Here is a 55092-nt window from a genome sequence, read left to right as displayed (position 1 = left end):
ACCCACTTCCCGACCGTCTACGAGCGCTGCCTGGCGTTCAACATCGACATCACCAAAGGCCCGATCCCGGTGGTGCCGGCGGCGCACTACACCTGCGGCGGTGTGATGGTCGACCAATATGGGCGTACCGATGTACCCGGCCTGTACGCGATTGGCGAAACCAGCTTCACCGGCCTGCACGGCGCCAACCGCATGGCCAGCAACTCACTGCTCGAATGCTTCGTCTACGCCCGCTCGGCCGCAGCCGACATTCTCGAACAACTGCCGCGCATCCCGGTGCCGGCCGCCCTGCCCCGCTGGGATGCCAGCCAGGTTACCGATTCGGACGAAGACGTGATCATCGCCCACAACTGGGACGAGCTGCGGCGCTTCATGTGGGACTACGTGGGGATCGTGCGCACCAACAAGCGCCTGCAACGGGCGCAACACCGGGTGCGACTGCTGCTGGATGAGATTGATGAGTTCTACAGCAACTATAAGGTCAGCCGTGACCTGATCGAACTGCGCAACCTTGCCCAAGTCGCGGAGTTGATGATCCGTTCAGCCATGGAACGCAAGGAAAGCCGGGGCCTGCACTACACCCTCGACTACCCGCAGATGTTGCCCGAGGCCCGCGACACTATTCTGGTGCCAACCACCTACGGCGGCTGAACTTCAAGCGAACCCGCAGGCGCCGGTGCACATCGGCGGCCTGCGAATCCGTCGGCACGCAGACCGAGCGCACCCGCCATTCCCCCGGTACGCGATAGCGCAACACCACAATCAGCGGCAACGCCAGGCTGTCGGGCCGCAGCTGCACGCGATGCCAGCCGCGCTCACTGCTGAATAATTGCCAGCCCTCTTCATCCCGTCGCAGGCCACGAATCGACGAACGGTGAGTCAGCAGGACATAACGCGGCAATACCCAGGCAGCATGGGCCAGGCACGCCAGCACGCCGAGGACAGCAAAGGGAGAGTCGAGGACCATCAGCGCACCCAGCGCGAACAGCTGGGCGAGGAGATACGCCGCCAGCAGCAGCCGTGAGGCCTGCCAGCGGCATTCGAAACGATTACTTGGGCTGGACACGATCCAGGATCATCCGGACCATGCGCTGCAGTTCAGGATCTTCGGATTCGGCCCGCTCCATGAACCAGCCGAACATGTCCTGATCTTCGCAAGTCAGCAGCCTGACGTAGAGATCGCGATCTTCCTTATTGAGCGTCGCATACACCTCTTTGGTAAAAGGCACCAGCAACACATCAAGCTCAAGCATGCCACGACGGCTGTGCCAGTAGAGACGATTGATTTCTACATCTTCGACCATGGAGCGCTCCTCAAATAGAGCGCAAGTATACAGGCCCGACGGCACCGGAACAGTCGGCTTTGGTCGCCCCTACGGAAACTATCCATTTGCCGGGCGCCCCTCTATGATGCACCCATGACTTTTTGACCTGCGATGACCCATGGCTGACTCTGCTTTCTTCTGCCCCCTGTCCCACGAAGGCGTTCTCGCCGTCCGCGGCTCCGACGCTGCCAAGTTCCTGCAGGGACAACTCACCTGCAACCTCAATTACCTGAGCGACACCCAGGCCAGCCTCGGTGCGCGCTGCACACAAAAAGGCCGCATGCAGTCGAGCTTCCGCATCCTGTTGCAGGGCGACGGCGTACTCCTGGCCATGGCCACCGAGCTGCTCGAACCGCAACTGGCGGACCTGAAGAAATATGCAGTGTTCTCCAAGTCCAAGCTCACCGACGAAAGCGCCGCCTGGGTGCGTTTCGGTGTGATCGATGGCGATCAGGCGCTGACCGGCCTTGGCCTTGAGCTGCCCACCGAAACGGACAGCGTTGCCCGTACCGAACACCTGATCGCCGTCCGCGTGTCTCCCGCCCGCGCCGAACTCTGGGTACCTGCCGAGCAAGCCGACGGCGTGCGCGGCCAATTGGCCGCACAGTTGACACAAACCGACTTGAATCACTGGCTACTGGGCCAGATCCGCGCCGGTATCGGCCAGGTCATGCCCCAGACCCGCGAACTGTTCATCCCGCAGATGCTCAACCTGCAGGCCGTGGGCGGCGTCAGCTTCAAGAAAGGCTGCTACACCGGCCAGGAAATCGTCGCGCGCATGCAGTACCTGGGCAAACTCAAGCGTCGCCTGTACCGCTTGAGCCTGAACGCGGCTGAAATGCCCGAGCCAGGCACCCCGTTGTTTTCCCCCAGCCACAACAGCTCGATCGGCGAAGTGGTGATTGCAGCAAAAGCTGACCAGGTGATTGAACTTCTGGCGGTATTGCAAGCCGAAGCTGCCGATAGTGGCGATGTGCACCTAGGCACGCTGGAAGGCCCCGGTTTGCAACTGCTTGACCTGCCTTACACCCTTGACCGCGATCGTGAGATCCAGCGTTAGTCGCCGTATTTTCCTGCAACACCCTAGAGAGCATGAATGAACAAACTGGCGGAAAAAGTCCAACAGGCGTTGGTTAAGGCCATCGACAACGATGACCTGGTTCTGCCGACATTGCCGGAAGTGGCCCTGAACATCCGTCAGGCCGCTGAAGACCCGGAAATCAGCATCAGCCACTTGAGTAAAGTGATCGGCCGCGACACTGCGTTGTCGGCGCGCCTGATCAAAGTGGTCAACAGCCCGCTGTTGCGCGCCACCCAGGAAGTCACCGACCTGCACACCGCCATCACCCGGCTGGGCACCAACTACAGCAGCAACCTGGCCATCGGCCTGGTGATGGAACAGATCTTCCACGCCCGTTCCGAAGTGGTCGAACAGAAAATGCGCGATGTGTGGCGCCGCAGCCTGGAAGTGGCGGGCGTCAGCTACGCCCTGTGCCGCAACCACAGCCAGCTCAAGCCGGACCAGGCAGCGCTGGGCGGCCTGGTGCACCAGATCGGCGTGCTGCCGATCCTGACCTACGCCGAAGACCACTACGAGCTGTTGTCAGATCCGGTCAGCCTCAACCACGTGATCGACAGCATCCACCCGGTGCTGGGCGACAAGTTGCTGAGTGGTTGGGACTTCCCGGAAATGCTGGCGAAACTGCCGGGCCAGTACCTGAACCTGGACCGGGACTCAGCCTGCCTCGACTACATCGACGTGGTGCAGATTGCCATGCTGTATTGCCATCACGGCACCGATCACCCCCTGGCCAAGGTGGACGTCTCCAGCGTGCCTGCGATGAAAAAACTGCGGGTTGATCCCTACAGCGAAAAACTGCGCGCAGAGCTGGATGAAGCGCGCGCCATGTTCGATTGATCAACCGGCGATAAAACTCACACGCACCTTCAACCCCGCGTGCTCGCCGTCATGCAGGCTGATCTGGGCCAGATGCGCACGACAGATTTCGCCCACGATCGCCAACCCCAGGCCTGAGCCCATGCCTTGCTGGCTACGGCGGTAGAAGCGCTCGAACACCCGGTCGCGCTCCTCCTGCGGAATACCTGGGCCATCATCTTCCACCTCCAGTACCGCCGGCGCCGTGACCCGCAGGATCACGTTGCCGCCCGGTGGCGTGTGCGCCAGGGCGTTGTCCACCAGGTTGCTCAACAGTTCGTTGAGCAGCGTCGGCTCGCCACGCAACCACACCGGTTCATCCGCCTCCAGCGCCAGTGCCACGCCACGCGCATGGGCCAACGGCGCCATGGCCATGCCCAGCTCACGGGCCAATTGGCTGAGGTCGAGCAACTGCGCGCCGCCTTCGGCAATCGCCCGGGCACCGTTTTCGATGCGCGCCAGGGACAGCAACTGATTGGCCAGGTGGGTCAACCGATCGGTGCCTTGGGCGGCGGTTTCCAGGGTACTGCGCCAAGTCGCGGGGTCTTCGGCACGCAGGCCCAGCTCCAGGCGTGCCTTGAGCGCCGCCAACGGGGTACGCAGTTCATGGGATGCATCGGCAATAAACTGCGCCTGACGCTCGAACTGGCCGCGCAGGCGTTCGGTGAAGTGGTTGAGGGAACGCACCAGCGGGCCGAACTCATGCTGCACTTCCACCAACGGCAACGGCCGCAAATCGTCGGGCTGGCGCTCTTCCACCGCGGTGCGCAGGCGCTCCAGCGGGCGCAATGCGGCGCTGACGGCAAACCACACCAGCAACAAGGCACCGATGGCGAGCATGCCCAGGCGCAGCAAGGTGTCGGCCATCAGGCTGCGGGCCATGCTCACCCGTGCCTCATCGGTTTCGGCCACGCGGATTTCCGCCATGCCGTTCATGTTCGGTTCGGAGACCGCCTTGAGCAGGCTGACCACCCGCACTTCCTGGCCCTGGTACTTGGCGTTGTAGAAGCGCGCCAGCGCCGGGTAGTCGTCGGTGCGCGGAGTGCCGGGGGGCGGGCCGGGGAGGTTTTCGTAGCCGGAAATCAGCTTCTGATCAATGTCATTGACCTGGTAATAGATGCGCCCGGCGCTGTCGTAGGCAAAGGTGTCGAGGGCGACATAGGGCACGTTGGCGCTGAGGGTGCCGTCCACCTGGGTCAGGCCGGCGGCAATGGTACGCGCCGAGGCCAGCAACGTGCGGTCATAGGCGGTGTCGGCCGCTTCGCGACCGTTCCAGTAGGCGCTCATGCCACTGGCGAGCATCAACAGCACCAGCAGCAGCGCCAGGTTCCACAGCAGGCGCCAGCGCAGGCTGCTGGGCTTATGCATCGCGGGCTTCCAGCAGGTAGCCGAGACCGCGGAACGTCACGATGGCGATGGGTTGGCCATCGAGCTTCTTGCGCAGGCGGTGCACGTAGATTTCGATGGCGTCGGGGCTGGCCTCTTCGTCCAGGCCGAACACCTGTGAAGCCAGTTGCTCCTTGCTCATCACCCGGCCTGGGCGGGCAATCAGCGCTTCAAGCACGGCTTGCTCGCGGGAGGTCAACGTCATCAACTCGCCGCCCACGGTGAAACGACGGGTGTCGAGGTCATAAACCAGCACACCACACGCCTGCTGACGCTCGCCGCCCAACACACTGCGGCGCAGCAGCGCCTTGACCCGGGCTTCCAGCTCGGTCAGTTCGAACGGTTTGGCCAGGTAGTCATCGGCGCCCAGGTTCAGGCCATGCACGCGGTCCTTCACATCGCTGCGCGCGGTCAACATCAGCACCGGCAGGTTTTTCCCACGCGCCCGCAAGCGCGCCAGTACCTCGAAACCGTCCATGCGCGGCAGGCCCACATCGAGGATGGCCACCGCGTAATCCTCGCTGCTCAAGGCCAGGTCGGCGGCCACGCCGTCATGCAATACGTCAACGGTCAAACCTGTGCTCTTGAGCGCTTGGGCGACGCTTTCGGCGAGTTGCAGATGGTCTTCAACCAGAAGGACACGCATGGATTTCCACCTTATTCGGACGTGGTCGGCGCCACGCTTTGCCGGGCAGTTTACAGGCGCCGACTGCCCTGTGAAGCCTGAAAACATTGAAAGACAGCTGAAAGGTTAGTGAAAGCTTCGCCCTTTAGCATCCAGCCACGGTAGGTCATGCCTGCCGAGCGACCTGATGGGTCGCGCCCGAAAAACGCCTTGAAGCGTTTTCGCCAAAATAAGAACAATAACGGAGTGCACCACGATGCTGTCGACACAGCCCCAGGCTTGCCCGCCTGTTCGTATTTCCCGCCTGACCCACACCGCCCTTGCCAGTGCCGCTGCCCTTGCCGGCTTTTCGCCGCTTGGCCAGGCTGCCTTCTTCGAAGACAGCAGCGCGACCCTGGAAACCCGCAACATGTACTTCAACCGCGACTTTCGCGACGGCACCAGCGCCCAGCAGTCCAAGCGCGACGAGTGGGCCCAGGGCTTCATGCTCAACCTGCAATCGGGCTACACAGACGGCACCGTCGGCTTTGGCGTGGACGCGCTGGGCATGCTCGGGGTCAAGCTCGACTCCAGCCCCGACCGCACCGGCACCGGCCTGCTGCCTACCCACGACGATGGCCGCGCCGCCAACGAGTACTCCAAGCTGGGCCTGACCGGCAAAGTGAAGATTTCCGCTACCGAGCTGAAGATCGGTTCGCTGATGCCCGAGCTGCCGATCCTCAAGCCCAACGACGGTCGTATCCTGCCGCAGACCTTCAACGGTGGTTTGATCACCTCCAAGGAATTCAAGAACCTGGTCTTCACCGGCGGCCGTCTCGACAAAGCCAAGGACCGCGACGACAGCAACTACGAGGACATCGCCCTCAACAACAAGAACAGCCGCTTCCTCAGCGGTGCCACCGGCAAGCATTTCAACTTCGGCGGGGTCGACTACAAGTTCGCCGACAAGATCACCGGCAGCTACCACTTCGCCCAACTCGACGACGTGTACCGCCAGCACTTCCTCGGCCTGGTCGCCGCGCGCCCGATGGGCCCCGGCACCTTCGCCACCGACCTGCGCCTGGCGATCAGCGATGACACAGGCGCAGCCCGTGGCGGCAAGATCGACAACACCTCCCTCAACGGCCTGTTCAGCTATGCCCTCAATGGCCATAAGCTCAGCGCCGGCTACCAGCATATGTCCGGCGACAGCGCGTTTCCGTATGTGGATGGCAGCGACCCGTACCTGGTCAACTTCGTGCAGATCAACGACTTTGCCGGCGCCGAAGAGCGCTCCTGGCAGGCGCGCTACGACTACGACTTCGCCAAGCTGGGCATTCCCGGCCTGAGTTTCATGAGCCGTTACCTCTCGGGTGACAATATCAAGCTCAGGAACGGCGACACCGGCAAGGAATGGGAGCGCAACAGCGAGATCAAGTACGTGGTGCAAAGCGGCACATTCAAGGATGTCGCCGTGCGTCTGCGCAATGCCACCTACCGTTCCAACTATTCAGCCCGTGATGCGGATGAAATGCGCCTGCTGGTCAGCTACAGCGTTGCGCTCTGGTAAGCCACTCATAACAACAAAGACGGAGATCACCATGACCCCTTCATTGCGTAAATTGGCCCTCGCCGCCGGCTGCATGCTGTTCGCCGGCCAACTGCTGGCCGCCGACGAACCCAAGCGCCCGGAATGCATCGCCCCGGCCTCCCCCGGCGGTGGTTTTGACCTGACCTGCAAACTGGCGCAAAGCGCGCTGGTCAACGAGAAACTGCTGAGCAAACCAATGCGCGTGACCTACATGCCGGGCGGCGTGGGCGCGGTGGCCTATAACGCCGTGGTGGCCCAGCGTCCTGCGGACGGCGGTACGTTGGTGGCCTGGTCCAGCGGTTCGCTGCTGAACCTGGCCCAGGGCAAGTTCGGACGCTTCGATGAGAGCGCCGTACGCTGGCTGGCCGCCGTGGGTACCAGCTACGGTGCCATCGCCGTTAAAGCCGATTCGCCCTACAAGACCCTCGACGACCTGGTTAAAGCCCTGAAGAAAGATCCGGGCAGCGTGGTGATCGGTTCCGGCGGCACCGTGGGCAGCCAGGACTGGATGCAAACCGCCCTGATCGCCAAGGCCGCCGGGATCAACCCGCGCGAGCTGCGCTATGTGGCGCTCGAAGGCGGCGGTGAAATCGCCACCGCCCTGCTCGGCGGGCATATCCAGGTCGGCAGTACCGACATCTCCGACTCCATGCCGCACATCCTCAGCGGTGACATGCGCCTGCTGGCGGTGTTCTCCGAGGAGCGCCTGGACGAGCCGGAAATGAAGAATATTCCGACCGCCAAAGAGCAAGGCTACGACATCGTCTGGCCGGTGGTGCGTGGCTTCTACCTCGGGCCAAAAGTCAGCGATGCCGACTACGCCTGGTGGAAGGAGGCCTTCGATAAACTGCTGGCCTCCGACGAGTTCGCCAAGCTGCGTGACCAGCGCGAGCTGTTCCCGTTCGCCATGACTGGCCCGGAGCTGGACACCTACGTGAAGAAACAGGTGGCTGACTACAAAGTGCTGGCCAAAGAGTTCGGCCTGATCCAGTAAACGCCCCTCTTTTGTGTAATGCCCCTGTAGGAGCGAGCTTGCTCGCGAAGAACCCAAGGACATCCACGTGCATCCAGACAGCACGCGTTATCGTTGACGTTTTTCGCGAGCAAGCTCGCTCCTACAAGAGGGGCCTTGGAGTTTCCTATGCTCTTACAACGCATTTTTGCCGCTGTGCTGTTGCTGGCCTGTGCCGGCCTGGCACTGATGGCCTGGCCGTATCAGGCGGCGTTTTCTTACGAGCCCGTGGGGCCTCGGGCCTACCCGTTGCTGATGCTCGGGCTGATGAGCCTGGCGCTGATCTACATGCTGTTCCGCCCGCAACCCACCCAGCACACCGAAGAAGAACCCGCGCTCGACCGCCAGACACTGGTCAAGATCAGCATCTGCGTGGCGCTGTTGATCGTGTTTGCCGGCACCTTCGAGCCCCTGGGTTTCATCCTCAGCAGCATGCTGATCGGCATCCCCATGGCGCGCCTGTATGGCGGCCGCTGGGTGCCCAGTGTGGTGATCGTCAGCCTGATGGCCATCGGTCTTTATCTGCTGTTCGATAAAGCCATGGATGTTCCGCTGCCCCTCGGCCTGCTCGACGTTCTGGAGAACTGATATGGATACTTTCAGCTATTTGGGCCAGGGCTTCGGCGTTGCACTGTCCCCCTACAACCTGGTGACCGCCCTGTGCGGCACCTTGATCGGCACCGTGGTCGGGCTGTTGCCGGGCCTGGGCCCGATCAACGGCGTGGCGCTGTTGATCCCCATCGCGTTCGCCCTGGGCCTGCCGCCGGAATCGGCGCTGATCCTGCTGGCCGCCGTGTACCTGGGCTGCGAATACGGCGGGCGTATCAGCTCGATCCTGCTGAACATCCCGGGCGAAGCCTCCACCGTGATGACCACCCTCGACGGCTACCCGATGGCCCGCAAAGGCTTGGCCGGTGTGGCGCTGTCGTTGTCCGCGTGGAGTTCGTTCATCGGCGCGTTTATCGCCACCTGCGGCATGGTGCTGTTCGCGCCGCTGCTGGCCAAATGGGCGATTGCCTTCGGCCCGGCGGAATATTTCGTGCTGATGGTGTTCGCGATTGTCTGCCTGGGCGGCATGGCCGGTGACAAACCGTTGAAGACCTTTGTGGCGGCGCTGATCGGCCTGTTCCTTTCCGCCGTGGGCATCGACGCCAACAGCGGCGTGTACCGGTTCACCGGCGATAACATCCACCTCACCGACGGCATCCAGTTTGTGGTGTTGGTGCTGGGCTTGTTCTCCATCAGCGAGATCCTGTTGCTGCTGGAAAAAACCCACCGTGGCCAGGAAGCGGTAAAGGCCACCGGGCGGATGATGTTCAACCTGAAAGAAGCAGGTTCGGTGTTCGTGGTGAACATTCGTTGCGGCCTGCTCGGCTTCATCATGGGCGTGCTGCCCGGCGCGGGCGCGACCCTGGCCTCGGCGGTGGCCTACATGACCGAGAAACGCCTGGCCGGTGCCAGCGGCAAATTCGGCCAGGGCGACATGCGCGGCCTGGCTGCACCGGAAACCGCCATCGGCGCGTCCGCCTGCGGTGCCCTGGTACCGATGCTGACCCTCGGCGTTCCCGGGTCGGGCACCACCGCCGTGATGATCGGCGCCCTGTCGCTGTACAACATCACCCCCGGCCCGCTGCTGTTCCAACAGCAACCGGACATCGTCTGGGGCCTGATCGCCTCGTTGTTTATCGCCAACATCATGCTGGTGATCCTCAACATCCCGATGATCCGCATCTTCACGCGCATCCTCGCCGTGCCGAACTGGGCGCTGGTGCCGGTGATCGCGATCATCACCGCGATCGGTGTGTACGCGGTGCACGCCACCACCTTCGACCTGTTCCTGATGGTCGGTATCGGCATCTTCGGCTACATCCTGCGCAAGCTGGACTTCCCGCTGTCGCCGGTGCTGCTGGGCTTTATCCTCGGTGGGCTGATGGAACAAAACCTGCGCCGTGCGCTGTCGATCTCCAACGGTGCGCTGGAAATCCTGTGGTCGAGCCCGATTACCTTTGGCGTCTGGGTGCTGACCGCCATCATGCTGTTTGTACCGTTGCTGCGTATCTGGCGTAAACGTGCCCAACAGCGTCGTGCCGTGGCCGATGTCTGAGGTCATCTTTAAACATTGGTGGGGAACACCGCTGGTCGGCCTGGCCGGCGGTTACCTGGCCAGCCTGGTTGGCTGGCCTTTGCCGTACATGGTCGGCTCCTTACTGGCGATCATCCTCGTGCGTTGCCTAACGCCCTGGCAGTTAGCGGAGATTCCCGGCGGGCGCAAATGCGGCCAATGGGTGGTGGGCATCGGCATCGGCCTGCACTTCACCCCGGTGGTGATCGAACAGGTGATGAGCCACTTCGGCCTGATTTTCTTCGGGGCGCTGGTCACCAGCCTGTCGAGCGTGGTGGGCGTGTGGTTGATGCGCCGCAGTGGTGAAGACCGCGCCACCGCGTTCTTCTCGAGCATGCCGGGCGGTTCCGGGGAAATGGTCAACCTCGGCTCGCGCAATGGCGCGGTACTCAGCCGTGTCGCGGCTGGGCAAAGTCTGCGCGTGCTGGTGGTGGTGCTGTGTGTGCCGGCGATCTTCAAGTATCTGTTGGGCGGCGGTGCGCCGCAGTTTCATCCGGCGCCTGTCAGTTGGGCGTGGCTGGCGCTGCTGTTTCCGCTCGGTGCACTGGTGGCCTGGGGCTGGCAGCGCTTGCGCCAGCCTAACCCGTGGTTGTTCGGCCCCTTGCTGGTCAGTGCGACGGCCAGCGTGGTGTGGGACCTGCATATCGGCCTGCCCGACGGCGGCAGCCAGATCGGCCAGTGGTTGATCGGCAGCGGGTTGGGCTGCCACTTCAACCGGCAGTTCTTTCGTCGAGCACCGTCGTTCATGGGCCGCACCTTGATCGGCACGGCCTTGACCATGGCGTTGGCAACGTTGGCGGCGGTGGGCTTGAGCGCCCTCACCCACCTGGACCTGCGCTCGCTGACCCTAGGCATGATGCCCGGCGGGATTGCCGAGATGAGCCTTACGGCCGAGACCCTGCAACTGTCGGTGCCGTTGGTGACGGCGATGCAGGTGATGCGCTTGTTGTTTGTGCTGTTTCTGGCGGAGCCGTTGTTTCGGCATTGGAACCGTCAGCCGGAAAAAATCTAAACCTTCGGCACAGTTCAACCTGTGGGGGGCTTGTCCCTCCCACATTTGAATGTGCCTGGCCTTAGAGCGGCGGCAACCGCCACTCAATCGGCGTCTCGCCGTTCTGCTCAAGAAACTTGTTGGTGCGGCTGAAATGCCCGCACCCCAGGAACCCGCGATACGCCGACAACGGCGACGGATGCACCGACGTCAGCACCAAATGCTTGGTGGCATCGACCAGCTTCTGCTTGCCCTGGGCATGGGCGCCCCACAACAGGAACACCAAATGCGGCTGGTGTTCGCTGACCACTTCGATAATCCGATCGGTAAAGAATTGCCAGCCCTTGCCCGCATGGGCATTGGCGTTGGCGCGTTCCACGGTCATGGTGGTGTTGAGCAGCAATACGCCCTGGTCGGCCCAGCTCTGCAGGCAGCCGTGGTTGGGGATGTCGATGTTCAGGTCGCGCTTGAGCTCTTTGTAGATATTGACCAGGGACGGCGGCGCCGGCACGCCCGGTTGTACCGAGAAGCACAGGCCGTGGGCCTGGCCGGGGCCGTGGTACGGGTCCTGGCCGAGGATCACCACCTTGACCTTGTCCAGCGGCGTTGAGTTAAGCGCATTGAAGATCAGCGGGCCGGGCGGGTAGATCTCTTTGCCGGCGGCATGTTCCTGGCGCAGGAACTCGCGCAACTGGCCCATGTAGGGCTTATCGAACTCATCACGCAGGGCGTGTTTCCAGCTGGGTTCGAGTTTGATACGGTCGCCTTCGGTCATAGTTGAAATGTCTTGTAGAAAAGAATGAGGCGAACCCTAGGAAAGCCGGCCCTGCTTGTCAATTGATCTGACACACCACCGGCACTTTCCCACGAAGCGATCATACTGATCCTTCACCTTCTCGATTGAGGTCACGATGAATCTGCACTTCGAAGAACTGACCGGCAGTGGCGGCGCCCGCGTCGGCATCGCCAGCCTCAACGCTGAAAAGTCCCTCAACGCCCTCTCTTTGCCGATGATCCTGGCCCTGACTGATCGCCTGGAGGCCTGGGCCAAAGACCCGGCCATCGTCTGTGTGCTGCTGCGTGGCAACGGGCCCAAGGCGTTTTGCGCCGGGGGCGAAGTGCGCAGCCTGGCCCAGGCCTGCCGCGAGCAGCCGGGTGAAGTGCCGGCCCTGGCCGCACAGTTTTTTGCCGCGGAATACCGCCTCGACTACCGCTTGCACACTTACCCTAAGCCGCTGATCTGCTGGGGCCACGGTTACGTGCTGGGCGGGGGCATGGGCCTGCTGCAAAGTGCGGCCATACGGATTGTCACGCCGAGCAGCCGCCTGGCCATGCCCGAGATCAGCATCGGCCTGTACCCGGACGTGGGCGCCAGCTGGTTCCTGTCGCGCCTGCCCGGCAAGCTGGGCTTATTCCTTGGCCTCACCGGCGCCCATATCAACGGCCGTGACGCCCTGGACCTGGGCCTGGCCGACCGTTTCCTGCGTGACGATCAACAAGACGAGTTGCTCGATGGCTTGCTGCAACTGAACTGGCAGGAGCAGACCGCGATACAGCTCAACAGCCTGCTCAAGGCCATGGCCCAGGAAGCCGTGGCCCAGCAACCCGAGGCGCAATGGCTGCCGCGCCGGGCACAGATCGACGAATGGCTGGACGTCGGCGATGTGCGCAGCGCCTGGCGCGCCTTGAGCCCGCTGCGTGACCACGCGGACCCACTGTTCAATCGCGCCGGCAAGACATTGAGCGAAGGCTGCCCGCTGACCGCGCACCTGGTGTGGGAACAGATCCAGCGGGCCCGCCACCTGTCCCTGGCCGAGGTGTTCCAGGTGGAATACACCCTGAGCCTGAACTGCTGCCGCCATCCGGAATTCAGCGAGGGGGTGCGCGCGCGGTTGATCGACAAGGACCAGAAGCCCCATTGGCATTGGCCAGACATCAATACGGTCCCGGACGCCGTGGTGCAGGCGCACTTCACCAAGGCGTGGGAAGGCCGGCACCCGCTGGCGGACTTGTCCGATTACTGAGGTTTTGCGCCCATAAAAAAGCGGCGCTTCATGCGCCGCTTGTCATACAGGCCGGTCAACGGTGACCGCCACGGCCACCTCCACGGTCATGATCACCACCGCGTCCATGCCCGCCATTGTTCCAACGATCCCCCCAGCCCTGGTTCGGGTAAGGCCGGTAACCGGCCCTTGGCCCTGACGGGTAATAGCGAGGCGCCGGCTGGTAATAACGCGGTGCCGAGTAGTAACGCGGTGCCGGAGCGTAGTAACGCGGCGACGGGTAGTAATCACGGCGATATTGATACGCCGTGCCGCCGCCATAGTAATAAGCCGGCGCCGGTGAGGTGTAGACCTCGGAACGGTAGTAGCTCTGGCCTCCATCGTAGTAGGGCACACAAGCGCAAAGGGTCAGACCGAGTAAAGCGCTGAGCAGCAGTCGTCGATACATGGCGGCCTCCTGGACCGCGGAAGAGCACCTCCAGCGACGCTGGGGGGCGGCATTCAGCTTTCACTGAATGACGAAACATCTGACATCAAAAACCGAATCTGGTGCGTTTTGGTAACAACTTGATACATCAATGCCAAGGGCAGCCACATCCCGTCAGACGCACTGCGGTATAGCACTTAACAACCCCCAGGTTTATCGATTCAGTAAATTTTTCTGGCTCGAAACTTTCCCGATTGCGATGATGTCACTATGACATCGCATAAGCCAGGGAGGCTCTAACGTGCGCCCTTCGCCACTTTCGCCGGATCCGAGCCATGAAAATCTCAACCAAACTGCTGCTTTCATTTCTATTGTGTGCACTGGTCACCCTCGGGGTCGGCCTGCTGGGTATCAAAAGCGTGGTCCGCCTCGCCAATGCATTGGAACTGACGTTCTCCAATAACCTGGTGTCCGTCAGCACCACGGCCGCCACCCTCAACAGCCTGGTCGCCCACAACCGTGGTTTGTACCGTTTGATGGATGCGAGCAACGGCGACGTATCCCAACAAGACCGCGACCGTGTACGCCAGGACATCGCCAACGAACTCAAACGCATCCAGAGCGCCTACGCCACCTACCGCGCCACGCCCCTGGAAGACGACGAACGGGCAGCAGGCGACAAGCTCGACCAGATCTGGCCAACTTACACCAGCAGCTCCGAACGCATCATGTCGATGCTCGACAGTGGCCAGGTCGAGCAGGCCCGCGCCCAGCTCAACAGCACCAACAATGAACTGTTCCGCCAGGCGCGCGAGTTGATCCGTGTGATGATCGAGTCCAATAACCGCCAGATCAAGGAAGGCGCCCTCGCCGCCGAGGGCCTTCGCAGCAGCGCATTGACCTGGATGATCAGCGGCATTGTCCTGGCCTTCATCATTGCGATTATCATCGGTGTGCTGATCACGCGCCTGATCACCCGTCCTATCGCACAAGCGGTTGAGAACGCACAGCGCATTGCCAAGGGTGACCTGACCCAAGCCATCACGACCGACCGCACCGACGAAGCCGGGCAACTGCTGATGGCGTTGTCCGATATGCAGGGCGGCCTGAAAAGCACGCTGATGGAAATCGCCAATGCCTCCGACCAGCTCGCGTCGGCAGCCGAAGAGCTGAGTGCCGTCACCGATGAAAGCACCCGTGGCCTGACCCGCCAGAACGACGAAATCCAGCAAGCGGCCACCGCCGTCAACCAGATGACCGCAGCGGTCGACGAAGTGGCGAGCAACGCCGTGTCGACCTCCGAGGCGTCGCGCCAGGCCACCGCCGAAGCCGAGGACGGCCGCCAGCAGGTGGAGCAGGCAGTGTCGGGCATGTCGTCGATGGTGGTGGAGATCAACGATTCGACCCAATCGGTCGCTGACCTCGCCAACCAGGTGCGCGAAATCGGCAAGGTGATTGATGTGATCCGCGGCATTGCCGACCAGACCAACCTGCTGGCCCTCAATGCCGCCATCGAAGCCGCCCGTGCCGGTGAGCAAGGTCGCGGTTTTGCGGTGGTGGCCGATGAGGTGCGCGCGCTGGCCCATCGCACCCAGACCTCCACGGTCGACATCGAGAAAATGATCGGTGAAGTGCAGGCAGGCGCCGATGGCGCCGTGGCCGCCATGAACAAGAGCCTGAACTGGGCCAACAACACCCAGACCCTGGCGCAAAACGCCGGCCAGGCGCTGGAGCGCATCACCGCCAGCGTGGCCAGTATCAACGAGCGCAACCTGGTGATCGCCTCGGCGTCCGAGGAACAGGCCCAGGTGGCCCGCGAAGTGGATCGCAACCTGCTCAACATTCAGGACCTGTCGACCCAGACCGCCGCCGGTGCCCACCAGACCAACGCCTCCAGCCAGGACCTGTCGCGCCTGGCCACCTCGTTCACTATGCTGGTCAGCAAGTTCCAGCTGTAAGCGCCTCATCACAGTGCGCCGGCGCACCTGCGTGGCGCACACCGCCCTCGTCTACACCCTCCTCTCCCGCTCGCCCGGCTGAACCGCCGGGCATCGAAGCCACTTGGCACGACTCTCGCTTTGTCTCTTGCGTGCAGGATTGATAACAGGTTCGCGGCACCACAATTTGCAATGGCCGACTAGGGTTCCGGCTCGCCGAAAGCGAGTGGCTGGTCCGAGAGTTGGCGACCTCCAGTTGAGGTTACACGGCGGGATAAAAGCCCGGGAGACAAGCCACCGTTCACGGTGCCGCGTTGCTCCTGCTCGCCCTTGATCAACTGGAGAAGCCCCATGCCCTCAATCCGTTTACCCGCCCTGCTCGCCGCCGTCTTTGCCGCCGTGCTGAGCGTCCAGGCCCAAGCCGCCACGAAAAACCACTTCAGCGTGTGCTGGACGATCTACGCCGGCTGGATGCCATGGGAGTACGCCGGCAGCCAAGGCATCCTCGACAAGTGGGCGAAGAAGTACGGCATCACCATCGACATGGTGCAGCTCAATGACTACGTCGAATCCATCAACCAGTACACCGCCGGCCAGTTCGACGGCTGCACCATGACCAACATGGACGCCCTGACCATCCCCGCCGCCGGTGGCGTGGACAGCACCGCGCTGGTGGTCAGCGACTTCTCCAACGGCAACGACGGCGTGGTAATCAAGGGCACCGGCAAGACCGTGGCCGACCTCAAGGGCATGAACGTCAACCTGGTGGAACTCTCGGTGTCTCACTACCTGCTGGCCCGCGCGCTGGAGTCGGCGGACTTGACGGAAAAAGACCTGAAGGTGGTCAACACCTCCGATGCCGACATCGCGGCGGCCTTCAACACCGACCAGGTCCAGGCCGTCACCACCTGGAACCCGATGCTCTCGGAGATCAAGGCCAAGCCTGGGGTGAGCCAAGTGTTCGACTCGAGCAAAGTACCCGGCGAAATCATGGACATGATGGTGGTCAACACCCAGGTCCTCAAAGACAACCCCAAGCTGGGCAAAGCGCTGACCGGCGCCTGGTTCGAAGTGGTCGCGCTGATGAACGCCAAGGGCCCCGCCAGCACCGCAGCCCTCGAACATATGGCCAAGGCCTCGGGCACTGACCTTGCGGGCTTCCAGTCGCAACTGGACACCACTCAGTTGTTCGCCACGCCCCAGGAAGCCCTGGCCTTCGCCACCAGCCCACAGTTGCCCGCCACCATGGGCAAAGTCGCCGAGTTCTCGTTTAAACACGGCCTGCTGGGTGAAGGCGCCAAGGACAGCAGCGCCGTGGGCATGCGCTTCGCCAACGGTGTGACCAGCGGCGACAAGGCCAACCTCAAGCTGCAGTTCGACCCCAGCTACGTACAGATGGCCGCCGACGGCAAGCTGTAAGAGGACCCGGCCATGCGCCTGATCAACCGTCACCCGGACCGTTCCAGCCGCCTGTTGCTGGTGCTGCTGCCGTTCGCCCTGCTGCTGTTCGCCTACTTCGTGGGCTCGGCCGAACGCCTGGCGGACAACCCCAACGACAAGCTGCTGCCCGGTGCCGGGCAAATGCTTGACGCGGTAAAGCGCCTGGCCTTCAACGCCGACACCCGCACCGGCGAATACGTGCTGTGGCAGGACAGCGCTGCCAGCCTGCGGCGCCTCGCCATCGGTCTGGGGATCAGCGCCCTCGCCGGCCTGTGCCTGGGGATCGCCGCCGGCACGCTGCCGCTGTTTGGCGCGCCGTTGTCACCGTTGCTGACGGTGCTGTCGATGGTGCCGCCGCTGGCGATCCTGCCGATTCTGTTCATCGTGTTCGGGCTGGGGGAATTGTCCAAGGTGATGCTGATCGTCATCGGCGTCACCCCCTGCCTGGCCCGAGACCTGGAACAGCGCGCGCGGGAAATTCCGCTCGAGCTGCTGGTGAAGGCGCAGACCCTCGGCGCCTCCACCTGGACCCTGATGCTGCGTGTGGTATTGCCGCAATTGCTGCCGCGCCTGTTGATCTCGCTGCGGCTGATGCTCGGCTCGGCGTGGTTGTTTTTGATCGCCGCCGAAGCCATCGCCTCCACCGACGGTTTGGGCTACCGGATCTTCCTGGTACGACGCTACCTGGCGATGGACGTGATCCTGCCTTACGTGGTGTGGATCACGCTGCTGGCGTGGCTGATGGACTGGGGCCTCAAGGCCCTGACCCGGCGTGCGTTCCCCTGGTACGAAGGAGCGCGGGCATGAGCTTTATCAGCGTCAATAATGTGTGGCAGCGCTATGGCGATCAGGTGGTGCTCGAAGGCCTCAACCTGCACGTCGCCGAGGGTGAGTTTTGCACGCTGGTGGGTACGTCCGGGTGTGGCAAGTCGACCTTCCTGCGCCTGCTGCTGGGCCAGGAAACCGCGAGCAAGGGCCTGATCCTGCTGGACGGCCAGGCCCTCGCCGCCGAGCCGGATGCCAGCCGTGGCGTGGTGTTCCAGCGCTATTCGGTGTTCCCACATCTGACTGTGCTCGACAACGTCGCCCTCGGCCTGGAACTGCCACATTCTCGCCTGCTGGGCCGGCTGTTCGGTAAAGCCAGGAAGGACGCCCGCGAACAGGCTGCCGCGCTGCTGCACAAGGTCGGCCTCGGCCACGCCCTGGACAAGTACCCCGCGCAGCTCTCCGGCGGCATGCAACAACGCCTGGCCATCGCCCAGGCCCTGATCATGAAACCCCGCGTGTTGCTGCTGGACGAACCCTTCGGCGCCCTCGACCCGGGCATTCGCAAAGACATGCACCAGCTGCTGCTGGAACTGTGGCGCGAAACCCGGCTGACGGTGTTCATGGTCACCCATGACCTGAGCGAAGGCTTCAGCCTCGGCACGCGCCTGCTGGTGTTCGACAAGGTTCGCGTCGATCCCCACGCCCCCGGCGCCTATGGCGCGCGCATCACCTACGACATCCCTTTGAACAGCGAACGCCGCAAGGCGCTCGCCGCCGAACTTGGAGCCACGTCCAAATGACCGATTCCACCCAACTGTTCCCACCCTTCGCCGAAGAAATGCTGCCCGGCGGCGGCCACCGCTCGTTCGTGCTCAAGCGCGGCCAACTGCTGCGCCTGACCGACCTGCGCGGCGGCGCCAACGTCAGCCTGACCCTGCTCAACGCCAACGAAAAAACCGAGCGCCTGAACCTGCCCGACAGCCTCAAATGCCAACACACCGCCAAGCTCACCACCGGCCATTGCCTGTACTCGGACATGGGCCGCGTACTGGCCGCGATCACCGCCGACACCTGCGGCTGGAGCGACAGCATCGGCGGCGTGCTGTGCGCCGCCGAAGTCGCCGAGAAGTACGGCCAGGGCCGCTATCAGGAACTGCGCAACGGCTTCTTCCGCAACGGCACCGACAACCTGCTTGTGGAGTTGGGCAAGTGGGGGCTGGGCCTGTCCGACCTGCTGATGACCCTCAACCTGTTCAGCAAAGTCGCGGTGGATGGCGACGGTGGCCTGCACTTTGTAGCTGGTAATTCCAGGGCCGGCGACTACATCGAGCTCTACGCGCCGATGGACACCCTGGTGGTGCTCACCGCGCTGCAACACCCCATGGACCCGAACCCGCACTACGCGCCGCAACCGCTGAAACTGAGCTGGATGAACGCCGACAAAAGCGTCGCCGAACACTGCCGCACCTCGCGCCCGGAAAACGAGCGCGGCTTTATCAACACCGACCGCCTGTTCGCCTGAGGAGCTGCCATGTCTATCGCACTGAAACAACCGGACGCGGCCGTGTACCGCGCAACCATCCCCGCCGGCGAGCCGTGGCTGATGGAGGTCAAGGCCGGGCAGACCCTGCGCATCCTCGACCTGGAGGGCAACCAGGCCGTCGACACGTTGTTCTACAGCGTGAAAAACCCGCGTGAACGCTACGACGTGCAGCGCACGTTGCGCCGGCAGAACAGCGTGTACCTGGGCACCGGCAGCGTGCTGTATTCCAACCTCGGCCAGCCGATGCTGACCATCGTCGATGACACCTGCGGGCGCCACGATACCCTCGGCGGCGCCTGCGCCCAAGAGAGCAACACCGTGCGCTACGCCCTGGAAAAACGCTACATGCACAGCTGCCGCGACAACTACCTGCGCGCCTGTGCCCACGACGGCCGCCTGGGCAAAGGCGACATCGGGCCGAACATCAATTTCTTCATGAATGTGCCGGTGACGGCCGACGGCGGGCTGACCTTCGAAGACGGCATTTCCGCCCCCGGCAAGTACGTCGACCTGCGCGCCGAGATGGATGTGATCGTGCTGATCTCCAACTGCCCGCAGTTGAACAACCCATGCAACGCCTACAACCCCACCCCTGCGGAGCTGCTGGTATGGAACTGAAACTCAAGCGCCTGCGCCGTTGGCTGTTTGCCCTGTGCCAATCCCGAGCCGGGCAGTGCATCCGCAAACAATAGCGCGCCAATGTGGGATCCACACTGACTGCACGCACTGCGGACGACCGCAGTGCTCCCCCACTTTGCGGGACGGCCCGCAGGGTTTTGCCATGTTCGAAAAACTGTTGATCGCCAACCGTGGCGCCATCGCCTGCCGCATCCTGCGCACCTTGCGCGAGCTGCAGGTCAAGGGCATCGCCGTGTACGCCGAGGCCGATGCGGCGAGCCTGCATATCCAGCAAGCCGACGAGGCCTACAGCCTCGGTGAAGGCGCAGCGGCCGGTACGTACCTGGCGGTGGACAAAATCCTCGCCACCGCCAAGGCCTGTGGGGCCAAGGCGATCCACCCCGGCTACGGTTTCCTGTCGGAGAACGCAGCGTTTGCCGAAGCCTGTGAAAACGCGGGCATCGCCTTTGTCGGGCCGACGCCGCAACAACTGCGGGTATTTGGCCTCAAGCACACCGCCCGCGCCCTGGCCAAGCAACACGGGCTTGCGCTGCTGGAAGGCACCGAACTGCTCGACAGCCTCGCCTGCGCGTTGCTGGCCGCCGACGTCGTGGGCTACCCGGTGATGCTCAAAAGCACCGCCGGTGGCGGCGGTATCGGCATGCGCGTGTGCCGCAGCAGCGTGGAGTTGAGCGAGTCCTTCGAGGCCGTCAAACGCCTGGGGCAGAACAATTTCAGCGATGCCGGCGTGTTTATCGAGAAGTACATCGAGCACGCGCGCCATCTGGAAGTGCAGGTGTTCGGCGACGGCGCCGGTGAAGTGATCGCCCTCGGCGTGCGCGACTGCTCGGTGCAACGGCGCAACCAGAAAGTCCTCGAAGAAACCCCGGCGCCGAACCTGCCCGAAGGCATGGCCGAGGCCCTGTGCGCCGCCGCCATCACCTTGGCCAAGGCCGTGAACTACCGCAGCGCCGGCACCGTGGAATTTATCTATGACAGTGCTGACGGGCGCTTCTACTTCCTCGAAGTGAACACGCGCTTGCAGGTGGAACACGGCGTCACCGAACAGGTATGGGGCGTGGACCTGGTGCGCTGGATGGTGCAACTGGCGGCCGGGGAAATGCCGCCGCTGAACACACTCGAGTTAACCCCCCGGGGCCACGCGATCCAGGCGCGCTTGTATGCCGAAGACCCGGGCCGCGATTTCCAGCCGAGTCCCGGCTTGCTGACCTGTGTGGATTTCCCGCTGGCCGAAGGCCTGCGGATCGACACCTGGGTGGAAGCCGGTTGCGAGATCCCGCCGTACTTCGACCCGATGATCGCCAAGCTCATCACGTGGGCGCCCACCCGCGAACAGGCGCGCCTGGATCTGCACCGGGCGTTGAGTGACAGTCGGTTGTACGGCGTGGAAACCAACCGCGATTACCTGCGCCAAATCCTGCTGGCCGCGCCCTTTGCCAATGGCCGGCCGTGGACGCGGTGCCTGGAAGACCTGGTCTACGTGGCCGACACGTTTGAAGTGATCAGCGCGGGCACGCAAACCAGTGTGCAGGACTATCCCGGCCGCCTCGGCTACTGGGCCGTGGGTGTGCCGCCGTCGGGGCCGATGGACAGCCGCTCGCTGCGCCTGGGCAATCGCCTGCTGGGCAACGACGAGGGAGCAGCGGCGCTGGAAATCACCCTGAGCGGGCCGCTGCTACGCTTCAATTGCGCGGCGGTGGTCGCCGTGACCGGTGCTGAAATCCCGCTGCGGTTGAATGATCGAGCCGTGCCGATGAACACCGCGCTATTGATTGAGGCCGGGTCGGTCCTGAGCCTGGGCACCCTCGCCGGCGCCGGGGCGCGCAGTTACCTGTGCCTGCGTGGCGGGCTGCAAGTGCCGAACTACCTGGGCAGCAAAAGCACCTTCACCCTCGGCCAGTTTGGCGGGCATGGCGGGCGCGCCTTGCGGGCGGGCGATGTGTTGCATCTGTTGCCGTTGGAAGACCGGAACGCCGGGCAACAATCAGTCGCTGAACCGCTGCCGGAGGTCCGCACACTGCGGGTGATTTATGGCCCCCACGGCGCGCCGGAATACTTCCTGCCGGCGTATATCGACACGTTCTTCGCCACGCAGTGGGAAGTGCATTTCAACTCCAGCCGCACCGGTGTTCGGCTGATCGGGCCGAAGCCATTGTGGGCGCGTACCGATGGCGGTGAAGCGGGGTTGCATCCATCGAACATCCATGACAACCCCTATGCCATCGGCGCGGTGGATTTCACCGGGGACATGCCAGTGATCCTCGGGCCGGATGGGCCAAGCCTGGGCGGTTTCGTGTGCCCGGTGACGGTGATCGAGGCAGACCTTTGGCAACTCGGCCAGCTCAAGGCCGGTGACAAGATTCGCTTTGAACCGGTGGACCTCAAGACCGCCCGCGACCTTGCCCTGAACTGGGATCAAAAGAATGCCGAAACCCTGTGGGAGCAGAGCTTGCTCGCGATGGGACCAACTCGGTCCGTCGCCGGCATCGAGCAATTGGCATCCCCCATCATCCTGGACATCGGCCACGCCGACACCCGCCTGGTCGCGCGCCTCGCCGGCGACACCCACCTGCTGCTGGAAATCGGCGCGCCGGAACTGGACCTGGTGCTGCGCTTTCGCGCCCATGCCCTGATGCAGGCCCTGGAAACCCGAGCATTGAAGGGCGTGATCGACCTGACGCCCGGGATCCGCTCGCTGCAGATCCACTACCAGCCCGAACAACTGCCCCTGGCCGACCTGCTGGCACTGATCAGCCACGAGTGGACCGCCGTGTGCACCCGGCAAAACCTGCAAGTGCCCTCGCGCATCGTGCACCTGCCGCTGTCCTGGGACGACCCGGCATGCCAGCTGGCCATCGAAAAATACATGACCACCGTGCGCAAGGACGCCCCGTGGTGCCCGAGCAACCTGGAGTTCATCCGTCGCATCAACGACCTGGCCAACCTTGATGAGGTGCGCCACACCGTGTTCGACGCCAGCTACCTGGTAATGGGCCTGGGCGACGTCTACCTCGGCGCGCCGGTGGCCACGCCGCTGGACCCGCGTCATCGGCTGGTGACCACCAAATACAACCCGGCCCGCACCTGGACCGCCGAAAATTCGGTGGGCATCGGCGGCGCGTATTTGTGCGTGTACGGCATGGAAGGGCCCGGCGGTTATCAGTTTGTCGGGCGCACCTTGCAGATGTGGAACCGCTATCGCGAAGTGGCGGCGTTTGACGGCAAGCCGTGGCTGCTGCGCTTCTTCGATCAGATTCGGTTCTATCCCGTGAGCGCGGATGAGCTGGTACGGATTCGTCGGGATTTCCCCCTGGGACGCTTCGAGCTGGATATCGAGGAGAGCACCCTGAACCTGGCGGATTACCAGGCATTTCTTGCGCGGGAAGCCTCGGGGATCAGTGCTTTTCGTGAACAACAGCAACAGGCCTTCAATGCCGAGCGCGAACGCTGGATCGCCAGCGGCCAGGCGCATTTCGACAGCGAAGAGCTCGCGGCGCCAGCGGCGCAAGACACGCTGCTCAAGGCCAATGAATACAGCATCGACAGCCCTATCGCCGGCAACCTCTGGCAGGTGCCGGTGGCCGTGGGTGCGCGGGTTGCCGCCGGGGATATGCTGGTGATTCTCGAGTCGATGAAAATGGAGATCCCGGTGCTGGCGCCCTTTGCCGGGGTGGTGCGGGAAATCCCGGTGCAGCCGGGCAGCGGCATTGGCGCCGGCCAACGGGTCGTGGTGCTGGAACGGGACTGACCGGCGCTGTATCGTGCAGGGACTTCCGAGACCCTGCCCCAGCGACCATGACCACGCCAACCCTTTGCCCCGCCTGCGGTGCCCGCAACGATTGCACCCTGGCCGACCCACGCACCGCCGACCAGCCGTGCTGGTGCTACAGCGTCACCATCGACCCGGCGGTGCTTGAAGCGCTGCCCGATGCATTGCGCAACACAGCCTGCCTGTGCCCGCGCTGTGCTCAGGTGGATGAGCAGCTTCGCAATGCGCGTTGACCGTTTCCTCAGCAACCTGCCGCGTTTCAATCGCCAACAAGTGCGCGTGTTGCTGGTGGAGCGGCGGGTGACGGTGGATGGCGTGGCAGTCAACGACCCGCATCATGAAGTGCGCGAATTCAGCCGCGTGTGCGTGGACGATGACGTGCTGCAGGTGGGTAAAGCGGCGCGCTATTTCATGCTGCACAAACCCAAGGGCTGCGTCAGCGCGACCTCGGACCCACAACACCCGACTGTCCTGGACCTGCTGGATGAGCCGGACAAAGGCGAGCTGCATATCGCCGGCCGCCTGGATTTCAACACCACCGGCCTGATGCTGATCACCAACGACGGCCAGTGGTCGCGGCGCCTGACGCAACCGCAGACCAAGTTGCCCAAGGTCTATCGGGTAGAGACGGAGCAGGACATCGGCCCCGAATACGCGGCAACCTTTGCAGCGGGCCTTTATTTCGCCTTTGAAGACCTGACCACGCAACCGGCCGAGCTGGAGCTGCTGGGGCCACGCCTGGCACGACTGAGCATCACCGAAGGCCGCTATCACCAGGTGAAGCGCATGTTCGGGCACTTCAACAACAAAGTGATCGGCCTGCACCGTGAGCGAATGGGCCCATTGGGCTTGGATGCGGCCCTGGCGCCCGGCAAGTACCGGGCGCTGTCCGAGGAAGAAATCCGACAGGTCTGACGACCGTTCGGCCGGTGATGGCAAAAACCCATTTGTGTGACTTGCGGCATCCCCGGTCTACTGCTTGAATCAAACCGTCAGCCAAATTATGACTGACGAGTCGCCTATAACCTCCAAGAAACACCTTGCCCCGCCCGCGCTTGATCCACGGGCCTCCCAGGCAAACAGCCCGCCCTAACAACAGCCGTCGGCCAGCCGTCATCGGACCGACATGGGCTCTCATCTTCCAGGCGTATGCCTACCTGTCACAAAGCTCGTGCAGAGTGATCTGCGCGCCCTACCCGCTTGCCAGGAGTCTTACGACATGAGGCCAGAAATCGCTGTGTTGGATATACAGGGTCAGTATCGGGTTTACACGGAGTTCTACCGCGCGGATGCTGCTGAAAAGACCATCATCCTGGTCAACGGCTCGCTGGCCACCACGGCCTCCTTCGCCCAAACCGTGAAAAGCCTGTACCCGCAATTCAATGTGGTTTTGTACGACCAGCCCTACGCCGGTCGCTCCAAAATCCATAACCGTCATGAGCAAATGCTGACGAAGGAAGTCGAAGGCCAGATCCTCCTGGAGCTGATCGACCACTTCGCCGCCGAGCACGTGCTGTCCTTCTCCTGGGGCGGCGCCGCCGCCCTGGTGGCCCTCGCCCAGCGGCCACGGCGTGTGGAAAAGGCGGTGATCAGCTCGTTCTCGCCAGTGATCAACGCGCCAATGCGCGACTACCTCGAGCGTGGCGTCGACTACCTCGGCAACCTCGACCGCGACCGCGTCGGGCACTTGATCAACAGCACCATCGGCAAACACCTGCCGTCGCTGTTCAAGCGTTTCAACTACAAGCATGTGAGCAGCCTGGCCGAGCACGAATACGGGCAGATGCATTTTCACATCAGCCAGGTACTGCACAACGACCGCCTGTGCTACCTCAAGGCCGCGCGGCAGATCGATGTGCCGGTGCTGTTTCTGAACGGCGAATGGGACGAATACACCAGCGCCGAAGACGCCAGGCAGTTCGGGCAGTACGTGACGAAGAGCAGCTTCAGCACCATCCAGGCGACGGGGCATTTCCTGGATATGGAGCACAAGGCCGCCTGCCGGGACAGCCGGGACGCGGTGGTGGGCTTTTTGAAACCGGAACGGCAGGCCAGCCGATTGCGTTATCACCAGGGCCAGACGCAGCATGCATTCGCCATCTGAAATGAAGGCTTGCCGTGGCGAACGGACCTGCTCGCCACGGCAAGCTGCACAAATTCCGAAGAAAAACTTCAAATCCCGGCGCACATCTGGTACAAAGTCAGCCGCTCTGAGCGGGTGTCGTATAATGGCATTACTCCAGCTTCCCAAGCTGATAACGAGGGTTCGATTCCCTTCACCCGCTCCACTCAGACATAGATTCCACGCCGGCAGGGTTTTGGCGGGGATGCATAAAAAAACCGGTCCTTGGTGGCCGGTTTTTTTATGGGTGGGATTTGAGATTCAAAAATAGAGTGCGCACAAACCTGTACAAATTTTATTTATTGTACAAGTATCATGCTTCGAGCGGCGGCACTTCGCCCCGCACCTTCGAAGAGCCAGGCCATGACACGTCTACTGTTTTCAATGTTGCTGGTCGTGAGCTTGGCCAGTTGCAGCAACGTTGAGGTCGACCACTACGCCGACCAGCAACCGAAACTGGACCTGGAGCGCTTCTTCAGTAAACCCGTGAAAGCCTGGGGCATCTTCCAGAAGCGTTCGGGGGAAGTGGCCAAGCGCTTTGAGGTCGATATCGCCAGCCGGCGCGAGGGCGACGCGTTGATTCTGGATGAGCGTTTCTTGTACAGCGATGGCACGCGTCAGCAACGGGTGTGGACACTGACGCCGGACGGCCCAGGGCGCTGGCGCGGACGAGCCGGGGATGTGGTGGGCGAGGCGATCGGCGAAGTGGCGGGTAATGCGCTGCGTTGGCGCTACCGGCTCAATCTGCCGGTGGATGGCTCGGTGTATGAAGTCAGCTTTGACGATTGGATGTACCTGATGGACGAGGACACCTTGATCAACCGCTCGAGCATGTCCAAGTTCGGTGTCGAGTGGGGTCAGGTCACCTTGTTCTTTCGTCGCCAATGAGCCCCAAGCGAGGGTCAATCATGAATATGCAAATGCTGGCCGAGCTGGCCGGGAAAGGCGAAATACGTGAGCTGGAGTTGCTGTCCCTGGAGGGCGGTTTCTATATCGCTCGCGTCAGGCTGGAGCACGTCGAGGCGACGTTACTGGACGATCACGGCAAGCCGATGCGCATCGGGTCCACCACGCATTTACGCGACCTGTTGCAGCGGGTTCCGCCGTTTCCTTGCGTACTGGTGCAACACTGCGTTCACGATGAAATGTGCGGTACGCGTGAAGGGCCTATCGGTGCGTTGCGCATTCCGTTTTCGCTGGCGGCGACACTGTAAATCCTGGCTCCCCTCCCCCGTGGTATGGGCGGCCTGGGAAGGCAAGCCTTTTCACCGTACGGGTGACCTACGCGGCTCGGTCCACGCGGTCCTGAACAGCCTCGACCAGCAGCAGGCCCAGTTCAATCATCTGCTGAATGGCCAGGGCAAGGTAGCGCTGTTGAGAGGGCAGGCTTTCGACGAACTCGTGGGTCATGGCACCTGCACCGGCGATGGTTTCGTAGGCGTTGGCGAGCAGCGCTTGAGTGTCGATTTCGGGACGGACGCTGAACAGTTTTACGGATGGATTGCATGAGTCAGTACACATCTGTTGATCCTCGTTAGGGACCGCATACCAGAGCTACTAAACAATGGGTGGCGGCTGTACGCAGGTTAGTAGACCGGCGAATCAACGAAACCGGCGCGCCCGAAGACGCCCTGCGTGCAGCCACCATAAGAGCAGCTGTACGCCGTTGATCGTATCGGGCTACTAAACCCGACCGCTGATGGGCAGCGGCTGACGAACCTTAAAGAGGTCGCCCAAGACGCACAACTCGGACGAGTCTGATCGTTGTGTAGGCAATGCCGCAAGGTTCAACTCTACGTTCTGACACCTCACTTTTCCTCCCCCCTCTGCACCACCCACGCCAACGGCAACGTCACACCCAACATCCCCGCCAACACCATCACCGCCACCGGCACGCCCAGCACATCCCCCACTGCACCAAACACCACCGGCGCCAACGCGCCACCGCCAATCGTGCCGGTGTAGAACAGCGCAAACGCCTGCTCGCGCTTGCCCGCGCCGGCAAGGTCGGGCACGGCGCCGTACAGCACCGAGGAGGTGCCATTCAGTACCAGCCCCAACAGCGGCAGCATCACCATCAACCCGCTGAGCGGCAGGTACACCGCCGCGACGATCAGCACTGCAGTGCTGGTTTCCGTGATCCACACGGTCTTCATCATGCCGATGCGTGCGCCGAGGTAGCCGCAGAACAATTTGCCGAAGGCACCACCGATGAACAGCAAGGTCAGGGCGAGGCCGATGCCAGCAGTACCGGCGCCTTTGGCTTGCAGCAGGAACGGCAGGAAAGTAAGAAATCCCATGCGCACGGCGCTGTCGAGGGTGCCGGTGAGGATCAGCGCGCGCAGGCCCGTGGCGGAGCCGCTACCCCTGAGGAACTCGGCTTTTTTTGTGGCGGTGGATTCGGATGCTTGAGCAGGAATCAGCCACCACAACAGCCCCGCCGCCGCCAGGCCAAGCAGGCCCAGCAACGTGGCACTGGCCCGCCAACTGATGACGGTGAGCAGCAGCCCGACCAGACCAGGAATCAGGGTTTTGCCGATATCGCCGGAGAAGTTGTACTGGGACAGCGCCTGCTTGATCCCACCGCCGTCCTCGTAAGCGTCGGTGATCATCGACGAGGCCAATGGGTGCTGGGTGCTGGCGCCCAGGCCGCCGAGCAGCAGCGCCACCAGCAACACGCTCAGCCCTGTCGCCTGGCCCACCAACAGGTAGGCGACACCCGCCAACGCCGTGCCGCCCACCAGCATCGGTGTGCGGCCCCAGCGTCTGGCGGCGCGGCTGGCCAGCAATTGGAACACAGCCATCATCCCGGAATAGGCACCCCGCAGAAGGCCGATCTGGGCGTAGGACAAGCCGAACTGAGCCTGCCAGACAGGCAGCAAAACGTAGATCACATCAGTGAGCCCATCATGCACGGCATGGGCGCTGCAACCGGCGAACAAGGCGCGACGGCGCGTCGATGATTCGGGCGAAGGCACAGCGACGGTGTCGTTCATGGTGCAGGAATCAGCTCAGGTTTAAGGGGCTTCCAGCCGGTCAAGGCGATCAACAAGGTCAGCAGCTGGAAACCGATGATCAGCACCACGCACCCGACCCAGCCCCAGCGCTCCCAGATCAGCGCCGGGACAATGGCGCCGCCACTGCCGCCCAGGTAATAACAGGTGAGATACACCCCGACAGCACCCGTCTTGTTATCGCCCGCGGTAGCGGTGATAAACCCATTGGCGGCCGCCTGGGCGAGGAACACACCGGTGGAACTGAACGCCAGGCCGACTACGATGCACCAGAGGGAGGGCATCAGGGTCAACGCCGAACCACTGACGCCCAGCACGGCGGCGACACCCAGCAGTTGGGCATGGGGCCGGGCTTTGCTGAGGCGTCCAGCGATGGGGATCACGATCAACGCCAACAGGAACACCATATAGAGCGTCCCCAACGCTGCAGGCCCAAGGTTGAACGGCGGCAGGCCCAAGTACAAACCTGCGTAGGTAAACGCCGCGACTTGCGAAAACAACACGCAGAAACCTACGGCGTATGCCGCCAACAGCGGCCTGCGAAATACACCTGACGAGGAGGCTTTAACCTGCACGGTCCGCGGGCGGTTGGCCGGCAACAGAAACTGGATGAATCCGCCGACCATCAAGCTCAGCACCGCGAGCACTTCAAAGGCCTCACGCCAGCCCACATACTCGGTCATGACTCCGGTGACGAAGCGCCCGGCGAACCCGCCCAACACGGTGCCCGCGACGTAGAGACTCGTCACCTCCGTGACCGTGCCGCCGCTCCAGCGGTCGCCGATGTAGGCCACACTGGTGGCGAACAGCACCGGGATCAGCATGCCCTCGACAAAGCGCCACACCAGCACTTCGGCAAAGCTGTCGGCATAAGCGGTCATCAATGCCGGCACCGCCAGCAGCACAGCGGCCACCGAGATCACCGTGCGTTGTGCAAAACGTCCGGTCAGGCGACTGACGAAAGGTGCCGTGATCGCCACCGCCAGGGTGGTGACGGTGATGCTCCAGCCCGCCTCCTTGGCACTGATATGAAAGTGCGCGGCGAACGTCTGGAGGATGCTTTGGGTCGCATAGAGGTTGAGAAACGCCGCGCAGCCACACAGGAACAGGGCAAGGCGGGCACAATGCAGGCGCAGTTTCATGAAACCTCTCGTTTTATTTTGAAAGGTCTTTATAGAATGGCCGGCAGGTCTTGAACCAATACCGAATTCCGACCGATTGATACCCAAGGATCAGGATGCTCGACCTACGCAAGCTGCGTTACTTTCTGACCGTCGCCGAAGAATTGCATTTCGGTCGCGCCGCCCTGCGCCTGCACCTCGCCCAGCCGCCTTTGACCCGGCATATTTCAGCGCTGGAGGCAGAGTTGGGTTTCAAGCTGTTCGATCGCACCAGCCGCACCGTGACCCTCACCGCACAGGGACGCTCGTTCTTGCCCTATGCACGTGGCGTGTTGGAACAGGTGGAGTTGGCTCAGGTGATTGCCGGGAAGTTGGCAGCAGGGACAGCGGGTCAACTGGCCTTGGGCTACGTCAGCTCGATTGCCCTGTCGGACCTGTTCAGCCAATCGATCCAGGCCTTCGCCCAACGCTTTCCCGATGTGCAACTGACCCTGGTGGAATGCGCCTCCGGCAGTCTCGGTGCGCAAGTGGCCGATGGACGGCTGGATATTGGGTTGAGCCGGCTGTTGCCACAAAACGACGCAGTGCAAGCGCTGTCGTTGGGCGAGGAACCCTTGGTGGCAGCGGTGTCGAGTGACAGCCCGTTGGCCAGCCTGGCCGACATCAGCCTGGCGCAGCTCAGTGCCTATCCTTTGATTCTGTTTCCAGCCGATTACGGCTCGGGGCTGAACCAGTCCATCGAGCAGCTTTACCGCCACCATGGCGTGCCCCTGCATGCCGGGCCGACCGGACGGCAGATCACTTCGATCATTGCACTGGTGGCCGCCGGGCAAGGGGTGGCGCTGGTACCGGCCTGTACCCGGAGTTTGATGAACAAGGGCGTGACTTATCGGCCTTTGGTGGAGGCGGATGCGTGTGCGCAGTTGTTGGTGTTGACGCCGACCGAAAGACACAGTGTGTTGATTGACGCGTTTCTTGCCGTTATCGAAGAGGCATTACACATCCGGCAATGACCCGAAAAACCCCGCAATATCTCCCCGCTGCGCCGATCCCACTCGCTCTTACACTGCATTCACCATCTGCCGAAATGCCGGTCATCGAAGACCGGTAGGTAGAGTGTTGATAATTTATTTTCAGTGGTTATAGTCACCACCAACACACACCACAAGGAGGTGCTGTGGATAGCCGATACTTGATAGGTCACATCGTCGCAGACGGCTGGTACCTGGTGCGCATCAGAGGCAGTCATCACCACTTCAAGCACCCGACGAAGCCTGGCTTGGTGACGATCCCCCATCCAAAGAAAGACCTGTTGGACAAGACCGCCAAGAGCATTTTGAAACAAGCTCTGTTGAGTTAATCGTCCCTGGAGAACAACGAACATGCTGTACCCCATCGCAATTTCAACTGGTGACCACGATCACGCCTGGGGCGTGGAAGTCCCGGATATTCCCGGTTGCTACTCTGCCGGTGACGATCTGGACGACGCCATGGCCATGGCGCGCGAAGCCATCGAAGGGCACTTCGAAATCCTCGCGGAAGACGGCGCGCCGATCCCGAGCGCCCAGAAGGTCACCGTGCATGCCGCCAACCCTCAGTACGCCGGCTGCACTTGGGCGGTTGTAGACATCGATGTCACCAAGTACCTGGGCAAGGCGCAAAAACTCAACATCACATTGCCGGGCTACCTGCTCAACCGCATCGATGAATATGTACTGCACCACCCGGAGGAAAAAAGCCGCTCCGGCTTCCTCGCGTCGGCGGCGCTCAAGGTGCTGCAACAGGATCGGTAGCTGCAACGGGAGCAAAGTCTGAATGCGGCACTGCATCCATAGCGTGATGATGTCGCTTCATTGAGCTTGCGACCCCAGGGTTATTGCCATGATTGAACCCAAACAACCCACATCCACACCTGTACTGCGCCAAGTGCTCGGCTGGGTGCTGGTGTTGCCACTGCTGGTCGCGCTGGTGCGGCTTCCGTATCCCTTGGGGCTGGGGCTGGCGCTCGGATCAATCGCCGCGTCCGTCTACGGCGTAGGGTTTGCCAGGCGCCATGCCAGCCGAGGCGTGACCGTATTCGCTGCAATCGTCACGCTGTTCAATCTGATTTCCCTGGTCGCCATCGGGGAGGCCTCAGTCATCATGGGGCTCTACAGGATTTCCTGGTTCTACTGGTACCCGTACTATTCCAACTGGGTTTACTGGAATGTCCAGGGCCAGTAAGAATTCCACCGCAAGAAACGTAGTGTTCAGTCCGGCGGATGGCAATACCGTAGGCCTGTAGCGTTTAACAACTGCCCCTCGAGGAGCCCGCTCATGCCTTACGAATACAAGCTCATGCCTTCCCCTGTCGGTGAGCTCACCCTGGTGGCGCGCGATGGCAAGCTCAGTGCCATCCTGTGGGAAGTCGAGCGCGCCAACCGTGTGCGCCTGGGTCAATTGCACGAAGCCAACGACAGCCCGGTGCTGTTGGAAACCGAGCGCCAGTTGAAGGAGTACTTTGCGGGGACTCGCCACACATTCGACCTGGAACTGGATTTCACCGGTACCGCCTTTCAGAAGCAGGTCTGGCAGGCGCTGCTGACTATTCCTTTTGGCGAAACCCGCAGCTACAGCCAGATCGCCCGGCAGATCGGCAACCCGAAAGCCGTACGTGCCGTGGGCGCTGCCAATGGGCGCAATCCTATCTCGATCATTGCGCCGTGCCATCGAGTGATTGGTGCCTCGGGCACCTTGACCGGGTTTGCCGGAGGACTCGACGCCAAGCAGTATCTGTTGACGCTTGAGGACCGCAGCCAGGTGAAAATGAGCTTCTGATCAGGCGATTGCAACCGGCCCCCGAGTAAAAGCCTGGTAATCGAATAAGCCTTCGAAACCCAGCTTGCGATACAGCGAGATCCCCTCCATCGTCGCTTCAAGAAAACAGCGCCGGGCCCCCAGGCTTGCAGCGTGAAGAAGGGCGGCTTGAAGCAATCGTGTGCCATAACCTCTTGCGCGAAAATCCACGAGCGTGCCGAAATCGCTAAGCCGTGCCTCCCCATTCCACATGGATAAAGTCAACGAACACCTCACCTGCCCCTCGGTGGAAAGGATGAAGTGGTGAAGCGATTGGCCCGCTTCAAGAGCCCGCTGGTGCCGGGCTTGATAACGTGCAACACCCTCGGGCGCCATCGAAAACGCATTGCCAAGGGGAACTGCCCAGTGGGCCAGGTTCCGAGTCAAGCTGATCTGCACCGAGCGGTCATCCGTAGATGAAACAAAGCCCGACAGATCGAGGACCATCGCAGTGGTCTTTTCGGCAGGCTGAAAACCCAGCCCGATGAGGGCCTCGGCTACCGCACCGACCTTTTCCTCATGAATCACGACGCGCGTATCCAGAAAGATACGACGAAGCAAGTCCAGGGGCGCTGCCATAGCCCCCCCCATCGGGGCACTGCCGACTCGGATAAACAGCAGGTTCCACGGGTCGAAATATTCGCCGGTAAAGTAAGCGTTGATACAAGCGTTGTAGTGGCGATGCTGCGAGCACGTCGCGGCGAAATAATGATCTTCGGTCTGGTGATAAAGCGTAGGCAGGTCGCAGGCGGTATCAGCGTGCATGGGAATTTCCGCATAAAAACCCAGTCTTGCGCCTATCGCTGCAGAGCGCCGTAGGCTCACTCCTAAGAACCCTGCAGAAAACGCACAATGTTGTTCACACCCTAAGTTGTAAAAAGAAATTTCAGAGCGTGCCTGTGGTCAGTATTTTCATCACTCACCTTTAAGGAAAACGGTCATGAAATTCTCTGCAGTCTCACAATCCCTGTCCCGTTGGGCAGGCAGTGCCCGGACGTTCTATGCGGCGGTCGCGTTGATTTTCCTGTGGAGCTTGAGCGGTCCGTACTTCCACTACAACGACACCTGGCAGTTGATCATCAACACTTCGACCACCATCATCACCTTCCTGATGGTGTTCCTGATCCAGAACACGCAAAACCGCGATAACGACATCCTGCACATCAAGATCGATGAACTGCTGCGGGTCTCCAAGGATGCGCAGAACGCCGTGCTGAGCCTGGATGGCCTGGACCGCAAGGAGCTGGAAAAACTGCGCCAGGAATACCGCAGCATCGGCAACACCGGCACCGTAAGCCTGAACAGCAGTTGCGGCCACGCGGCCGATGACGCGGCCCCGAACAAAACCGACCTGAACCAGGCGTAAAAAAACGGCGGTTGGACATGATCCAACCGCCGTTTTTCATATCAAGCGAAGGGCTCAACCATCGCCTTGATGGCCCTTACCGTAGGTCGAGGCCAGGGCTCGGGCCTTTTGCAGACGTTCTTCCAGCTTGGGCAGCGTCTCATCCACCAGTGCCTTGATTTCCGGCACGTCCGAGGCCGCCCCTTCGCGCTTGAACAGGGCAATGGCGTCTTCGTTTTCCTTCACTTGCTGCGCGGTGTAGGCCGCGTCGAAGGAGTCGCCGTCCTTGAGTTCGGGCATCAGGGTTTCGGCCTTGTCGACGATCTTCTCCCGTGGGGCCACTGGCAGGTCGAGCTTCTTGGCGATCGCCGCCAAATGCTGGTTGGCCAGGGTGCGCTCGTTGATCACCTCGATGGTGTAGTCCTTGATTTCCTGGGACGAGGTCTTGGCGTGGGCCATGCGACTGGTTTCGATATCGGCCATGCCTTTGGCCGAAGCCTGCTCGATGAATTCAGCAGGCGACTGGGCGAAAGCATTGCTGGCGCCGAGGCCCAGCAGCATCGCGAAACTGGCGGTGCGTAACCGGATAGCCATGCGGCTCATGATGGGTTCCTCCAGGGCAAAAATAGGTGCGGGGAAAGACACCTCGCCCTGAATTTGAATTTTCCGGGCGGCAAAGGTTTAGAAAAAACTTACCCGTGCGACGAACGGTCGTGGCCCGTCAGGCGGGTTTGCTGCCGAACAGGCCTGGCAGCGCATGGGCCAGGGCATTGATGGCGAAGCCGATAAACATCACGCCGCAGAGCCTGGTGATGAGGATTTCATGGCGCTGATACACGGTGCGCACCCGCTGGGCACCGACCACGCCGATCAGGATCGCGTAGGCCAACAGGCCACCGACGAAGCTCAGGAAGATCAACGCCGGCAGCATCGACCAGGTCAGCAATTCGGCGCGGCTGGACAGCAATGCAGTAAATGTCGCCACGGCCACCGGATACGCCTTGGGGTTGGTCAAGCCGAACAGGATGCCGTGCCAGAACGGATGCCGCGCCGCGCCCTGGGGGGCTTCACTGCTGCGACGCTGGGTACGAATCGCGCGCCAGCCGAGCCAGAACAGGTACAGCCCACTGAGCACGCCGAGCACATCGAACGCGCTGCTGCCTACTTCCCGCGCGCCCACAATCGCGATCAGCGCCGTACTGCACCACAGCACATCGCCGAGCAAGTGCCCGCACAGAAACCCCGCCCCGGCACGACGCCCCCGGGCGGCGCCGATGCCAAACACCGCCAATACGCCGGGGCCAGGCGTAATACCGTAGATAAAACCCGAAGCGAGGACGGCGAGCAGCAAGGAGGGGGTCATGGGCGCGACTCTGACAAAACGTAGGAAGGTGGACGGATTCTGCACGTTCCTGCGCTATGGGTAAAACCTCATTCCCGCATAGGGATTGTCGCGGCAAGCCAACAGACGCGAAGCCAGGTCGCCGACATGGGCTTCGAGCTTATGGCCGTCGAGATCGAGGAAATAGAACGAGGCACCTTCGCTGCGATTGTCGCGCCACTCTTGCACCTTGGCGGCGCGCAGACGCGAGACCAGCGCAGCGAACTCACTCGTTGCGACTGTAAACGCATAGTGGGTGTAATCGGCCCCTGGCTTCGACTCGTGCAGCGGATCAAGCGACAGGCATAGCCATAGGCCCGGCAATGACAAATAGGCGCCGGAGTCCCAAGTAGCCTCGAGCTTGAGTTGCAACAACTCATGGTAAAAGGTGACGCTGCGCTGCAAATCGGTGACCGACAGGGTCAAGTGATTGAGGCCTGAGAGCATGAGCATTTTCCTTATCGGCCCCCCCTGACGAACGGGGGTAAATCGTGAAGAGATGACAATGTAGTATGTTGCACTACATATCACTACATCGAGGCTCCCCATGTCTGTTATGTCCCTACGCATACCCGAAGACATCGCCGCCACGCTTGCCAGTCTCGCCAAGGCGACCGGGCGCAGCAAATCCTTTCTCGCAGTCGATGCATTACGCGAATATTTGACGCGCGAAGCGTGGCAAATCGAAGAAATTCAAAAAGCATTGAAAGAAGCAGACGCAGGCGAGTTCGCAACGGCTGCGGAAGTAAAAGCCGTCGCCGATAAATGGCGCACCAATGCAGGTTGAGTGGCTGAGGACAGCCCTCAAGAACCTTGATGATGAAGCCGCGTACATTGCGCAGGAAAATCCCAAAGCCGCCCATGAGTTCGTCCAGGCCATCATGGTTGGGCTAGGACATGTCGCTGAATTTCCTGCAGTGGGAAAGGAAGGTCGAGTGCCAGGAACGCGGGAGTGGGTAGTGCCTCGATGGCCTTACATCGTTCCCTACCGGATTCGAGATGGACGATTACAAGTGATGCGAATTTTTCATACACGTCGCCAGCCACCGACATCCTGGTAGCAACCATTCAGCCCTGTAACCCTCCCTGCACTCGCCCAATCAACCACTGCAACCCCGAATCCCCGCCTCGTCGCGCATGCCACGCCAGTTCAAAGGTAAACGACGGAATATGAAACGGCGGCGCCACGGCGACCAGATGCGGGTGATCAATATTCAGCAAGCCTCGCGACGATACGGTGAGAATCAAGTCCGTGCCCTCAATCAACTGCGGCGCCACCCCCCAGTGCGGCAGGCTGATCGCCACATGCCGTCGTTCACGAATCGCCGTCAGCGCTCGTTCGATTTCCGGCGCGCCGCTGCCGCGCATTTCCAGCAGTACGTGGGGACGCGACAGATACGTGGGCAGGTCGAGCACACCGTTGTGCGGCAGGCTGTTGCGGTCCAGCAGGCAGGTGTAATGCTCTTCGAACAACGGCGCAGTGCGCAGCTCGGCGGGCATGTCGGGGAAGACACCGGCAGCCAGGTCCAGATCACCATTGAGCACACCGTCGACCATGCCTTCGCGGCTGGCCTGGATGATTTGCAGGTCGATACCGGGCGCCTCACGCCGCAGGACGCGGACCAGACCCGGCAGGAAAATCGCCGCACTGTAGTCCGACATCGCCACGCGAAACCGGCGCTTGGCCGATGCCGGGTCAAAGCGATTCGGCGCCAGCAGCGCCTGCACCTGGGCCAGGGCTTCAGCCAATGGCGCCGCCAACTCCAGGGCACGGGCCGTGGGCACTAACATGCCGCCCTGGCGTACCAGCAACGGGTCACCCAATAAATCGCGCAAGCGCGCCAGCGCGTGGCTCACTGCCGGCTGGCTGAGGTGCAAACGCTCGGCGGCGCGGGTGACGTGTTGCTCACTGAGCAAGGCGTCAAGGACCACCAACAGGTTAAGGTCGATGCGGCGCAGATCATTCATCAGCTGCATGTTCTGTATAAAAACTTGGAATTTAAATTTGCGTGACGAATAGCCTAGAGTCCAGCAAAACCTCTGGGAGATTCGCCATGACGACGTTGCATTGGGCCGGTTTTTTGTTATTGGCGGTGATCGCCGGGGCGGTAGTGCCGTTTCAAAGTGCGATCAATGCCAACCTCGGACGCGGCCTTGGGCATCCGTTGTGGGCCACCCTGGCGTCGCTGCTGGTGAGCATCCTCGTGCTGCTGCCGGTGATCGTGGCGCTGCGCCTGCCGCTGCCCGGCCTCGCATTTATCACCAAGGCGCCGCTGTGGATGTGGGCCGGGGGCGCGTTTGGCGTGTGCTTTATCGCGCTGGCGTTGACGCTGCTGCCCAAGCTGGGCGCGTCGGGATTTATCGCCCTGGCCATGGCCGGGCAAATTCTCGCGTCGCTGCTGCTGGATCACTTCGGCCTGTTTGGCTTGGCCGAGCGCTCACTGACAACGCCCCGAATCCTTGGCGCGTTGTTGTTGATGGGCGGCGTGGCGTTGATTCAGTTCAGCGCCACACCGGCCCGAGCGCTGACAAACGCCGGCTGATCAGGCCTTGTCGAGGGTGCGCAGCTTTTGCGGCAGGCCCCACAGCAGCAGGGCCGCCGCCAACAACGCGCACACGCCGATCACATAGAGTGCCGGGGTGGTGCTGCCGGTAAGGTCCTTGATCCGCCCCACCATCACCGGGCTGACAATGCCGCCGAACTGCCCGAGGGTATTGATCACCGCAATCCCGCCCGCCGCGCCTGCGCCGGCACCGGCCAGCAACTTGGGTGGCAGGGTCCAGAAGGTCGGGATCGACGCGATGATGCCGGCGCCCAACATGCCCAGGGCGATGATCAGGAAGGTGGTGTGGTCGGCAAAGATCCCGGCACTGAAGAAGCCCACCGCGCCCAGCACCACCAAGCCGCAGACAAACTTGCGGCGCTCGCCGGTCGCGTCCGACAGCCGCCCGATCACCACCATGCTGATCGCGCCGCACACATAGGGAATCGCGGTGAGCAGGCCGATCATCACCGGGCTTTGGGTGCCGGCGCTGCGGATCAGCTGCGGCGCCCAGAAGTTGAGGCCGTAAGACGCCACCTGGATCAGGAAGTAGATAAACCCGAGCATCAGGAAGCCGGGAATGCGGATCGCCGACAGCAGTGAGCCGCCATGTGTGTTCGGCTCATGCCGGGCAATACGGCTCGACAGCAAAGTCTTCTCCGCCGGCGTCAGCCAGTGCGCGTCTTCGATACGGTCCTTGAGCAAGGTCAGCACCAGCAAGCCCAAGCCGATGCAGGGCAAGCCGCCGAGCAGGAACAGCCAGTGCCAGCCGCGCATCTGCAGCACGCCGTCGAGGTGTTCCAGCACCAGGCCGGAGAACGGCGCACCTACCAGGCCGGCAAAGGCGGACGCCAGGAACAGCATCGAGGTAATGCGCCCGCGGAAGTGCTGCGGGAACCACAACGTCAGGTAATACAGCACACCGGGCGCGAAGCCCGCCTCCATCGCACCGATGATGAAACGCAGGCCATAGAACTGCCATTCGGCGGTGACAAACACCATGGCCGCCGTGGCCAGGCCCCACGACATCATGATCCGCGCGATCCAGCGCCGCGCGCCGACCTTGTACAGCATCATGTTGCTCGGCACTTCAAAGATCACATACCCCACCACGAACAACCCGGCGCCCAGGCCGTAGGCGGTATCGCTCAGGCTGAGGTCGGCCTGCAGCTGGAACTTGGCAAAGCTGATGTTGATGCGGTCAAAAAACGCGAACAGGTAACACACCATGATCAGCGGCATCAGGCGCCAGGCGACCTTGCTGACCAGGGCTTTTTCGGCATCGATTTCAGCGGCCGGGCGCGCGCCGGCCTCCAACGTATTAGTGCTCATGGTTTCTCTCCAGCGGACTGCTCACAGGCGTCCGATTGTTTTTGTTGTCTGGTATGGCGTTACAAGGCGGCGATGTAGTCCGGCGGCGGATGCAGGTCGCAATTGCGCCCGGCCTTGGCCACCTGGCCGGGTAATTCATGGCCCAGCAAGGCCGGCAAGCGGCGGGACAGGCTCAGCAGGTGCGGCAGGTCGACTCCGGTGTGAATGCCGACCTCTTCACACAGGTTGACCAGGTCTTCGGTGCAGATATTGCCCGACGCCCCCGGCGCAAACGGGCACCCACCCAGGCCACCCAACGCCGCGTCAAAACGCCGTGCCCCGGCTTCGTAGGCGGCCAGCACATTGCACAGGCCCAGGCCGCGGGTGTTATGAAAATGCAGGGTCAGGTCGCTGGCGGGCACGCGTTGCAACACGCGCTTGACCAGGCGTTCCACCTGGCGCGGGTTGGCCATGCCAGTGGTGTCGGCAAGGCTGATGCCCTGGATGCCCAGTTGCAGATAGGCGTCGACCAGTTGCAGTACGCGGTCTTCATCGATCCTGCCTTCGAACGGGCAGCCAAAGGTGGTGGCGATGCTGCCGTTGAGGCGTACCGGGTGCCCGGCGGCAAAGCTGACGATATCGTCGAATGCCGCCAACGACGCCTCGCACCGCATGCGCATATTCGCCAGGTTGTGGGTCTGGCTGGCCGACATCACCAGATTCAGTTCATCGGCGCGCGACTCGACGGCGCGCTGGGCGCCCTTGAGGTTAGGGATCAGCGCAACGTAGATCACACCGGCTTTACGCTCGATGCCCTGGAACACGTGTTCGCCATCGCGCAATGCAGGGATGGCCTTGGGCGACACGAAAGAACCGGCTTCGATCCGCGAAAACCCGGCCAGGGAAAGCTGGTCGATCAGGGCGATCTTGTCAGCGGTTTCAACCCAGGTCGGTTCGATTTGCAGGCCATCGCGCGGGGACACTTCCTGCACGATCAGCGGGTCGCAATAGTCAGTGATCATTGCACCACTCCCGAGGTTTTCAGGCGTTGAATGTCGGCAACCGTAAGGCCCAGGCTGCCGAGGATGTCATCAGTGTGCTGGCCCAGGCTCGGGCCCTGCCAGTTCACGGCGCCGGGGGTTTCCGAGAGCTTGGGCACGATGCCGGGCATCTTCACCGACACACCGCCCGGCAGCTCGGCATTGAGCAACATGTCGCGCGCCTGGTAGTGCGGGTCGCTGACGATATCGGCCACGGAGTAGATGCGCCCGGCCGGCACTTCGGCGGCTTCCAGGGCGCTGAGCACCTGCTCGATAGGCAGGCTGCTGGTCCAGTGGGTGATGGCGGCATCGAGCAAAGCGCTTTTCGCCGCACGACCATCGTTGTGGGCGAATTCGGCGGCTTCGGCCAGGTCGGCACGGCCGATGGTGGTCATCAGGCGCTTGTAGATCGGGTCGCTGTTACCGGCGATCACCACATAGGCACCGTCGGCGGTCAGGTAGGTATTCGAAGGTGCGATACCGGGCAAGGCACCGCCGCTGCGCTCACGCACGTGGCCGAGCATGTCGTATTCGGGCACCAGGCTTTCCATCAGGTTGAACACGCTTTCCGCCAGGGACACATCGACAATCTGCCCGTCGCCCTGGCCGGTCTTGACCCGCAACAACGCCATCAGCGCGCCGATCACGCCATGCAACGACGCCAGGGAGTCGCCGAGGCTGACGCCGACCCGCGCCGGGGGCGAATCGGGGTTGCCGGTGGTGTAGCGAATCCCGCCCATGGCTTCGCCGATGGCACCGAAACCAGGGCGGTCGCGGTACGGGCCGGTCTGGCCGTAGCCGGAGATACGCACCAGGGTCAGCTTGGGGTTGAGCGCGTGCAGTACGTCCCAGCCCAGGCCGAGTTTTTCCAGGCCACCGGGGCGCAGGTTTTCGATCAGCACATCGGCGTCGCCGAGCAGTTGCTTGATCAGGTCCAGGCCTTCAGCGGACTTGAGGTCCAGCGCCAGGGATTTCTTGTTGCGCGATTGCAGGTACCACCACAGCGAGGTGCCTTCATGCAGCTTTCGCCATTTACGAAGTGGATCGCCCTGCCCCAGGGCTTCGATCTTGATCACCTCGGCACCGAACTCGGCCATCAGCCGGGCGGCGAACGGCGCGGCAATCAGCGTGCCGATCTCGATCACCTTGATACCGCTCAAGGGAGCCGTCATGGGGTGTACCTCTTATTCTTGGAATGTGCAGCCAAGGCTAGAGGACAGGGACAGGAAAAATCCAACCGTCAGTTGGCAAGGAGCGTTCGCTGAATGCGAACGCTCAGGTAATCGAACAGCAGCCGGCTCACGGGTGACAACTGCGCCTCATCGCGCACCACCAGGATCAAACTGCGGTCCGACCAGGCATCGGTCAGTGGCACGGCATGCAGGCCCAGGGCACGGCCAAACAACTCATAGGCCTTCAGCGGCAGGATGCCGATGCCCATGTTCGCCTGGACCATCCGGCACATCGCATCAAAGCCCGGCACATGAATACGCAGGCGCAGTGTCTTGCCGGCCTCGCGCGCGGCGGCGTGGGTGCGCATGTTGATCGAGCTGGCGGCGTGCAGGCCCACGTAGTCACTGTCCAGGGTCTCGGCGAAGGCCAGGCTTTCGCGCGGCGCCAACGGGTGATCCGCCGGCATCAATACCACCAGTTTGTCGTGGCGATAGGTCACGCTGGGCAGGCCCTTGGTGTCGGTATCACTGGAGCAGATCCCCAGGTCCGCCACCCCATCCAGCACACCTTGCACCACGCCATTGCTGGGGCGCTCTTCAAGGTCGGTTTTCACTTCGGGATGCAGCTCGGAAAAATCCCGCAAGTCTTCTGGAAGAAACTGAATAATCGCCGAGAGATTGGCCAGCATCCGCACGTAACCGCGCACGCCGTGGCTGTGTTCGCCCAGTTCCAGGCCCATTTTTTCCACGTTGAACAGCATCTGCCGGGCATGATGCAGCAGGGTTTCGCCGGCGGCGGTGAGGTCCATGCCCTTGGCCCGTCGCACGAACAGGCTCACCCCCAGCACCTGCTCCAGCTCCATCAAACGCTTGCTGGCTGCCGACACGGCGATGGCTTCGCGGGCGGCGGCGCGGGTCAGGGTGCCCTCTTCGAACACCGCGACGAACAGCTGCAGGGTGATCAAGTCAAGGCGACGCACCAGGCTCTTGTGCAACATCAGGCGCGCTCGGACGCCAGGCGATTGATCTCGGCCTGTTCCACCACCGGTTGCGGCGCGCCATGGCGCACCGCCGCGAGCATCGCCCGGCCGACAGTCTCCGTGCTCACCACCCAGCCCGGCTTGACCCGACGCACCAAGGACAGCACTGGCCCGAGCACGGAATAGAAGGCTTGATACAACGGCGTCTTCGAGCGCACACCGTGCAGCGGCTGAATGATCCCCGGCCGGAACAGGTACACCGCCTTGAACGGCAGGCGCAGCAGGGCATTCTCGGTCTTGCCCTTGACCCGCGCCCACATCGACTTGCCCGCCTCGGAGCTGTCGGTACCGGCGCCGGACACGTAGATGAACGTCATTTGCGGATTAAGCCGCGCCAGGGTGCTGGCGGCGACGAGGGTCAGGTCATAAGTGAGGTGGGTGTACTTGATTTCATTCAGGCCCGCCGAGGAGACGCCGAGGCAGAAGAAACACGCGTCAAACCCTTGCAGCAGGTTTTCCAGGGGTTGGAAATCCAGCATGTCGCTGTGCAACACCTGATGCAACTTGCCGTGTTCCCGGGTCAGGGGCGTGCGGCCGACGGCGACGACTTCCTGTACGTCATCGGCCAGCAGGCACTCGCGCAGGACGCCCTGGCCGACCATGCCGGTGGCACCGAATAACAGAACTCTCATAAGGGGACCTCAGCGGCAAGCCGCAAGCTTCATGCTCAAGTTGAATGCAGTGCGAGACTCGCACCTTAACAGCTTGTAGCTTAACGCTTGCAGCTTGAGGCTGCGCCGTCAGAACGCGCTGCGAAAGATCTCCTCAATCTGACGCTGATCGGCGCGCCGTGGGTTGGTCAGCCCGCACGCGTCCTTCAATGCATTGGTAGCCAGCAGCGGAATGTCCTGCAACTTGGCCCCCAGTTCGCGCAGGCCGGCGGGGATTTCAACGTCTTGGGACAACGCTCGAATAGCCGCGATGGCCGCCTGAGCCCCCTCTTCCACAGTAATACCCTGGGTGTCCGCGCCCAGCGCGCGGCCGACATCGCTCAAGCGCTTGGCACTGACGCTGGCATTGAAGCTTTGCACATGGGGCAGCAGCACCGCGTTGCACACGCCGTGAGGCAGGTCGTAGAGACCGCCGAGTTGGTGGGCCATGGCATGCACGAAACCCAGGGAGGCATTGTTGAACGCCATGCCTGCGAGGAACTGGGCATAGGCCATGTTTTCCCGCGCGGCCTTGTCGCTGCCGTCGCGTACGGCCAGGCGCAGGTTGGCGCTGATCAGTTCGATGGCCTTGATCGCGCAGGCGTCAGTGATCGGAGTGGCCGCCGTGGACACGTAGGCTTCGATGGCGTGGGTCAGGGCGTCCATGCCGGTGGCGGCGGTGAGGCCCTTGGGCATGCCGACCATCAGACTCGGGTCGTTGACCGACAGCAGCGGCGTGACGTTGCGGTCGACGATGGCCATTTTTACGTGGCGGGTTTCGTCGGTGATGATGCAGAAACGGGTCATCTCGCTGGCGGTGCCGGCGGTGGTGTTGATCGCCACCAAGGGCATCTGTGGCTTGCTGGATTGGTCGACGCCTTCGTAGTCGCTGATATGCCCGCCGTTGGTGGCGCACAGGGCGATGCCCTTGGCACAGTCATGGGGCGAACCGCCGCCCAGGGACACTACGAAATCGCAGGCGCTCTGCTGCAGCAACGCCAAGCCTTTCTCGACGTTTTCCACATTGGGGTTGGGCTTGGCGCCGTCGTAGACCACCGAATCGATGTCCTGCATCGCCAACTTCTCGGCGATCATGCTGGCCACGCCCGCCTTGGCCAGGCCCGCGTCGGTGACGATCAGCGCTTTGCGAAAACCGTAGTTGCGAATGGCGTTCATGGCTTCGTCGAGGCAGTCGGTGCCCATGATGTTGACGGCGGGAATGAAGAAGGTGCTGCTCATGGCGAATCCTCGGATGACGTGTATGCCTACAGCATCAACCTCACTTGCCTGCGGCATCTTGACCAGGATCAACGCCGGCTCGTGATAAAGTCGCCATCCAGCCGATTTCGAGTAGACCCACAGCAATGAAGGATTTCCAGGATATTGACGCCCACCTTGAAGACTGGAGCACCCTGCGCAGCAGCACCACCTTCAGTGGGATTCTGATCGGCAATGGCGCGAGCCGCACGATTTGGGAAGACTTTGCCTACGACTCGCTGTTCGAAAACGCACGCACCGTCGAAGAAAAACCCCTCGGCCCATCCGAGCTCAGCGTGTTCGACGCCCTGCAGACCCGCAGCTTCGAGCAGACCCTGGGGGCATTGAAAACCACCAGCCGAGTCAACAAGGCCCTGGCGGTCAGCTCGGCGGCACCGCGTAATCGCTACTACGCGATCAAGGAAGCGCTGATCAATACCATCCACGCCGTGCACATTCCGTGGCGGCTGGTGCAGCCGTCGACGCTGGCGACGATCAACCGCGAACTGGCGAACTACACCAGCGTGTTCACCACCAATTACGACCTGCTCAACTATTGGGCGATCCTGCACACGCCGGGCATCGACGACCTGTTCCGCAGCGCTGACTCGAGCTTCGACCTGCGCAACACCCACACCGATACCACGCGCGTCCTCTACCTGCACGGCGGCCTGCACCTGGTGCGCAACCTTGACGGCACCGCACGCAAATTGCCGAGCACCGACAGCACCTTGCTCAGCAGCTTTGCGATCAACAACACGATCAAGACCCTGGACGATGTGCCGCTGTTTATCAACGAAGGCACGGTGCAAGAGAAGCTCAAGACCATCCGCAGCTCGGATTACCTGTCGTTCTGCTATGAACAGTTGCTGAGCCATGAGGGCGCGCTGTGCATCTTTGGCCATGACCTGGGGCCGCAGGACCAACACGTGGTGGATGCAATTCGCCAGGCCCGCCCCGCGACCCTGGCGATCTCGGTATCGGGCCGCAGCGACGGGTTTATTCGCCAGCAGAAGCGGCGGTATTCGCAGTTGTTTGATGGCAGTGGCGCGCAGTTGAAGTTTTTTGCCGCGCGCACGCATCCGTTGGGAGATCCGGCCCTGTCGGTACCTGTCGAACGTTGAGCCACCGGTGGGAGGGGCTTGCTCCCGCCCATATCGATCGCATTTCAAACCGTCAGCGCGGTCATTCTTGCGAGCTGTGTACAACCACCAATAGCTGCGCCTGCACAGGCCCTACCGAACGCAGCCGATGCGGCTTCTGGGCATTGAAATGCAGCGCATCGCCGCGCTCCAGAATCACCCGCTCGTTCATGAAATCCACTTCTACCGCCCCTTCATGCACGAACAAGAACTCCTCTCCAAGGTGCTCCTTGAAGGTTTTGTCGGAGAATTGCGCCGGCGGGTAGATGATGAACGGCAACAAGCTGCGCTCACTGACCTGATGGGCCAGTACTGCGTAACCCGGCGCGGTGTCGGGCCGCTCATGGCTGCGCACCAGGCTGTAGCTGTCGAGGCTGACGCGGTCTTCGCTGAACAGTTCTTCGACCTTCACGTTCAACGCCTTGGCCAGTTTCAGCGCAGCGGCAATCGACGGCGTGTTGAGCCCGCGCTCGACCTTGGACAGGTAACTCTTGGTCATCCCGGATTTTTCAGCCAGGGCCTCCAAGGTTACGCCAAGCTTTTTCCTCAATAATTTCAAACGGATAGACATGTGCTGCGGTTAATCCATGCAGAAGCGATAAGCTGCGCTTGCCAATGACACTTTGTGTCATATAGCATCATTAGTGTCATTTGCCTCACCCAACGACCTTGCGAGCAGAGGGAGACCAGCAAATCCGACGTCCATTGAACCACCCAAAGGACACCGATATGGCCAAGACATTAGCACTCCCCAAAGACCAACTGGTCAAGCAAGCGCTGGTCCAGATGCAAAACACCCTGGCGGATAATACGTGGACCGTCCGGCAAAAGCTGGCGCTCACTTGCCGAATCCTGTTCGAACACGGCCACGACTCCGGCCTCGCCGGCCAGATCACCGCGCGCGGGCCTGAACAGGGCACCTACTACACCCAGCAACTGGGCCTGGGTTTTGATGAAATCACGGCCAGCAACCTGTTGCTGGTAAACGAGGATCTTGAGGTGCTGGAAGGTCACGGCATCCCCAACCCGGCCAACCGCTTTCACAGCTGGGTGTACCGCGGGCGAGCGGATGTGAATTGCATTATTCATACGCACCCGACCCATATCGCTGCGCTGTCGATGTTGGAAGTGCCGTTGCAGGTGTCCCACATGGACCTTTGCCCGTTGTACGAAGACTGCGCGTTCCTGGAGGCCTGGCCGGGTGTGCCGGTGGGCAATGAAGAGGGGGAAATCATCACCGAGGCCCTGGGCGACAAGCGCGCGATCCTGCTGTCGCACCACGGCCAGTTGTCGACCGGGGCGAGTGTCGAGGAAGCCTGCGTGATCGCGCAGTTGATCGAACGCGCGGCCAAGTTGCAGTTGCTCGCCATGGCAGCCGGTGCGATCAAGCCGATCCTGCCGCAACTGGGGCGCGAAGCCCATGCCTGGATTTCCCGCCCCAAGCGCCACGGCGCCGCGTTCAATTACTACGTGCGGCAGAACCTGCGCCAGCACGCCGATTGCCTGAACTGACCCGCCCTTTTTCTACCGGAGACTTTCCATGTCCAGCCCAACTATTCACGGCATCATCGGCTACACCATCACCCCGTTCAGCGCTGACGGCCAGCGCATCGACCTCGACGCCCTCGGTCGTTCCATCGACCGTTTGATCGACAGCGGCGTGCACGCCATCGCGCCCCTGGGCAGCACCGGTGAAGGTGCGTATTTGAGCGATGCCGAGTGGGACGAAGTCAGCGCCTACAGCCTGGCAAAAATCGCCCGGCGCGTGCCCACGGTGGTCAGCGTCTCCGACCTGACCACCGCCAAGGCCGTGCGCCGCGCCCGCTACGCCGAAGCCAATGGCGCGGATGTGGTGATGGTGCTGCCGGCCTCGTATTGGAAGCTCAGCGAGGCGGAAATCCTCGCCCACTACGCCGCGATCGGCGACAGCATCGGCGTGCCGATCATGCTCTACAACAACCCGGCCACCAGCGGTACGGACATGTCGGTGGATCTGATCCTGCGTATCGTCAAGCAGGTGGCAAATGTGACGATGGTCAAGGAGAGCACCGGGGACGTTCAACGCATGCATCAACTGCGGCGCCACAGCGACGTGCCGTTCTACAACGGCTGCAACCCGCTGGCCCTGGAAGCCTTTGCGGCCGGAGCCAAGGGTTGGTGCACGGCGGCGCCCAACCTGATCCCGCACCTGAACCTGGCATTGTATGCGGCAGTGCTGGCCAATGACCTGGACAAGGCGCGCGAGCTGTTTTATCAGCAGTTGCCGTTGCTGGAGTTCATCCTCAAGGGCGGGTTGCCGGCGACGATCAAGGCCGGGCTGCGCCTGACCGGGTTGGAGGCGGGCGAGCCTCGCTTGCCGGTGTTTCCATTGGGTGAAGCAGGGATCGAACAACTGAAGACCTTGCTGCGGTAAAACTGCGACCTTATGTGGGAGGGGTTTGCCTCCTCCCTATATTTTAATCCGGGCCCGTCTAAAATAGAGACAAATGACAATAGTTCTCGATATCATTCGCGACTTTTCCACGTCGTGCTTCGTCAAGAAGGATATCCATGTCTCGTCCCAAGCCCGACCCGGTGTCGGCCGATGCCTTTCGCGGGTTCTATGCAGATATTCTGTATTTCCTGCGCAGACGCACGGACAACGCCAGCGACGCGGCGGACATGACCCAGGACGTCTTTACCCAGTGGCTGGACTACCGCGACCGGGCCAAGGTCGAACAGCCACGGGCATTTTTGTTCCAGATGGCACGCAACCTGCTGCGTGATCACTGGCGCAAACAGAAGGTACGGCAGACCGTCCACCCAGATCAGGCCGACAGGGACGCGGAACCGATCACCGACGAGCAAAACGACCCCCTGGCCGCCGCCCAGCGCTTGCAACGCCTGGAACAGTTGAAAGAAGTCCTCGCCGAACTCTCGCCCCGCCGGCGAGAAGCCCTTATGCTGCACCGCTTCGAAGGCCTGAGCCAGGCGCAGATCGCCGAGCGCATGGGTATTTCGACGAGCATGGTGGAAAAGCACATCGCTTTTGCCCTGCTGCATTGCAAGCGACGCCTTCAAAACGACCCCGGCACGGAGCAGCCAGAATGAACCGCCTGAGCGACACCGACGGCCTGGATATCGAAGCCAGTGACGCCATCGATGCCCAAGCCGCCAGTTGGTTTGCGCGCAACCGTAACGACACAGGCCGTGCCGACCGCAAGGCCTTTGCCGCCTGGCAGGCCACGCCCGCCCATGCCCGCGCCTATGCCGAATTCGAGCAACTGTGGGCCGACCTGGCCCAGTTGCAGCAACTGAACAACCCCGTGGCGCTGCCCAAGCGCAAAGCATCGGTATTGCGCCCGGCCCTGGCCGTAGCCGCCGCCGTGCTATGCGCCGTATTGGCCCCCCACATCGGTGCGCCCCGCGAGTTGTATCACAGCCAGGTGGCGGCCCATGCCAAGGGCGTGCGCACCCTGAACCTGCCCGATGGCAGCACCCTGTCGGTGAATGCCAACACCCGCCTGCGCGTGGACTTCAGCGCCCACCAGCGCATCGTGCACCTGGACAAGGGCCAGGTGTATATCGAAGTGGCGGCCGACAAAGAGCGGCCGTTGTTCGTTCAAGCCGGCGAAGCAAATGTGCGGGTGGTCGGCACCGGCTTCGATGTGCGCCGCAGCCAGCAGCAACTGGTGGTCAGCGTCGCCCACGGCCAGGTCGCTTTCGAGCCATCCGCCAAAAGCCCCGTTTCCCTGCTCGGCGCCCAGCAACGCGCCATCTACAGCTACGCCAAGGGCACCTTGCAACAGCAAACCCTCACGGCCGAAGAAGTGGCCGATTGGCGCAGCGGGCACTTGTCATTCCGCAACCGTGAACTGGCCAGCCTGATCGATGAACTGGGCCTGTATCGCCCGCAGGCACCGTTGCAGGTCAGCAACGCGGTGGCGCACCTGAAAGTCTCGGGCAATCTGGACGTGAATGATCCGGATGCCCTGCTCAACGCCCTGCCCGCCCTGTTGCCGGTGAAAACCGTGGTCTCGGCCGATGGCATCGTGCGGATTGAACCGAGCAAATAACCTGCGAAAATCTTATTTGAGAATATTTTGCATTCGCAGGTGTGGATTTTTTTGCCTGCCCCGTCTTCCTCCGGTCTGCATCTGATCAGCACACCTTTTTGGCCATTTGGCCGCTCCGGGGGATTCCATGTTTCGCGCGCCTTGCCACGCTTCGCACCTGTATCTTCGACCGACCCTCATCGCCACCTGCCTGACGTTCAGCCTCAGCGCCCAGGCCGAGTCATTCACCTTGCAACTGCCCGCCCAGGCGCTGGCCACGTCCCTGAGCCAAGTAGCGCAGCAGGCGAAGATCCAGCTGTTGTTCGATGAGGAGCTGCTCAAGAACGTGCAGGCACCTGCACTCAACGGTGACTTCACACCGGAAGTTGCGATTCGCAGCCTGCTGAAAAACGGCGCGTTCACCCTGATCAAGGTCGGCAGCACGTACGTGGTAAAGCCCGAAGAGGCCAAGACCACCCAGAGCGGCGCGATCCAGCTGGACGCCCTGAGCGTGATCGGCACCGGCAATCAGGTCGACTCCAGCACCGTCGGCCGCTCCACCCTGAGCCAGGCGGATATTGATCGCTACCAGCCCGACAACATTCCTTCGCTGCTGCAGACGCTGCCGGGGGTATTCATGGGCGGCTCTCCCAAGCCGGGGGGGCAGACCATGAATATTCGCGGCATGGGCGACGCCGAAGATGTGCCGATGACCGTGGATGGCGCGACCAAAAGTGGCTTTGAGCGCTACCAGCAAGGCACGGTTTTCATCGAGCCTGAACTGATCAAAAGCATTGAGGTGGAGAAAGGTCCTTACTCGCCCTTCACCGGCAACGGCGGTTTCGGTGGCACGGTCAACATGGTCACCAAGGATGCGCCCGACCTGCTCAAGGACGGGCGTAACACCGGGGCCATGACCAAATACGGTTACTCCAGCAACACCCATGAACAGGTGTACAGCGGCGCCGTGTATGGCCGCACCAACGACGGTCGCATGAATGGCCTGATCTACCTCACACAGCGCGACGGCGGCGACTTGAAGCTCGCCGGCACACCGCCCGACCCGCGCAATGAATACCCGATCAACCCCAAGCGCCTGCCCAACAGTGCCCAGGACGTAGAAGGCAAGCTGTTCAAATTCAACGCGTATTTTACGGATGAGCACAGCATGGGCCTGTCCTACTCCAGTGCAAAAAGTGAGCGCATGGCGCCCTTCTCAGCGAAATCCTACCCGTCGCCGCCGAACCAATCGGCCATCAACCGATATGGCTACGAAGGCGCACTGAAACGTTTTCTGGCCGACCGCGAAACGGTGGACACCACCTGGTCGGGCAAGTACGAATACCAGCCGCTGGACAACCCGCTGATTGACCTGAAGCTTAGCTACTCGGCGTCCAAGACCGACCAGACCGACGAGCGGGGCGAAAACGCAGTCATTGGCCTGAGCACCGGTGGGCGCAAGATGGAAACTTCATACTCCGATCGCCTCCTTGAACTGCGTAATATCAGTCTGCTGACCACCGGCCCACTGGAACATGCGGTGACCGCCGGCGTGCAGATTCGCAAGCACAATCGAGAAACCGAAAGCTGGATGCCGGGCGCTACCTACAACACCGCAAGATACAACTACGGGCATTTCCAGCCGTATTTCATGCCCCACGGCAAGGCCGATACCCACTCGTTTTACCTCCAGGACGCCGTGACCCTCGGCGATCTGACCATCACCCCGTCCCTGCGCTATGACCACGTGCGCAATCGCGGCGAAGCCAACGATGCGCCGTACTACAGCAACCCGGACCCGAGCGTCGGCCATGACTACAGCGACCGCACCTACACCGGCTGGTCGCCGCGCCTGGCCGCGTTCTGGAACCTGACCCCGGATGTGGCCTTCTTCGCCAGCTGGAATCGCACATGGCGTGCGCCGGTCATCGATGAACAGTACGAAGTCCAGGGCGCCGCCAGCACCCGCAGCGCCACAAGCCTCAACCTCGACCCAGAGCGCATCACTGCGATTACGGCGGGCAACGTGACTCACTTCTCCGGCGTCTTAACCCACGGCGATGACCTGCAGTTGCGCACCACGCTGTTTCACAACCGCATCGAAGACGAGATCATGAAGGCCACCGGCATCGGCTGTGAACGGCAAATGACGGTGCCGGGCAATATCGATACAGTGTGCAACGACACGGCCTCCAGGACCAACTATCGCAATGTGGGCGGCATGACCATCAAGGGCGTGGAGCTGGAAAGCTACTACGACTCAACGTACGTGTTCGGCTCCCTGACTTACTCCTGGGCTACGGGCAAACGCGATAACCCCTATACCAACCCGTGGGCAACCGACCGACACGTGTGGGCGCGGGACATTCCACCGGCCAAATGGGTGGTGGTGCTGGGCACCAAGATCCCGAGCTGGGATGCACAGGTGGGCTGGCAGGGCCAGTTCGTGCGCAAGACCGACCGCGTGCCTACAGACATCTACGCTGGCGGCTTGAATTCGACCATTGGTGACTTTATCTACGACCAGACTGAGAACGCCAGCTATGACACCCAAGGCCTGTTCGCCAACTGGAAACCGCAGCAGGCCGGCCTAAAGGGCACCGAGGTCAACTTCACTGTCGACAACCTGTTCAACCGCAGCTACCAGCCGGCGCTCAGCGGGGAAGGTGTCTACAGCGAAGGCCGCAACGCCAAGATCAGCATCACGCGCTTCTTCTGAAAACTGTACGGATAAATCCGCACCCAGCTGTAGGCCCTCAATCGGCGGGGGTTGTGGCTAGATGGGCTTCCCTTGAAGCCCTCTGGATTTCGGATCCCGCCCATGAGCTCGCGCGAAAACACCGGCATGGCCCTCGGCCTGCTGGGTGTCATCATCTTCAGCCTGACCCTGCCCTTCACCCGTATCGTGGTGCAGGAGATCCACCCGTTGCTCAACGGCCTGGGCCGTGCCTTGTTCGCGGCGGTCCCGGCGGCGGCGCTGTTGCTGTGGCGCCGCGAGCGCTGGCCGACCTGGCGCCAGGTACGGGGTTTGTGCCTGGTCATTGCGGGGGTGATTCTGGGCTTCCCGGTGCTGTCGGCGTGGGCCATGCAAACCTTGCCGGCCTCCCATGGCGCACTGGTCAATGGCCTGCAACCGCTGTGCGTGGCGCTGTATGCGGCGTGGCTGTCCCATGAGCGGCCGTCCAAAGCCTTCTGGGCCTGCGCGGCGCTCGGCAGCGGGTTGGTGTTGAGTTATGCATTGATCACCGGCGCCGGCAGTATCCAGGCCGGCGATTTATTGATGCTCGGCGCGATAGCCGTGGGTGGCCTGGGCTATGCCGAAGGCGGCCGGTTGGCCAAGGAGATGGGCGGCTGGCAGGTGATCTGCTGGGCGCTGGTGCTGTCCACGCCGGTGTTGATCGGCCCGGTGTGGTACCTGGCGGCGCAGCACCAAGGCGCGGTCTCGATGCGCGCCTGGTGGGCCTTTGGTTATGTGTCGCTGTTCTCGCAGTTCCTGGGCTTCTTCGCCTGGTACGCGGGGTTGGCCATGGGCGGCATTGCGCGGGTCAGCCAGATTCAGCTGTTGCAGATCTTCTTCACCATCGCGTTTTCGGCGCTGTTCTTTGGTGAACATATCGAGCCGATTACCTGGGTGTTTGCCTGTGGGGTCATCGTCACGGTGATGCTCGGGCGCAAGACCGCGGTACAGCCGGCACCAGCTCCCTGTAGGAGCGAGCTTGCTCGCGAAGGTCGCTAACGATAACGCGGGAAACCTGAAAGCCTGCGGTGCTCTCAGGCTTTTCGCGAGCAAGCTCGCTCCTACAGTGGGCGGCGGTCAGATCAAGTAGCCATCCGCGCGCAGCAGGGTTTCCAGGCAGTGTTCGCAGATGTGATAGAACGCCTTCAACTCCTGGATTCTCTCCAGCAACTGCGCGTTGTCCACCGGCTCCGCACGCTTGACCGCCAGGATCATCTTGTTCTTGTTGGTGTGCTCCAGGGAGATGAACTCGAACACCTTGGTCTCGTAGCCGCAGGCTTCGAGGAACAACGCACGCAAGCTGTCGGTGACCATTTCCGCCTGCTGGCCCAGGTGCAGGCCATATTGCAGCATCGGCTTGAGCAGCGCCGGGCTCTGGATCTGCAGGCGAATCTGCTTATGGCAGCACGGCGAGCACATGATGATCGATGCGCCGGAACGAATGCCGGTGTGGATCGCGTAATCGGTGGCGACGTCACAGGCATGCAGGGCGATCATCACGTCCAGTTCGCTGGGCGCCACGCTGCGCACATCACCACATTTGAACACCAGCCCGGGGTGCTCCAGGCGGGCCGCGGCGGTGTTGCACAGGATCACCATGTCTTCGCGCAACTCGACGCCGGTGACTTCGCCTTCGGCCTTGAGGGTGTTGCGCAGGTAGTCGTGGATCGCAAACGTGAGGTAGCCCTTGCCCGAACCGAAATCGGCGACGCGCACCGGTTGGTCCAGCCTCAGCGGTGAGGAGGTCAGCGCATGGCTGAACACTTCGATGAATTTGTTGATCTGCTTCCACTTGCGCGACATCGACGGGATCAGCGCCTGCTTGGCGTCGGTCACGCCCAGGTCGGCGAGGAATGGCCGGCTCAGGTCGAGGAAGCGATGCTTCTCACGGTTATGCTCAGCCGATGGCGCCTCGCGCAGTTGCTGAGTCTTGCTTCTGAACAGCGAGCTTTTGTTCTTCTTGCTGTATTCCAATTGGGCTTCGTCGGTCAGCGACAGCAGGTGCGCGTTCTTGAACGAGCCCGGCAGCAACGCGGCAATCGCCGCCACGCCGTCGGCCAGCGCCAAGTTCTTGGTGATGTCGCGGGTCTTGTAGCGGTAGACGAAGGACAGGCACGGCTGCTCCTTGACGGTCACCGCCTTGATGATCAGCCGCTGCAACTCGGCTTCGTCGCCGACGTATTTGGCCAGCACCAGCTTGATAAAGGCGTTCTGCGCAAGGCTTGTGCTCAACAGTTCGATGAACTGGGCGTGATGATCCGGCGCGGGGCTGGCAGGTTGAGCGGTAACGGACATGAACAAAAACGCCTCGGGCAGTGAATGCCGGGCATTTTAGGGGGGATAGCCCACCAGGGCACGGAGTTATTTGACCAATGGTCAACACCGATCCAAATGTGGGAGGGGCTTGCTCCCGATGAGGGTGTGTCAGCTAATCCATCCGTGACTGACCCACTGCCATCGGGAGCAAGCCCCCTCCCACATTTTTTGCTCAGTGGTGTCTGGATTATTCGAGTACGACCAGGCGGTTTGGCAATTCATTGCGGGTTTGTGTCAACGGTACATGCACCTTCAACAACTCACCACACGCCTCGATACAAGCAATAAACCCAGCCAGCGTCTGCCCCTGTTTCACCTGCTGGGTAAACGCCTTGACGATCCCATCCCAACTGTTGTCATCCACGCGACTGGAGATGCCATCGTCCACCAGGATTTCCACATAACGCTCCGCCTCGCTGACAAAAATCAGCACCCCGGTGCTGCCCAGGGTGTGGTGCAGGTTCTGCTCCAGGAACTGCCGGCGCGCCAGGTTGGAGGCGCGCCAATGGCGTACCGAGCGCGGGATCAGGCGGGTGGTC

The 55092-nt window shown here is 62.0% G+C and carries 60 protein-coding genes, 1 tRNA gene, 1 pseudogene and 1 riboswitch (2 of these 63 only partly in view); of the genes and pseudogenes, 39 read left to right on the top strand and 23 right to left on the bottom strand.

The genetic code is table 11. The annotated features are described in order from the left end of the window. Positions 1-651, top strand: the final stretch of a protein-coding gene (nadB, locus tag F6S08_RS08500) for an L-aspartate oxidase (protein ID WP_315871518.1). The gene continues 966 nt to the left of window position 1, outside the view; only the last 651 of its 1617 coding nucleotides appear in the window; its start codon lies beyond the left edge, outside the window; the stop codon is at positions 649-651. Here the strand turns inward: nadB and F6S08_RS08495 are convergent. Together F6S08_RS08495 and F6S08_RS08490 are read right to left on the bottom strand one after the other, a co-directional pair. Beyond that, positions 620-1066 (bottom strand): protein YgfX, encoded by a 447-nt coding sequence (locus F6S08_RS08495; protein ID WP_065928215.1) that lies wholly within the window; start codon positions 1064-1066, stop codon positions 620-622. The two genes, nadB and F6S08_RS08495, sit on opposite strands and share 32 nt — an antisense overlap. Then, complete coding sequence (locus F6S08_RS08490; RefSeq protein WP_027604321.1) at positions 1050-1304, bottom strand: succinate dehydrogenase assembly factor 2; 255 nt, start codon at positions 1302-1304, stop codon at positions 1050-1052. The genes F6S08_RS08495 and F6S08_RS08490 overlap by 17 nt, the downstream gene beginning before the upstream one ends. 139 nt (positions 1305-1443) lie before the next feature. Here F6S08_RS08490 and F6S08_RS08485 point away from each other — a divergent pair, with 139 nt between their 5' ends. Beyond that, positions 1444-2385 carry a YgfZ/GcvT domain-containing protein gene (locus F6S08_RS08485; RefSeq protein ID WP_065928216.1) on the top strand — a complete coding sequence of 314 codons (942 nt, stop codon included), beginning with the start codon at positions 1444-1446 and terminating at the stop codon, positions 2383-2385. Positions 2386-2421: 36 nt separating this feature from the next. Beyond that, positions 2422-3243, top strand: coding sequence for an HDOD domain-containing protein (locus F6S08_RS08480; RefSeq protein WP_065928217.1), 822 nt, complete (start codon positions 2422-2424; stop codon positions 3241-3243). On the opposite strand, the gene F6S08_RS08475 is transcribed toward F6S08_RS08480, so the two are convergent. Together F6S08_RS08475 and F6S08_RS08470 are read right to left on the bottom strand one after the other, a co-directional pair. Beyond that, positions 3244-4629 (bottom strand): sensor histidine kinase, encoded by a 1386-nt coding sequence (locus F6S08_RS08475; RefSeq protein WP_065928218.1) that lies wholly within the window; start codon positions 4627-4629, stop codon positions 3244-3246. It abuts the gene before it with no gap. Further along, positions 4622-5293, bottom strand: a complete 672-nt coding sequence (locus F6S08_RS08470) for a response regulator (RefSeq protein WP_027604325.1) — start codon at positions 5291-5293, stop codon at positions 4622-4624. Before F6S08_RS08470 ends, F6S08_RS08475 begins: the two co-directional genes overlap by 8 nt. Before the next feature lie 235 nt (positions 5294-5528). Between F6S08_RS08470 and F6S08_RS08465 the strand changes: the two genes are divergently transcribed. From F6S08_RS08465 to F6S08_RS08445, 5 genes are all read left to right on the top strand, one after another. Further along, positions 5529-6821, top strand: a complete 1293-nt coding sequence (locus F6S08_RS08465) for an OprD family porin (protein ID WP_315871517.1) — start codon at positions 5529-5531, stop codon at positions 6819-6821. A 31-nt stretch (positions 6822-6852) separates the two neighbouring features. Further along, a complete protein-coding gene (locus F6S08_RS08460) occupies positions 6853-7836 on the top strand; it encodes a Bug family tripartite tricarboxylate transporter substrate binding protein (RefSeq protein ID WP_027604327.1) in 984 nt (327 codons plus the stop codon). A 147-nt stretch (positions 7837-7983) separates the two neighbouring features. Then, positions 7984-8442 (top strand): tripartite tricarboxylate transporter TctB family protein, encoded by a 459-nt coding sequence (locus F6S08_RS08455; RefSeq protein ID WP_315871516.1) that lies wholly within the window; start codon positions 7984-7986, stop codon positions 8440-8442. 1 nt (position 8443) lies between these two features. Further along, complete coding sequence (locus F6S08_RS08450) at positions 8444-9958, top strand: tripartite tricarboxylate transporter permease (RefSeq protein ID WP_315871515.1); 1515 nt, start codon at positions 8444-8446, stop codon at positions 9956-9958. Then, positions 9951-10988, top strand: coding sequence for an AbrB family transcriptional regulator (locus F6S08_RS08445; RefSeq protein WP_074845154.1), 1038 nt, complete (start codon positions 9951-9953; stop codon positions 10986-10988). The genes F6S08_RS08450 and F6S08_RS08445 overlap by 8 nt, the downstream gene beginning before the upstream one ends. Positions 10989-11049: 61 nt before the next feature. On the opposite strand, the gene ung is transcribed toward F6S08_RS08445, so the two are convergent. Then, positions 11050-11742: a uracil-DNA glycosylase gene (ung, locus tag F6S08_RS08440; protein ID WP_027604331.1), complete on the bottom strand. Its 693-nt coding sequence runs from the start codon at positions 11740-11742 to the stop codon at positions 11050-11052. Positions 11743-11878: 136 nt separating this feature from the next. Here ung and F6S08_RS08435 point away from each other — a divergent pair, with 136 nt between their 5' ends. Continuing rightward, positions 11879-12991 (top strand): enoyl-CoA hydratase/isomerase family protein, encoded by a 1113-nt coding sequence (locus tag F6S08_RS08435; RefSeq protein WP_315871514.1) that lies wholly within the window; start codon positions 11879-11881, stop codon positions 12989-12991. A gap of 55 nt (positions 12992-13046) precedes the next feature. Here the strand turns inward: F6S08_RS08435 and F6S08_RS08430 are convergent, their stop codons facing one another. Then, positions 13047-13418 (bottom strand): hypothetical protein, encoded by a 372-nt coding sequence (locus tag F6S08_RS08430; protein ID WP_074844425.1) that lies wholly within the window; start codon positions 13416-13418, stop codon positions 13047-13049. A 314-nt stretch (positions 13419-13732) separates the two neighbouring features. Here F6S08_RS08430 and F6S08_RS08425 point away from each other — a divergent pair, with 314 nt between their 5' ends. The 13 genes from F6S08_RS08425 (at position 13733) to F6S08_RS08365 (ending at position 26829) form a co-directional block, all read left to right on the top strand. Continuing rightward, on the top strand, positions 13733-15355 hold the full coding sequence (locus F6S08_RS08425) for a methyl-accepting chemotaxis protein (RefSeq protein ID WP_315871513.1): 1623 nt from the start codon (positions 13733-13735) through the stop codon (positions 15353-15355). 168 nt (positions 15356-15523) lie between these two features. Continuing rightward, positions 15524-15625: riboswitch (guanidine-I (ykkC/yxkD leader) on the top strand. Between the two features lie 60 nt (positions 15626-15685). Further along, positions 15686-16753: a putative urea ABC transporter substrate-binding protein gene (locus F6S08_RS08420; RefSeq protein WP_065928223.1), complete on the top strand. Its 1068-nt coding sequence runs from the start codon at positions 15686-15688 to the stop codon at positions 16751-16753. 12 nt (positions 16754-16765) lie between these two features. Beyond that, positions 16766-17581, top strand: a complete 816-nt coding sequence (locus F6S08_RS08415; protein WP_065928224.1) for an ABC transporter permease — start codon at positions 16766-16768, stop codon at positions 17579-17581. Beyond that, positions 17578-18342 (top strand): ABC transporter ATP-binding protein, encoded by a 765-nt coding sequence (locus F6S08_RS08410; RefSeq protein ID WP_315871512.1) that lies wholly within the window; start codon positions 17578-17580, stop codon positions 18340-18342. Before F6S08_RS08415 ends, F6S08_RS08410 begins: the two co-directional genes overlap by 4 nt. Then, entirely contained in the window at positions 18339-19064 is a 726-nt protein-coding gene (locus F6S08_RS08405) for an urea amidolyase associated protein UAAP1 (protein ID WP_315871511.1), read from the top strand. Before F6S08_RS08410 ends, F6S08_RS08405 begins: the two co-directional genes overlap by 4 nt. Before the next feature lie 9 nt (positions 19065-19073). Beyond that, positions 19074-19703 carry an urea amidolyase associated protein UAAP2 gene (locus F6S08_RS08400; protein WP_074844417.1) on the top strand — a complete coding sequence of 210 codons (630 nt, stop codon included), beginning with the start codon at positions 19074-19076 and terminating at the stop codon, positions 19701-19703. 163 nt (positions 19704-19866) lie between these two features. Continuing rightward, complete coding sequence (uca, locus tag F6S08_RS08395) at positions 19867-23472, top strand: urea carboxylase (protein WP_315871510.1); 3606 nt, start codon at positions 19867-19869, stop codon at positions 23470-23472. Between the two features lie 47 nt (positions 23473-23519). Next, positions 23520-23726 carry a cysteine-rich CWC family protein gene (locus F6S08_RS08390; protein WP_065938870.1) on the top strand — a complete coding sequence of 69 codons (207 nt, stop codon included), beginning with the start codon at positions 23520-23522 and terminating at the stop codon, positions 23724-23726. Beyond that, positions 23716-24408 (top strand): pseudouridine synthase, encoded by a 693-nt coding sequence (locus F6S08_RS08385; protein ID WP_074844408.1) that lies wholly within the window; start codon positions 23716-23718, stop codon positions 24406-24408. Before F6S08_RS08390 ends, F6S08_RS08385 begins: the two co-directional genes overlap by 11 nt. 304 nt (positions 24409-24712) lie before the next feature. Beyond that, positions 24713-25597 carry an alpha/beta fold hydrolase gene (locus tag F6S08_RS08380; RefSeq protein WP_141605685.1) on the top strand — a complete coding sequence of 295 codons (885 nt, stop codon included), beginning with the start codon at positions 24713-24715 and terminating at the stop codon, positions 25595-25597. 110 nt (positions 25598-25707) lie between these two features. Then, positions 25708-25781 (top strand) — tRNA-Gly (locus F6S08_RS08375). A gap of 197 nt (positions 25782-25978) precedes the next feature. Further along, positions 25979-26503, top strand: coding sequence for a DUF3833 domain-containing protein (locus tag F6S08_RS08370; protein ID WP_315871509.1), 525 nt, complete (start codon positions 25979-25981; stop codon positions 26501-26503). A 20-nt stretch (positions 26504-26523) separates the two neighbouring features. Continuing rightward, the gene (locus tag F6S08_RS08365) at positions 26524-26829 is read left to right on the top strand and encodes a DUF6482 family protein (protein WP_027604346.1); all 306 of its coding nucleotides are present in this window, start codon (positions 26524-26526) and stop codon (positions 26827-26829) included. Between the two features lie 67 nt (positions 26830-26896). Here the strand turns inward: F6S08_RS08365 and F6S08_RS08360 are convergent, their stop codons facing one another. The 3 genes from F6S08_RS08360 to F6S08_RS08350 all read right to left on the bottom strand — a co-directional run bounded on the left by F6S08_RS08360 (position 26897) and on the right by F6S08_RS08350 (position 29771). Then, positions 26897-27136: a DUF6124 family protein gene (locus tag F6S08_RS08360; RefSeq protein ID WP_027604347.1), complete on the bottom strand. Its 240-nt coding sequence runs from the start codon at positions 27134-27136 to the stop codon at positions 26897-26899. Between the two features lie 287 nt (positions 27137-27423). Further along, positions 27424-28611 (bottom strand): MFS transporter, encoded by a 1188-nt coding sequence (locus F6S08_RS08355; RefSeq protein WP_065928233.1) that lies wholly within the window; start codon positions 28609-28611, stop codon positions 27424-27426. Further along, on the bottom strand, positions 28608-29771 hold the full coding sequence (locus tag F6S08_RS08350) for an MFS transporter (RefSeq protein ID WP_065928234.1): 1164 nt from the start codon (positions 29769-29771) through the stop codon (positions 28608-28610). Before F6S08_RS08350 ends, F6S08_RS08355 begins: the two co-directional genes overlap by 4 nt. A 95-nt stretch (positions 29772-29866) precedes the next feature. Here F6S08_RS08350 and F6S08_RS08345 point away from each other — a divergent pair, with 95 nt between their 5' ends. The 5 genes from F6S08_RS08345 to F6S08_RS08325 all read left to right on the top strand — a co-directional run bounded on the left by F6S08_RS08345 (position 29867) and on the right by F6S08_RS08325 (position 32567). Beyond that, positions 29867-30763 (top strand): LysR family transcriptional regulator, encoded by an 897-nt coding sequence (locus F6S08_RS08345; RefSeq protein WP_065928235.1) that lies wholly within the window; start codon positions 29867-29869, stop codon positions 30761-30763. Positions 30764-30927: 164 nt separating this feature from the next. Then, positions 30928-31110 carry a type II toxin-antitoxin system HicA family toxin gene (locus F6S08_RS08340; RefSeq protein WP_003189411.1) on the top strand — a complete coding sequence of 61 codons (183 nt, stop codon included), beginning with the start codon at positions 30928-30930 and terminating at the stop codon, positions 31108-31110. 22 nt (positions 31111-31132) lie between these two features. Beyond that, complete coding sequence (locus F6S08_RS08335) at positions 31133-31543, top strand: type II toxin-antitoxin system HicB family antitoxin (protein WP_027604351.1); 411 nt, start codon at positions 31133-31135, stop codon at positions 31541-31543. A gap of 88 nt (positions 31544-31631) precedes the next feature. After that, positions 31632-31973: a hypothetical protein gene (locus F6S08_RS08330; protein ID WP_065928236.1), complete on the top strand. Its 342-nt coding sequence runs from the start codon at positions 31632-31634 to the stop codon at positions 31971-31973. Between the two features lie 93 nt (positions 31974-32066). Continuing rightward, complete coding sequence (locus F6S08_RS08325) at positions 32067-32567, top strand: methylated-DNA--[protein]-cysteine S-methyltransferase (protein WP_065928237.1); 501 nt, start codon at positions 32067-32069, stop codon at positions 32565-32567. Here F6S08_RS08325 and F6S08_RS08320 read toward each other — a convergent pair whose 3' ends face one another. Next, positions 32568-33350, bottom strand: coding sequence for a GNAT family N-acetyltransferase (locus tag F6S08_RS08320; RefSeq protein WP_074844389.1), 783 nt, complete (start codon positions 33348-33350; stop codon positions 32568-32570). 175 nt (positions 33351-33525) lie between these two features. Between F6S08_RS08320 and F6S08_RS08315 the strand changes: the two genes are divergently transcribed. Beyond that, positions 33526-33951: a low affinity iron permease family protein gene (locus F6S08_RS08315; protein WP_027604355.1), complete on the top strand. Its 426-nt coding sequence runs from the start codon at positions 33526-33528 to the stop codon at positions 33949-33951. 54 nt (positions 33952-34005) lie between these two features. On the opposite strand, the gene F6S08_RS08310 is transcribed toward F6S08_RS08315, so the two are convergent. The 3 genes from F6S08_RS08310 to fos all read right to left on the bottom strand — a co-directional run bounded on the left by F6S08_RS08310 (position 34006) and on the right by fos (position 35758). Further along, positions 34006-34533 (bottom strand): DUF4142 domain-containing protein, encoded by a 528-nt coding sequence (locus F6S08_RS08310; RefSeq protein WP_027604356.1) that lies wholly within the window; start codon positions 34531-34533, stop codon positions 34006-34008. Positions 34534-34651: 118 nt separating this feature from the next. Beyond that, the gene (locus tag F6S08_RS08305) at positions 34652-35293 is read right to left on the bottom strand and encodes a LysE family translocator (RefSeq protein ID WP_027604357.1); all 642 of its coding nucleotides are present in this window, start codon (positions 35291-35293) and stop codon (positions 34652-34654) included. Positions 35294-35347: 54 nt separating this feature from the next. After that, complete coding sequence (gene fos / locus F6S08_RS08300; protein WP_315871508.1) at positions 35348-35758, bottom strand: fosfomycin resistance glutathione transferase; 411 nt, start codon at positions 35756-35758, stop codon at positions 35348-35350. A 100-nt stretch (positions 35759-35858) separates the two neighbouring features. Here fos and F6S08_RS08295 point away from each other — a divergent pair, with 100 nt between their 5' ends. Then, positions 35859-36098 (top strand): CopG family ribbon-helix-helix protein, encoded by a 240-nt coding sequence (locus F6S08_RS08295; protein WP_065928241.1) that lies wholly within the window; start codon positions 35859-35861, stop codon positions 36096-36098. Further along, on the top strand, positions 36088-36372 hold the full coding sequence (locus tag F6S08_RS08290) for a type II toxin-antitoxin system RelE/ParE family toxin (RefSeq protein ID WP_074844384.1): 285 nt from the start codon (positions 36088-36090) through the stop codon (positions 36370-36372). Before F6S08_RS08295 ends, F6S08_RS08290 begins: the two co-directional genes overlap by 11 nt. Before the next feature lie 7 nt (positions 36373-36379). Here F6S08_RS08290 and F6S08_RS08285 read toward each other — a convergent pair whose 3' ends face one another. Beyond that, the gene (locus tag F6S08_RS08285; RefSeq protein WP_256097803.1) at positions 36380-37288 is read right to left on the bottom strand and encodes a LysR family transcriptional regulator; all 909 of its coding nucleotides are present in this window, start codon (positions 37286-37288) and stop codon (positions 36380-36382) included. 77 nt (positions 37289-37365) lie between these two features. Between F6S08_RS08285 and F6S08_RS08280 the strand changes: the two genes are divergently transcribed. Beyond that, positions 37366-37854: a DMT family transporter gene (locus F6S08_RS08280; RefSeq protein ID WP_065947350.1), complete on the top strand. Its 489-nt coding sequence runs from the start codon at positions 37366-37368 to the stop codon at positions 37852-37854. On the opposite strand, the gene F6S08_RS08275 is transcribed toward F6S08_RS08280, so the two are convergent. From F6S08_RS08275 to yiaY, 6 genes are all read right to left on the bottom strand, one after another. Further along, positions 37855-39186, bottom strand: coding sequence for an MFS transporter (locus F6S08_RS08275; RefSeq protein WP_027604361.1), 1332 nt, complete (start codon positions 39184-39186; stop codon positions 37855-37857). It abuts the gene before it with no gap. A gap of 59 nt (positions 39187-39245) precedes the next feature. Then, the gene (locus tag F6S08_RS08270; RefSeq protein WP_065947349.1) at positions 39246-40187 is read right to left on the bottom strand and encodes a hydroxymethylglutaryl-CoA lyase; all 942 of its coding nucleotides are present in this window, start codon (positions 40185-40187) and stop codon (positions 39246-39248) included. Continuing rightward, on the bottom strand, positions 40184-41377 hold the full coding sequence (locus F6S08_RS08265; RefSeq protein WP_065928246.1) for a CaiB/BaiF CoA transferase family protein: 1194 nt from the start codon (positions 41375-41377) through the stop codon (positions 40184-40186). The genes F6S08_RS08270 and F6S08_RS08265 overlap by 4 nt, the downstream gene beginning before the upstream one ends. 68 nt (positions 41378-41445) lie before the next feature. Continuing rightward, entirely contained in the window at positions 41446-42375 is a 930-nt protein-coding gene (locus F6S08_RS08260) for a LysR family transcriptional regulator (protein ID WP_065928247.1), read from the bottom strand. Next, positions 42375-43049, bottom strand: coding sequence for an NAD(P)H-binding protein (locus tag F6S08_RS08255; protein ID WP_065947347.1), 675 nt, complete (start codon positions 43047-43049; stop codon positions 42375-42377). Before F6S08_RS08255 ends, F6S08_RS08260 begins: the two co-directional genes overlap by 1 nt. 108 nt (positions 43050-43157) lie before the next feature. Then, positions 43158-44306: an L-threonine dehydrogenase gene (gene yiaY / locus F6S08_RS08250; protein WP_065928250.1), complete on the bottom strand. Its 1149-nt coding sequence runs from the start codon at positions 44304-44306 to the stop codon at positions 43158-43160. A 125-nt stretch (positions 44307-44431) separates the two neighbouring features. Here yiaY and F6S08_RS08245 point away from each other — a divergent pair, with 125 nt between their 5' ends. Further along, positions 44432-45448 carry a DUF4917 family protein gene (locus F6S08_RS08245; protein WP_065928251.1) on the top strand — a complete coding sequence of 339 codons (1017 nt, stop codon included), beginning with the start codon at positions 44432-44434 and terminating at the stop codon, positions 45446-45448. Between the two features lie 61 nt (positions 45449-45509). On the opposite strand, the gene F6S08_RS08240 is transcribed toward F6S08_RS08245, so the two are convergent. Then, positions 45510-46037, bottom strand: a complete 528-nt coding sequence (locus F6S08_RS08240) for a helix-turn-helix domain-containing protein (protein WP_027604369.1) — start codon at positions 46035-46037, stop codon at positions 45510-45512. Positions 46038-46195: 158 nt separating this feature from the next. Here F6S08_RS08240 and F6S08_RS08235 point away from each other — a divergent pair, with 158 nt between their 5' ends. The 7 genes and pseudogenes from F6S08_RS08235 to F6S08_RS08205 form a co-directional block, all read left to right on the top strand. Then, positions 46196-46978: an aldolase gene (locus F6S08_RS08235; protein WP_065928252.1), complete on the top strand. Its 783-nt coding sequence runs from the start codon at positions 46196-46198 to the stop codon at positions 46976-46978. Between the two features lie 28 nt (positions 46979-47006). Beyond that, on the top strand, positions 47007-47879 hold the full coding sequence (locus F6S08_RS08230) for a dihydrodipicolinate synthase family protein (RefSeq protein WP_065928253.1): 873 nt from the start codon (positions 47007-47009) through the stop codon (positions 47877-47879). A 137-nt stretch (positions 47880-48016) separates the two neighbouring features. Beyond that, entirely contained in the window at positions 48017-48556 is a 540-nt protein-coding gene (locus F6S08_RS08225) for an RNA polymerase sigma factor (protein ID WP_315871507.1), read from the top strand. Beyond that, the gene (locus tag F6S08_RS08220) at positions 48553-49521 is read left to right on the top strand and encodes a FecR family protein (protein WP_065947344.1); all 969 of its coding nucleotides are present in this window, start codon (positions 48553-48555) and stop codon (positions 49519-49521) included. The genes F6S08_RS08225 and F6S08_RS08220 overlap by 4 nt, the downstream gene beginning before the upstream one ends. Before the next feature lie 127 nt (positions 49522-49648). Further along, positions 49649-52219, top strand: coding sequence for a TonB-dependent receptor (locus F6S08_RS08215; RefSeq protein WP_074844363.1), 2571 nt, complete (start codon positions 49649-49651; stop codon positions 52217-52219). Between the two features lie 102 nt (positions 52220-52321). Next, complete coding sequence (locus F6S08_RS08210; RefSeq protein WP_065928256.1) at positions 52322-53236, top strand: DMT family transporter; 915 nt, start codon at positions 52322-52324, stop codon at positions 53234-53236. Next, a pseudogene (locus F6S08_RS08205) lies at positions 53217-53306 on the top strand (outer membrane lipoprotein carrier protein LolA); the annotation flags it as partial. The gene F6S08_RS08210 and the pseudogene F6S08_RS08205, both read left to right, overlap by 20 nt. 8 nt (positions 53307-53314) lie before the next feature. Here F6S08_RS08205 and F6S08_RS08200 read toward each other — a convergent pair. Continuing rightward, a complete protein-coding gene (locus F6S08_RS08200) occupies positions 53315-54532 on the bottom strand; it encodes an SAM-dependent methyltransferase (protein ID WP_315871506.1) in 1218 nt (405 codons plus the stop codon). Positions 54533-54740: 208 nt separating this feature from the next. Beyond that, positions 54741-55092 carry the 3' portion of a TPM domain-containing protein gene (locus F6S08_RS08195; RefSeq protein WP_065928258.1) on the bottom strand. It continues 266 nt past the right edge of the window, so only the last 352 of its 618 coding nucleotides appear in the window; its start codon lies beyond the right edge, outside the window; it ends in the stop codon at positions 54741-54743.

Source organism: Pseudomonas sp. JV449 (assembly GCF_032424295.1).
Taxonomy (GTDB): domain Bacteria; phylum Pseudomonadota; class Gammaproteobacteria; order Pseudomonadales; family Pseudomonadaceae; genus Aquipseudomonas; species Aquipseudomonas marginalis.
Note: the sequence above shows the minus strand (reverse complement) of the source record. Positions and strands in the feature narration are given on the sequence as shown.

Excerpts from the sequence above, each read along its gene's own strand:
- F6S08_RS08490 (WP_027604321.1), bottom strand. The coding sequence starts at position 1,304 with ATGGTCGAAGATGTAGAAATCAATCGTCTCTACTGGCACAGCCGTCGT.
- F6S08_RS08485 (WP_065928216.1), top strand. The coding sequence starts at position 1,444 with ATGGCTGACTCTGCTTTCTTCTGCCCCCTGTCCCACGAAGGCGTTCTC.
- F6S08_RS08480 (WP_065928217.1), top strand. The coding sequence starts at position 2,422 with ATGAACAAACTGGCGGAAAAAGTCCAACAGGCGTTGGTTAAGGCCATC.
- F6S08_RS08475 (WP_065928218.1), bottom strand. The coding sequence starts at position 4,629 with ATGCATAAGCCCAGCAGCCTGCGCTGGCGCCTGCTGTGGAACCTGGCG.
- F6S08_RS08470 (WP_027604325.1), bottom strand. The coding sequence starts at position 5,293 with ATGCGTGTCCTTCTGGTTGAAGACCATCTGCAACTCGCCGAAAGCGTC.
- F6S08_RS08465 (WP_315871517.1), top strand. The coding sequence starts at position 5,529 with ATGCTGTCGACACAGCCCCAGGCTTGCCCGCCTGTTCGTATTTCCCGC.
- F6S08_RS08460 (WP_027604327.1), top strand. The coding sequence starts at position 6,853 with ATGACCCCTTCATTGCGTAAATTGGCCCTCGCCGCCGGCTGCATGCTG.
- F6S08_RS08455 (WP_315871516.1), top strand. The coding sequence starts at position 7,984 with ATGCTCTTACAACGCATTTTTGCCGCTGTGCTGTTGCTGGCCTGTGCC.
- F6S08_RS08450 (WP_315871515.1), top strand. The coding sequence starts at position 8,444 with ATGGATACTTTCAGCTATTTGGGCCAGGGCTTCGGCGTTGCACTGTCC.
- F6S08_RS08445 (WP_074845154.1), top strand. The coding sequence starts at position 9,951 with ATGTCTGAGGTCATCTTTAAACATTGGTGGGGAACACCGCTGGTCGGC.
- ung (WP_027604331.1), bottom strand. The coding sequence starts at position 11,742 with ATGACCGAAGGCGACCGTATCAAACTCGAACCCAGCTGGAAACACGCC.
- F6S08_RS08435 (WP_315871514.1), top strand. The coding sequence starts at position 11,879 with ATGAATCTGCACTTCGAAGAACTGACCGGCAGTGGCGGCGCCCGCGTC.
- F6S08_RS08430 (WP_074844425.1), bottom strand. The coding sequence starts at position 13,418 with ATGTATCGACGACTGCTGCTCAGCGCTTTACTCGGTCTGACCCTTTGC.
- F6S08_RS08425 (WP_315871513.1), top strand. The coding sequence starts at position 13,733 with ATGAAAATCTCAACCAAACTGCTGCTTTCATTTCTATTGTGTGCACTG.
- F6S08_RS08420 (WP_065928223.1), top strand. The coding sequence starts at position 15,686 with ATGCCCTCAATCCGTTTACCCGCCCTGCTCGCCGCCGTCTTTGCCGCC.
- F6S08_RS08415 (WP_065928224.1), top strand. The coding sequence starts at position 16,766 with ATGCGCCTGATCAACCGTCACCCGGACCGTTCCAGCCGCCTGTTGCTG.
- F6S08_RS08410 (WP_315871512.1), top strand. The coding sequence starts at position 17,578 with ATGAGCTTTATCAGCGTCAATAATGTGTGGCAGCGCTATGGCGATCAG.
- F6S08_RS08405 (WP_315871511.1), top strand. The coding sequence starts at position 18,339 with ATGACCGATTCCACCCAACTGTTCCCACCCTTCGCCGAAGAAATGCTG.
- F6S08_RS08400 (WP_074844417.1), top strand. The coding sequence starts at position 19,074 with ATGTCTATCGCACTGAAACAACCGGACGCGGCCGTGTACCGCGCAACC.
- uca (WP_315871510.1), top strand. The coding sequence starts at position 19,867 with ATGTTCGAAAAACTGTTGATCGCCAACCGTGGCGCCATCGCCTGCCGC.
- F6S08_RS08390 (WP_065938870.1), top strand. The coding sequence starts at position 23,520 with ATGACCACGCCAACCCTTTGCCCCGCCTGCGGTGCCCGCAACGATTGC.
- F6S08_RS08385 (WP_074844408.1), top strand. The coding sequence starts at position 23,716 with ATGCGCGTTGACCGTTTCCTCAGCAACCTGCCGCGTTTCAATCGCCAA.
- F6S08_RS08380 (WP_141605685.1), top strand. The coding sequence starts at position 24,713 with ATGAGGCCAGAAATCGCTGTGTTGGATATACAGGGTCAGTATCGGGTT.
- F6S08_RS08370 (WP_315871509.1), top strand. The coding sequence starts at position 25,979 with ATGACACGTCTACTGTTTTCAATGTTGCTGGTCGTGAGCTTGGCCAGT.
- F6S08_RS08365 (WP_027604346.1), top strand. The coding sequence starts at position 26,524 with ATGAATATGCAAATGCTGGCCGAGCTGGCCGGGAAAGGCGAAATACGT.
- F6S08_RS08360 (WP_027604347.1), bottom strand. The coding sequence starts at position 27,136 with ATGTGTACTGACTCATGCAATCCATCCGTAAAACTGTTCAGCGTCCGT.
- F6S08_RS08355 (WP_065928233.1), bottom strand. The coding sequence starts at position 28,611 with ATGAACGACACCGTCGCTGTGCCTTCGCCCGAATCATCGACGCGCCGT.
- F6S08_RS08350 (WP_065928234.1), bottom strand. The coding sequence starts at position 29,771 with ATGAAACTGCGCCTGCATTGTGCCCGCCTTGCCCTGTTCCTGTGTGGC.
- F6S08_RS08345 (WP_065928235.1), top strand. The coding sequence starts at position 29,867 with ATGCTCGACCTACGCAAGCTGCGTTACTTTCTGACCGTCGCCGAAGAA.
- F6S08_RS08335 (WP_027604351.1), top strand. The coding sequence starts at position 31,133 with ATGCTGTACCCCATCGCAATTTCAACTGGTGACCACGATCACGCCTGG.
- F6S08_RS08330 (WP_065928236.1), top strand. The coding sequence starts at position 31,632 with ATGATTGAACCCAAACAACCCACATCCACACCTGTACTGCGCCAAGTG.
- F6S08_RS08325 (WP_065928237.1), top strand. The coding sequence starts at position 32,067 with ATGCCTTACGAATACAAGCTCATGCCTTCCCCTGTCGGTGAGCTCACC.
- F6S08_RS08320 (WP_074844389.1), bottom strand. The coding sequence starts at position 33,350 with ATGCACGCTGATACCGCCTGCGACCTGCCTACGCTTTATCACCAGACC.
- F6S08_RS08315 (WP_027604355.1), top strand. The coding sequence starts at position 33,526 with ATGAAATTCTCTGCAGTCTCACAATCCCTGTCCCGTTGGGCAGGCAGT.
- F6S08_RS08310 (WP_027604356.1), bottom strand. The coding sequence starts at position 34,533 with ATGAGCCGCATGGCTATCCGGTTACGCACCGCCAGTTTCGCGATGCTG.
- F6S08_RS08305 (WP_027604357.1), bottom strand. The coding sequence starts at position 35,293 with ATGACCCCCTCCTTGCTGCTCGCCGTCCTCGCTTCGGGTTTTATCTAC.
- fos (WP_315871508.1), bottom strand. The coding sequence starts at position 35,758 with ATGCTCTCAGGCCTCAATCACTTGACCCTGTCGGTCACCGATTTGCAG.
- F6S08_RS08295 (WP_065928241.1), top strand. The coding sequence starts at position 35,859 with ATGTCTGTTATGTCCCTACGCATACCCGAAGACATCGCCGCCACGCTT.
- F6S08_RS08290 (WP_074844384.1), top strand. The coding sequence starts at position 36,088 with ATGCAGGTTGAGTGGCTGAGGACAGCCCTCAAGAACCTTGATGATGAA.
- F6S08_RS08285 (WP_256097803.1), bottom strand. The coding sequence starts at position 37,288 with ATGCAGCTGATGAATGATCTGCGCCGCATCGACCTTAACCTGTTGGTG.
- F6S08_RS08280 (WP_065947350.1), top strand. The coding sequence starts at position 37,366 with ATGACGACGTTGCATTGGGCCGGTTTTTTGTTATTGGCGGTGATCGCC.
- F6S08_RS08275 (WP_027604361.1), bottom strand. The coding sequence starts at position 39,186 with ATGAGCACTAATACGTTGGAGGCCGGCGCGCGCCCGGCCGCTGAAATC.
- F6S08_RS08270 (WP_065947349.1), bottom strand. The coding sequence starts at position 40,187 with ATGATCACTGACTATTGCGACCCGCTGATCGTGCAGGAAGTGTCCCCG.
- F6S08_RS08265 (WP_065928246.1), bottom strand. The coding sequence starts at position 41,377 with ATGACGGCTCCCTTGAGCGGTATCAAGGTGATCGAGATCGGCACGCTG.
- F6S08_RS08260 (WP_065928247.1), bottom strand. The coding sequence starts at position 42,375 with ATGTTGCACAAGAGCCTGGTGCGTCGCCTTGACTTGATCACCCTGCAG.
- F6S08_RS08255 (WP_065947347.1), bottom strand. The coding sequence starts at position 43,049 with ATGAGAGTTCTGTTATTCGGTGCCACCGGCATGGTCGGCCAGGGCGTC.
- yiaY (WP_065928250.1), bottom strand. The coding sequence starts at position 44,306 with ATGAGCAGCACCTTCTTCATTCCCGCCGTCAACATCATGGGCACCGAC.
- F6S08_RS08245 (WP_065928251.1), top strand. The coding sequence starts at position 44,432 with ATGAAGGATTTCCAGGATATTGACGCCCACCTTGAAGACTGGAGCACC.
- F6S08_RS08240 (WP_027604369.1), bottom strand. The coding sequence starts at position 46,037 with ATGTCTATCCGTTTGAAATTATTGAGGAAAAAGCTTGGCGTAACCTTG.
- F6S08_RS08235 (WP_065928252.1), top strand. The coding sequence starts at position 46,196 with ATGGCCAAGACATTAGCACTCCCCAAAGACCAACTGGTCAAGCAAGCG.
- F6S08_RS08230 (WP_065928253.1), top strand. The coding sequence starts at position 47,007 with ATGTCCAGCCCAACTATTCACGGCATCATCGGCTACACCATCACCCCG.
- F6S08_RS08225 (WP_315871507.1), top strand. The coding sequence starts at position 48,017 with ATGTCTCGTCCCAAGCCCGACCCGGTGTCGGCCGATGCCTTTCGCGGG.
- F6S08_RS08220 (WP_065947344.1), top strand. The coding sequence starts at position 48,553 with ATGAACCGCCTGAGCGACACCGACGGCCTGGATATCGAAGCCAGTGAC.
- F6S08_RS08215 (WP_074844363.1), top strand. The coding sequence starts at position 49,649 with ATGTTTCGCGCGCCTTGCCACGCTTCGCACCTGTATCTTCGACCGACC.
- F6S08_RS08210 (WP_065928256.1), top strand. The coding sequence starts at position 52,322 with ATGAGCTCGCGCGAAAACACCGGCATGGCCCTCGGCCTGCTGGGTGTC.
- F6S08_RS08200 (WP_315871506.1), bottom strand. The coding sequence starts at position 54,532 with ATGTCCGTTACCGCTCAACCTGCCAGCCCCGCGCCGGATCATCACGCC.